This is a genomic window from Anabaena sp. FACHB-1391 (genome assembly GCF_014696755.1).
GTDB classification, from domain to species: Bacteria; Cyanobacteriota; Cyanobacteriia; order Cyanobacteriales; family Nostocaceae; genus Dolichospermum; species Dolichospermum planctonicum.
Genome location: NZ_JACJQS010000021.1, coordinates 1 through 57,671, shown reverse-complemented (window position 1 = coordinate 57,671; position 57,671 = coordinate 1). Strand labels below are relative to the sequence as shown.

Below are 57,671 nucleotides of genomic sequence, written 5' to 3'. Positions count from 1 at the left end.
AGCAGTTTGCTAAAACCTTGATTTTTAATTTCGGCTAAAACTTGATTTGGTAAAAAAGGAGCGCAAAAGTTAAAGGCTTTGAAAACTTGAACACCATTACCCCATTTATGTTGTAATTCGTGTTCAATACCTGCTCTTTGTCTTTCAAAGATGGCATTGTGTGGCGAGATAAAATCGTGGTGTGTGTGTCCCCATTCATGACGATCAAATAATGCCAAAAGCTTGGCTAAAGGGGGATAAATCCAAGTAGGAACAGGAGCGAATTTAGCAGTCAGTAAATTTAAAGCTTGTTCGTTATAATTAGCAAAATCTTCGTAGCTCTCAACTTCGCCATAGCCCATGAGTAACACGGCTACACGGTCTTTAGTGGGTAGATGCTCGTGGCTATGGGTAGCGTGCAGTTTTTCCGGGGTTGCAACCACAATGAGTTCCTCAAGATAACCAAAACAAGGAGAGAACCCTAGAAAGTCCCTAGATTATTTCTCTCACTTCGTAGCATGATATCCTATCCAGGGGGATAGGATAAATATCAACACAAAAATACACATCTGAACAATCAAACTGCTGATTTTGGTACAAACCAAGGCTAGATTTGTCCTCAATTCATATTCTACACCCTGGTACTTCAAACTCCTAAAATTAGTTGTATGATATTTTGATGTGTTCAAGGCCAGTTATATTAGTAATACGCCCCGACTATGCTGTAAGTTAGACTAGCAAGCACTAATGAGGTAATAATTACATAAATAAATTCTCCCTCTAACAGAAACGTTAATAAAGAGATAATTACACGCAAGATAGGGACAGCAATTAGTATTAACAGTCCTAGTTGAATGATTCCCTGAGAACTACCCGTAAAAGCGGCATTGACTACACCTGTTGGTGAGTGAAATTGAGATTCTGTACCTATAAATACTTGATATTCAGCAATATCCGAGCCATGATTAATTAAGTATAAAATACCCCCAAATAATACTACATAACTAGCAATTAAAACTCCGTACATGAGTAATTTGCTGAGTAAGTATTCTAACTTTTGTTCAGTTGTTGATTTTGTCAGTTTTTGATTGCTAACAATTTGATCATGATAATTTTGTACTGTGTGAGTGAGGTATTGTTCTTTTAAATGTTGAAGATCAGAATCTTCTTCCTCCGGTTTAAAAGCGAGGTTTCCAAATTCTGTTTCCATTTGTGCTGAGGAAGTCCACCGAAAACCAGAATTTAATTTATACATAATCACACACTCCCTATGAGACTGTTGTAGACCATTTTTAATGCCATTAATACCAACACAAAGCTGAAAATAATTCTCAAAATCTGGGTTTTAGCACCCATTAAGATTCTCGCACCCAAAAAAGCACCTGGTAATACTCCTAACATGACTGGCATGGATAAACCCGGATCTATATATCCATGGGTTAAATAAACACCAGAAGAAGCTGCAGCTGTGACACCAATCATAAAATTGCTTGTGGTGGTGGAAACTTTAAAAGGTAGACCCATGGCTTGGTCCATAGCCAATACTTTGAATGCTCCCGAACCAATTCCCAATAAACCGGAAAGCATTCCTGCTACTAACATAATACTGAACCCAGCAGGTAAAGCATAGACCTGATAGGGTATTACACGGTCATGACTGGGGTAAGTACCATTAAGTTGCAGATATTCTGCTAAAGGATCTGGTGCAATAATTTCTGTTTGTTCTGGTCTGGGTCGTTGAGACAGATATGCTGAATAAATTAGCACAATTGCTAAAATTAAGCATAGTATTTTTACTGGTACGTGGACTGTCAGTAAAGCACCAATAAGTGCGCCAATAGTGGTGGCTACTTCCAGGAACATTCCTAAGCGTAAATTGGCGTAGCCTTTTTTAATGTATGTAGAAGCTGAACCTAAGGATGTGGCAATTACTGACACTAATGATGCACCAACCGCATAGCGAATATCAACACCAAAGACGGAAGTTAATAATGGAACTATGACAACTCCACCACCTAAACCCGTTAATGCACCTACTAGGCCGGCGCTAAATGAACCCAGCCAAACTAGTAAAGAAAATGCTAGTATGCTCAATTTTAGGCCCTCTTTTTTCAATCTATTTTCTCAAGACTGGTATACCCATAAGACAGCTATAAATTTCGTCTTTTTATTAGGCTACAAAATTGAGAATATCATATTTTTTCAATTGACTATTTATTTAGTTTTATGAAGAATACAATCCCACATAACTGTAGTTTCTATGATCATCTCTACTATGCAATATCATCATAAAAATATGGATTAATTTATAGAGACTGACACTAGACTTTTGATAAGTTTAATGTTAAACTACGGTAAATCAATCTGGTTTTAGTATTTTATGCAAATTTGAAAAATCACACCATGGATGTTCACCAAATAGAAAAAGTGATCCTTGAATATTTTCACGTCACAACTAAAACACACTATTAAATAGGAATATGGACTACTTATTATTACCCATTTTTAGCTTTTTTATTGGCATGATTGTTGGTATAACAGGAATAGGTGGAGCGTCTTTGATCACTCCTATGTTGATTTTTTTCTTTCACGTACCGCCTTCTATTGCTATCAGTTCTGATGTTGTAGCTGCTACATTAATGAAAGTAGTAGGGAGTTGGAAACACTGGCAACAAAAAACCATTGATGTAGATTTAGTTAAATGGCTGGCAATGGGTAGCGTTTCTGGTTCATTGCTGGGTGTAGCAGTTTTATACCAACTGAGAAAGACTGGAGAACATCACATAGATAGCCTGTTGCTACGGTTATTAGGAGTAATGATTGTTATAGTCACATTGACAGCATTAATACAAATGTTTTTAGTGACTTTTTTTCCCAAAATCAATTTACCCGAACTGCCACAATTAAATGTAAACACCAATAAAGGACGTTTGATTACCGTAATTATTGGTGGAATTTTAGGTTTCTGTGTGGGTATGACCAGCGTTTCATCAGGTTCTATTTTTGCGCTGGTTTTGATGACATTTTTCCGGTTAGAAGCCCGTAAATTAGTGGGTACAGATATTACTCAAGCAGCAATTTTATTAATATTTACATCTTTGGGACATCTGACATTGGGAACTGTTGATTTAAATTTAGTAATCCCAATTTGGATAGGTTCTGTTCCCGGAGTGATTATCGGTGCGAAACTTTGTGAGATTATCCCTCTGAGTCCACTAAGATTTACTATTTATGGAATTTTAATGATGGTAAGTTGGAAATTAGTTGCACAAACATAATTACTCCTCGTCTCTCTACATTTTAATTTGTCTTTAAAGTACAAGTTGTAGGGTGCTTTGCTACTGCATAAATCCTGCAAATAAACAGATTCTTGATATCTGACGCACCTTACCAATGATAAAACTCTTGTGGTGCGGGCATCTTGCCCGCATAAAGTATACCTCACTCAATCTGAACTTGCTGTAACAGTAAGTTGGCATGAAAAAACCAACCTCTGTAAACAGATGTAAAATCGCTGAAAACCTCTTTACTCAAGCAACCGTGCTATAAAGACAATTTTTCACGCCAACTCACTTATTTGTTTGTTAGCTTTGCTAAAAAAATGATGGCAATCAAAATGCAGAAGATGACGGAGTAATTGTTAATATTAGTAATGATGAAAGTTTCAAAATTTAGTTAACCATTGATTTTTATCACCTCTTGCTAAATGTAATACATGGGACTATTTTGGCTGCGAGTCTCTGTTTCCTGGTACAAATCCTGGAGTGTATAGCCACGTAAAACCTCTATTGAGGCAGTATTAGCTTTTGCCCAGATTTCTAAAATCAAAGCTTTCTCTAGGGTGTATCTCTCAGTGCTTTCTTTTTCCTTTCGTTCCCCCTCCACCAAAGTGACAATTTCCAGTACAGTAATTTGCCACGGGTCATTCATTAACACAAAACCCCCTTTAGAGCCGCGTTGACTCTGTACGATACCCGCACGTCGCAATTGAGCGAGAATTTGTTCCAGATAGCGTTCTGGTATGGGTTGTTTGGCTGCTATCTCGTTTATGGTCAGAGGAACTTTTTTATCATGATGCTTGGCTAGTTCTAACAGTGCTAGGAGTGCGTATTCTACTTTTGCAGAAAGCTCCAGAAGAGCATAGTTTTGGCTATTCCAATCTGTATTCAGATGACTACTCAGATTACTACTGTACATTGATAGATTTATAGGGGTTTAACCGCAATTCATTGTTATTTAAGTGTCAGATGTGATGGTATCACACCTATAATAAGTAAAATATCACAACTCTATCGGAATTATGGTGATTATGGACAAAATTCTGAAAATTGGTTACAGCTATTCGATATTGCGGTTATTAACCAGTTAAATTCCTGATTTCTACACTCTGTAGGCGAATTACAGCCTCTAAATACCACTCTGAGTCGGAAACTGGGGACAAGATTAAGGTACTGAAAATAACCCTAATGAACAAATAATCCGCGCTTCCTGCTGTACATCTTCAGGATGAATAATACACAAAGAATTATTATCACGTAAAGAGACAATCATTGTCGCTAATTGTTCATCTGTAATTCCACTTTTCAACTGACGATTAATTTTAATCACTGTGGTTTCTTTTAAAGGATAAAGATAGATTTCCTCAACAGCTTTTTTCAAATTTTGCCAATCTTCTCCTGATGGAAATAACGGTGTTTCCGTTCTTTTAATATAAGCATCTAATTTATAATAGGTGCGATATCTTGCACTTTTAGGACTTCCCAATTGTCCTCCCGTTGAGTTTTGCTGTTCTAAGATTAAATCAGCCCCTTGAGAGACAATTTCATGGTGTTGGGGATGTCTTTTTAAGGGGGGTGTATCCCGGTTACATCTAGCAACTCTTAATATTCTCATTTGCGATTGAGTAACGCTTTTACCTTCCTTATTTATGCACGCTAAAGCATCTGTACCTTCAGCAGTTCGCAAATACATTAATACCCCAGGAAATAACAACCCACTTTCGCTATGAAATTTCGCTATGAAATAGGGAATTTATTCCCTGGTTTAATTCTTAGTCTTATTTTTTACAGTAGTTCCCGATATTCTGAAGTACAGTCATAAACATATTAAAATCTTGTGGTGCGGGCATCTTGCCCGCATAAATTGTACCTCACTCCAGTTAAATGTACTGTACCTTGTATCTGAGATTTTATGTGAGTTTAATTTCTGATTTCAAAACAGTTTGATCATCAGTATGTGAAATCTGAAAACTGAGTTTTTTACATACTTGCTGCATCACTGAATTATCAGCTAAGATGTCAGCATAGATACAGCAGATTTTCTCATTTTTACCAACTTCTAGTAATTTCCTGAGTAATTCCGTACCCAAACCTTGATATTGAAACTTATCACTCACCAGTATAGCAAATTCCGCGCTTTTATTTTCATGTGATTTACTTAATCTTCCTACTGCTAATATTTCCCTGTTTTTTGTTTCAGGATTTTGGTATTCTGCAACTAAGGCCATTTCTCGATCATAGTCAATAAAACACATCCTGGTTAGTCTTTCATGGGTAATGCGTTGACTCAATTTAATTAAGTGGAAATAGCGGAAATAGACACTTTCTGCTGATAGAGTTTTGTGAAATTCTACCATTAACGGTTCGTCTTCAGGACGAATAGGACGAATAATAACTGGTATACCATTTTTCAATTGCCAATTACTAATATATTGACTAGGATAGGGACGAATTGCTAATTTTGGTAATTGATTTTCTGTCAGATCAGGAGAATGTAAAACTATTCTCGCATCTAATGCAATTAATCCTCTAGGATTTTCTGGAGTTGGAGGAAAAGCTAATAATGGATTAATATCAATTTCTTTAATATCAGGTTGTTCTATAACTAATTGACTAAATTCTACCATTAATTGTTCAAGGGCAGAAATATTAATACTTTTGCGTCCTCTGACTCCTGACAATGCTTGATAAATTTTTGTTTGTTCCATCATCCGTCGTGCTAGGGTGGTATTAAGAGGAGGAAGTGCCAGGGAACTGTCCTGAAATATTTCTACTAATTGTCCTCCAGTACCAAATAATAATACTGGTCCAAATTGGGGATCTAAACTACTACCAATAATCAATTCATAACCGTCGGTTTTTACCATTGGTTGTACAGTAACACCAAGAAAATCTTCTGCTTTTCCTTTCTCTTTTACTGATGTTTCAATATGCTCATAAGCAAGTTTTACAGCTTCCCCATTTTGTAAATTTAACTGCACACCTCCCACATCAGTTTTATGGGTAATTGTTTGAGAATATAGCTTTAAAACCACCGGATAACCAATATTTTCTGCACATTTGATGGCTTGGTCTGCACTTTTAGCAATGCAACCAACAACTACAGGAATACCATAAGCGGCTAAAATTTCTTTAGATTCAAATTCCGTGAGAATTGTTCTTTTTGCTGTTCTTGCAGCTTGCATAATATTTGTAATATTAGCACAATTGCGAGTATTAACATCACAAATTAATGTTGGTAAAACCGGAGTTTCATAAATACCGCGCAGGTTATAACTCGACTTCCACATATAACTAAATACCCGCGCGGCTGCGTCAGGGTAAGCATAAGTGGGAATACCTTGACTATTCAGAATTTGTTCTCCCGCAGCCACATCATTACCACCCATCCAACTAGCTAAAATCGGCTTATTAGACAGTTGCGCGTAGGCTTTTAATTGTACTGCAATTTGGGTAGGATCTGTCATAGATTGGGGTGTTAAAATTACTAATAAACCGTCACTATTGGGATCTTTAGTGACAATTTCTAAAGCTTTTTGATAACGTTGAGGGTCTGCATCTCCTAAAATATCAATAGGATTATTATGACTCCATTGTGGTGGTAAAATTTCATTTAAAGAGGTCATTGTTTCGGGGGAAATAGTTGCTAATTCTCCACCGTTTTCGATTAAAGTATCTGTTGCTAATACTCCTGGACCACCAGCATTAGTTAAAATCGTCAACCGTGAACCCTGGGGACGGGGTTGTTTTGCTAATACTTCCGACATATCAAATAAATCGGAAATACTATTGACTCGTAATACCCCACAACGACGAAAAGCTGCATCTAAAACAGCATCACTTCCTGTTAATGCACCCGTGTGAGAAGCTGCGGCTTTAGCTGCGGCTGCGGTACGACCGGCTTTAATCACAATTATCGGTTTTGTTAAAGCCACTTCTCGCGCTGCTGACAGAAAAGAACGCGCATTTCCAATAGATTCCATATAAATTACAATACTTTTTGTCTGAGGATCATCACCCAGATAATAAATTAAATCACCCCAACCAATATCTAACATTGAACCGATAGAAATAAAGGCACTAAAACCCACATTTTCTTTTAAACTCCAGTCCAGAATTGATGTACATAAAGCCCCGCTTTGGCTAATGAAACCGACATTTCCCGGACGCGCCATTTTACTGGCAAAAGTAGCATTTAACCCAGTGTTTGGATTCATTACTCCTAAACAATTAGGACCAATAATTCTAATTTTTCCCCCTTGTGCTTGTTGCAGTATTTCCTGTTCTAATACTAGACCTTTTTCCCCTGCTTCCTTAAAGCCAGCAGAAATAATAATTGCACCTTTAATTCCCGCCTCAACACAATCAGATATAATTTTGGGTACGGTTGGTGCAGGGGTAACAATAACAGCTAAATCAATTTTTTCAGGAACATCAAATATAGTAGAATAGGCTTTAATTCCTAATACACTATGACGGTAAAGATTAATAGGGAAAACAGTCCCTCCAAAGGGATTAGTAATTAAGTTCCAAAGTAAGGTTCTTCCCACACTTCCAGGTTTTTCGGTAGCGCCAATTACGGCTACAGTTTGCGGTTGGAATATAGCATCTAAGGGGTTAATTCTGCTCACTTGCAAGATATCATGAGCTTTATCGCTAGTTTTTTTAGTAAATGTTTCCATTTATAACTCCGAGTGATTTGTAGTTAATTTTTATATTATATCGTTTCCCAGTCTCAAGTAAGATTTTATCCTCTACCAATAATATTAATTATTTTATTTAAAGCTATATTAATTCCTATTTCTGCTATGGGGGAAAGACAATCTCCTAATTCAAAATTAACCCCTGGTACTGTGACTAACCAAGCAGTTGGACAATAACCATAGAGGTATTTAGTCAGAGATAAAAGCGATCGCGGATCACCAATATGTCCTAACATCATATTAGATTCAGTGGGCAATATAGACTCCACTTCCACATTTTCCGATTCTGAACTCATCATAGCATCTACAAAAATTGCTAAATTGACATTTGCTAAATTTGCTGCTAATTCTGGGGTAAGTTGGTGAACTGCAAGAGATTCAACATCAGATAAATGCCAAGAATTGATAATATTGGCGACTTTTTGACCAATGGCATCATCACTGCGTAATTCATTGCCATAACCAATTATAATTGTAGTTACGCTCATTTCTCTTATTTCTTTTATAAATTTATGTAAATAGGGTATTTATTTTTCAGATCATCAGTTATATAATACCCTCAGGTATGGTTATAAAACCTGTAAAAATTTTAAATAAATTGCGAGGCTGTTTTATGCCTGAAGTAAATTTTCAAAAGTCAATTAATAGCACTGCTGCTAAGATTGTAGAAGAATATACAGCGGGAAAAAGAGACTTTGAGAGAACAGAATTAAGCGACGCTAATTTCCAGGGTTTGGACTTAAAAGGCTCTAATTTCAGCTATGCTGATTTGAGCAAAGCTAACCTCAGCGACGCTAATTTGCGGGGATGTGATTTGAGTTTTAGCGATTTGAGTCAAGCTAATTTACAAAATACAGATTTGCGAGGAGCGATGTTGATTTCTGCCAACTTGCGTACAGCTAATTTACAGGGGACGCATTTAGAAAAAGCAGATTATAACCATAACACCCATTTTCCTCCAGATTTTGACCCTATTACAGCAGGTTTAACCATGAGTCAAACATCAGTATAAATATTGATGCGGCTATATTAGCCGCTGATTATTTATACTTGCATTAATATAACATTAATATAAATTGTCAAAAATAGGCCAGTATACTAATTCAAAACTAAAATAGCATATTTTCTCAATTTTTGCAAATTTTAATTTTATAACTCAATTTTTGACTGGAAATACTTTAGTTAAATCTAAAATTAATTCCGGGAAAGATGGCAATTTGACAGACTCATTAGGGAGGATAATTGATTTGTGACGATAGCCGAATTTACCTTGTAAATCTTGATATGGTTGACAATAGCATTCTAAATGATAGGCGATTAAGTTAAAGATCCAATAATCTGAAATACCGGCTTCTGCATATAAAGGTAACTTTACTTCTTGGTCATATTTTAAAGATGAATCAGCTACTTCAATAACTAGGAAAATATCAGATGGTGTAGGATGATTTAAAAAATAATCATCAGGTGTATTTTTAACAATTACTAAATCTGGTTCTGGTTCGCTATCATTAATAATAATAGGTTCTTGTCCGCGGATAGTAGCCTTTTCTTCCAGTAACTTGAATAACTCTCTATATAAACGAGTATTACAAACAGAATGTGCTTTACCTTTTGCAGCCATTTTGATAATTTCACCTTTAATTAGTTCAACTCTGTCATCTTCTGTGAAGAAGTCAAGGTCTGCTAGACGGTGATATTCAGTTATAGTAAAGCGTTTAGCAGTAGCAAGAGTCATAAAATTTGGGTAATATGAGTTTAGCTTAAATTATATCATATAAATACAAGTTTCAAGAAGTCGGTGATCTAAATAGTTAACTTAATTACGGCAAATTTGATTAACTACAGTACCATTTTTATTTACTACTTCTATTAATAAAGGCATTTGTCCCATAGCGTGAGTAGAACAACTCAAACAAGGATCAAAAGCCCTAATTCCGGCTTCGACACGGTTTAACATTCCTTCTTTTATGTTATCACCTTGGATAAAATGGCGGGCAATTTGGGCAACTGTGCGATTCATTGCTAAGTTATTTTGACCAGTAGCAATAATCAAATTTACTTTTAACATTAAACCGTTTTCATCAACTTGATAATGATGGAATAATGTCCCCCTTGGTGCTTCACTTACACCCACAGATTCCAAGCAATTAATCCCAGCTTCTGCCCGGAGACGAGTTGATAAAATATCAGGATCATCTAAGATAATTTCTATGTGTTCGATGGCTGCTAAAATTTCAATTAACCGGGCATAATGATAGAAAAATGATGATTTAACAGTGCCATTTTCATAACTACGAAATTCTTTTAATTCCGCGTCGGCTAAAGATGTACCAATATGACTACAAATATTCAATCTGGCCAGGGGTCCAACACGGTACATTCCACTATCTAAACGACAATGATCACTGCTATCGGGATAACCCAAAGGAAGATAATAAGGTGATTTTAAATAAGAGTCTGCTTGCACCGCTTCAGCAATAAATTCATGATAGTTATTGGGGTCAAGTTTATCAGCAACAATATTTCCGGCACTATCAACAAATCGGATATATCCATCATAAGTTTCCCATAAACCGTCAGCACTGACTAAACCCATAAATAAACTCGGAAAATTACCAAAAGTTTTAACTTCTTTTTGATAAATTTTCAACAACTGTTTAAACAACTCAATAGCATTAATGACCGTAGATTTTGCTTCAGGAATCCGTTGTTGAATATGGGCGCGATTTTCTTGGGTTAAAGGGTGACTTACCCCACCAGGAACAGCCCAAGAAGGATGGATTTTTTTCCCTCCTAATAATTCAATGATTTCCTGTCCAAATTGCCGTAAACGAATACCACCTCTAGCTAATTCTGGTTCAGCAGCAATTAAACCAAAAATATTCCGTTTTTCTGGTGCGCTATCCATGCCTAATAATAAGTCGGGAGCGCTGAGGTGAAAGAAGCTGAGGGCATGGGATTGGACAATTTGACCTAAATTTATCAAACGACGTAATTGAGAGGCTGTTTTAGGGATTTTTACCGCTAAGATGCCATCTCCTGTTTTAGCTGAAGCTAACAAGTGACTTACCGGACAAATACCGCAAATTCTCGCAGTAATTCCTGGCATTTCTGGGAAAGGACGACCAACACAAAACTTTTCAAAACCGCGAAATTCAGTGACATGAAATCGAGCATCATTTACCTGACCTTCATCATCTAGATAGATACTAATTTTGGCATGGCCTTCAATGCGAGTTACGGGGTCAATAATGATTTTTTTCATATTTTTTCATAATCATAATTTAGTTATTGGTGATCACAGGGAATAGGGAATTGGGTCCGCGCAGACAGACTTTGTTTAGCCGCAATTTAGAATCGCCAGGACTCTAATTCTGGATATTCATCACAATAATCTTCAAAGGCAGTTTTTAGGGGTTTTTCGGCCCGTTGGTGAGCAATTTCGGCTTGTATTTCTTCTACCACATCCCAAGCGGCTGCACATTCTGTGGAATTAACACCTTTTTCTGCACAAACAATGCGAGCTTTTTTAATTTCATCTTGTAATTCTTGTTCTAACAAAAATGAGCGCGGTTGTTCTAAACAACTACTCCGGGCTAAAATGTCAGTTAGGGAAATAATTCCTAATAGTTTACCACTAATTACAGGCGCACGTCGCAGATGATGGTTAGCAAATAATCTGGCTACATATTCTAAACCTAATTCTGGATTGACAACAATACAAGGTTTAGTCATAATTTCATAAACGCGGACTTTATTCGGGTCTTTGCTATAGGAAATCACCTTATAAACAATGTCACTTTCTGTGATAATGCCATAGGCATCTTGTTCATGACGACGATCTACAATTAATGCTCTCCAATCTCTAGAACGCATTAAATCAACTGCTTCTTTTGCTGTTGCTGAACTGCGAATCATTGCTACATCTTTAGTCATAACATCGGCTGCTGTTAACATAATTTACCTCCAAAATAATTCAAAAAAAATAATTCAAAATTAAAAATCCAAATCCAAAATTAAATTAACCAAATTTAATCATTTCTCGGCCGATAATTTCCGGCTTTTCTCCTTTTAATAAAGGTGTAATTGCGGCGCGAATACGATCTGCTGAAGGTGGACAACCGGGTAAATAAATATCAACTGTTACTACTTTATGTACGGGGACAACTTTATTTAATAAGGGGGGAACAATTCCGGGAGAATTAGGGATTTGTTGATGAATATTAGCCGCTTGAATATAAGCTAATTGTAATGCGGGTTCTGCACCACCGGCAAGATTGCGTAAAGCGGTAACATTGCCAGTAACAGCACAATCACCAAAGGAAACTATGGTTTTAGTCCGTTGTCTAATTTTGTAAATTAATTCTAAATGTTCTTCATTAGCTATAGCTCCTTCAACTAATACTAAATCTACATTTTCTGGATACTCTTTAATATCAGCAATGGGACTATAAACTATATCTACTTGTGCGGCTAAGTCTATTAACCATTCATCTAAATCTAGGAAGGACATATGACAACCGGAACACCCACCTAACCACACTGTTGCTAATTTTATTTTACTCATTTTTTTACCTTTTTAACTTTCATTGGCAATTAATGATTGTAATGATTGCCATTCTTTGACAACATGAATAGGAACTAGAATATTAATGAATTTATTACCGGGTACAGGTATGCCCAAAGTTAGAGATTCTGGAGGTAATTGGGGTAAAATTTCTGTGAAATCATATTGACCAATTGTGGGGGCTGGGGCTGTATCTAAAAACACATCATTAGCATTCCAAACTTTACCTGTATTCGTAGTAATTCTTAACGGTTGGGGGTGAATTAATTCCGCAGAATTTGGAAAGCCAACTAAGCGAAGATTGATATTAGATGGTTGCTCTGAATAGACTTGTTTAAATAATACAACTTGCCAAACTTTTCCTGATTGATCATCTAATTTCACTTGGGAACGATAAATAACTTCTCCTGGTGGTTTTCCTAATTGAGTAATGGCTGCATTTGCTGTCTGGTATCTGAGATTTCCTAAATTCATAAATATAAATGTTGTCAATATCCCTACTAATATAATTCGCGTCAATGTTTTTTGAGATTTAATATGCTGTAACATGAGATTTTATTGCTAATGACTGATAACCAATGAGTAATTCCTAAAAATTCCATTGTTTTTTAGTTCGTGCAGTAACTAGAAATTCGATTTTACCCCGATCATGTTTCATTTCACTAACACTTGAACCTTTATCAAATAAAGCTCCTGTGGGACAGGCATTAACACATTTACCACAAGAAGTACAAGTTTGAGAAGTTCCCCAGGGTTGGTTTAAATCAGTAATAACATGAGATTTTGATCCTCTTCCCGCCATATCCCAAGTATGAGCGCCTTCAATTTCATCACATACTCGCACACAGCGAGTACAAAGCACACAACGATTATGATCAATGCCAAAAAGATCATGGGAGGTATCAACAGTTCGCTGAGGAAATTGATATTCTAACCGCAGATGATCCATACCCATTTCTATAGCTAGATCTTGTAATTCACAATTGCCATTAGCAACACAAACTGAGCAGGTATGATTACCTTCCGCAAATAACATTTCTACAATTATACGCCGATATTTCTGCAAGCGATCGCTATTTGTAGTTACCTCCATTCCCTCTATTACTTTCGTCATACAAGCAGGTTGTAATTTATTACTTCCTACAATTTCCACTAAACATAAACGACAAGCACCCACATCTCCCACACCTGCTAAATGACATAATGTAGGAATATGAATACCTGCTTCCTGTGCTGCTGTCAATAAGGTTTCATCTTCACGAGCGCTAACTAATTCGCCATCTATTGTTAAAGTTTTTACAGCCATAATGATTTATTTATCAGTAATGGGTAATGGGTAATGGGTAATAATTAATTAATGACCAATAACTAATTGCAAATACTCATGACGAAAATAACGCAAAGTGCTAAAAACTGGATTTGGTGCAGACTGTCCTAAACCACATAAACTAGTATTTTTTACCATATCGCTAAGTTCTTCGAGTAAATCTAAATCAGCCAGTGAACCTTCTCCCTTGGTAATCTTCGTTAATAAACCGTATAATTGCACAGTACCAACGCGACAAGGAATACACTTACCACAGGATTCATCCATGCAAAATTCCATAAAAAAGCGAGCGACATCTACCATATTGGTGGTTTGATCCATAACAATCATCCCCCCAGAACCCATGATTGAACCCAAGGCCGTTAAGGATTCATAATCTACAGGTGTAGCAAAAGCAGAAGCCGGAATACATCCCCCTGAAGGACCACCAGTTTGTACAGCTTTAGCAATACCATGATCAGGAACACCTCCTCCCATGTCTTCAACAATTTCCTGTAAAGATGTCCCCATTGGTACTTCTATTAAACCCGTGTTACGGATTTTGCCGGCTAAGGCAAATACCTTAGTACCCTTGCTTTTATTAATACCAATACTAGCAAACCACTCTGCACCTTTGCGGATAATGGGCGCGATATTGGCAAAGGTTTCCACATTATTAATTAAAGTGGGATAGCCCCATAAACCGGACTCAGCAGGGTAAGGAGGACGGGGATGAGGGACACCACGTTTACCCTCAATAGAAGCCATTAAAGCCGTTTCCTCACCGCAGACATAAGCCCCAGCCCCAATGCGGATTTCCACTTTAAAATCGAAGGGAGAATCAAAGATCTGTGAACCTAAAAATCCCAAGTGTTGGGCTTGACGAATGGCAATTTCTAGCCGTTTAATAGCCAGAGGATATTCGGCTCTAACATAAATATAGCCTTGATTTGCCCCAATGGCGTAGGCAGCGATCGCCATTCCTTCCAAAACTCGATGGGGATCACTTTCCAATACACTCCTATCCATAAATGCACCGGGATCACCCTCATCAGCATTACAAATAACAAACTTTTTCTCAGTATGGGATTTGGCCACGGTCCCCCATTTTAAACCAGTGGGATAACCAGCGCCCCCTCGCCCCCGTAAACCGCTTTTGGTGATAGTTTCTACCACCTCCGTGGGCTTCATTTCCCGCAGCACTTGGTAAAGGGCTTGATAACCCTTAGCCCCAATGTAAGCTTGAATCCGTTCGGGGTCAATTTTACCACTATTTTCTAGGACTATGGGCAATTGGCGACTAAAAAACGGCTGGTTTAAATCACCTGTTTGTAAATTTGTCACTTCTCCATTCAACCCGCGAATAATTTCTAGAGCATTTACCGGGGTGACTTTTTCATACAACTTTGATTCTACAGGATTTGCCCAATTTTCCACCTGTACCAAGGGTCCTTGACAACAAAGACGCATACAACCCACACCCGTAACTTGCACAGTATCCTGTAAATTCTCGGCTTTGATAACTGCTTCTAAATTGTCTTTAACAGCTTGGGAATCAGAAGACAGACAAGCCGCAGCAGTACAACAGCGAATTTCTAGAGATTTTCGCTCAGAAAGTTCTTTTTCGGCAATTTCTAATAATTCATTTAGTTCCATTGTGCCACCATGCTCCCACTTTTTCGCACACTGACTCTGGGGTTTGATTACCTAAAACCACACCATCCAGGACTACCGCTGGTGCAACTCCACAAGCCCCTAAACACCTAGCTGTCATTAAGGAAATTTGACCATCTATGGTAGTTTCTCCCGGGTGAATTTGCGTCAGTTGTTCCACTTGTGTTAAAATCTTTTGAGAGTTTTTAACATAACAAGCTGTACCCGTGCAAACCACACAGTTATGAACTCCTTTTGGTGCCAGGGAAAACAAATGATAGAAAGTAGCTACTCCATAAACCTGACTGGGTGGTAATTTCAGGCTATGGGAAATATAAAGCAATAGATCCGTTTCCAAATAACCAAATAGTTCAGAAGCACGATGCAGAATTTCAATGAGTGCATCTTGTTGATATTGATGACGCTTAATAGTAGCATCTAATATCTTTAAACGCTTATCCCCGACAGGAGATGAAACAGCAGTTCTCATATCTAATTAACAGCTTGATCAGACAAAATTCATCCTTTCATTCACCAACGCCAAAATTATACCAAAACAATCCGATAGCGAGCTTTATTTGCTACCACCCTATCCATGGCTGCATTAATTTGGGAAATGGGTATAGTTTCAATCATTGGTTTTATTTGGTGAATGGCGGCAAATTCCAGCATTTCTTTCATAAAACGCCTTCCACCTACCACACTTCCAGCGATCGCTTTTTGACCAAATACTAAGGGTAAAAGCGGAATATTTAGGGTAGAAACCGGCAGCCCCACCAAACATAAAACACCGTTATTTGCTAGTAAACCAAAGGCTTTGTTCCAGTCAATTTCCGAGGAAACCGTACATAAAAGTAAGTCTAAAGTCCCACTCGCTGCTTTAATTTCAGTATTTTTCCAATTATAGAAATAATGCGCCCCAAATTCTTTGGCTTCAGCTTCTTTATCAGATGATGTAGAAAAAGCTGTCACTTCTGCCCCCATAGCCTCCGCAAATTTAATGGCTAGATGTCCTAACCCACCAATTCCCAGCACTCCCACCTTAGCCCCCGGATATTTGATGTAGGTGCGTAATGGTGTATAAACCGTAATTCCAGCACATAATAAAGGAGCAGCACTGGCGGAATCTAGATTATCTGGGATTTTATAGGCAAAATCGGCGCAAGCTCGTAATTTATTGGCAAAACCGCCATGATTTCCGACAATTAATCCTTTATAACCCTGACGACAAATGTTTTCTTCTCCCCGCAAACAAGCGTCACAGACTCGACAAGAATTACTAATCCAACCAAAACCCAGGCGATCGCCAATTTTTATACCACTTACCTCCGCACCAATTTGAGTAACATTTCCTACTACTTCATGACCTGCTACCAGGGGAAATTTACTCACATTCCAGTCATTATCTCTCATGTGAATATCAGTATGACACAGACCATTATGGGTAACTGCGATTTCCACATCATTGTTACCTAAAGGCGCTGGTTCGTATTCCCAGGGTTGTAGCTTTTCCCCTGGTTTTAAAGATGCGTAGGCTTGGAACTTTAATTCTACCATTTTCATCATCCTTTTGAAAAGCAAATAAGAGTAATTACTGATTACTTACTACTTCTTCCTCTTCTATTTTAGCACTTACAGGCAAATGTACAATCTGCACTGAACAGGGGGCATGATGTAAAACATAGTTACTTTGACTACCGAGAAAAAACTCCGCCAGTCCAGAACGTCCCCGTCTTCCCATAATAATTAGATCAGCATTCCAAGTTTTAGCCAATTCACAAATCATTCTTCCCGGATTACCACTATTTTGAGTAAATTCCGTATTAACACCTGCTGTATTGGCTTGGTTACTAAATGACTGTAACATCTGCAAACCTTCATTTTTAAATTTTTCCCAGTGTTCTTGGTATAATTTAAAAGTTTCCTCATTCCACCCAGGATAATAGTCAATATTTGGGAAAATCAGGGATTCAGGACTACCATCTTCTTCATGTGATAACACGTGCAAAAGCATCAAATCAGCGGATGTTAACTTTGCTAAACATAGTGCTTGATTAAATACTTCTATACCTATTTCCGAACGATCTAACGCTGCCAAAATTCGTTTAAACATATTCACCTCAATATTAAATTGCTCATCAATGATAATGACTATAATCAGCTTTTTAGGTTAATTTTTAGTAAAAATCACCTTAATTTTTACCATTAATTTTATCCCCAAAGAATTTAAAAAACTTCTGAGGATAGATTTTTAGGTGTTGTAAATTGTTACTGAATTATTAAAGACGTTATGAAATTATGAACTGTAAAGACTTTCTATATAAACTTCTTAAAGAAATCATTTTAGTAAAGTCTCTACAGGATTTTTTTCAGGTCTAATATTCACTCTATACAGAAAATAGCAAAATTCCATCCTATTTTAGATAGATTCACAAAAATTAAAATTTATTTCTCAGTAGCAATAATGTGTAAATCTATATGTTTGTCCCCGATTAACTCCAATAATCGTTCCGTAAAAGAGCGTTTAAAAAATCTTTTCCATCGTGGCTGCCGACTTTCACCAATAACTATCTGGGTGATATGATTAATTGTAGCAACTTCAGCGATCGCTTTAGGAACATTGTAGCTCTTAACATGAAAAAATTCACCAGCAAATTCTCGGCACATTTTCTCACAGGTATCAATATGTAAACTTTCTTCTTTACTGAGGAAACGGTCAGGATCTGCAATAAATAAGGTATAAAATCTGGCGTTCATATAATTTGCCAATCGCGCTCCACGCCGTAATAATTGAATCGAATTTGGATAAGTAGATACACATACTAAAACTCGTTCATGGACATTGCGAACTTGTGGGGAAGAAATAGAGGTATTTGCTTCTTCTTCAACAGTATCAGCAACTTCTCTTAATGCTAATTCCCGTAAAGCAATGAGGTTACGACGCTGAAAAAAGTTTTCTAAAGATTGCTGAATTTTATCAGCAGCATAAATTTTACCTTCCCGCAGCCGCTCTTCTAGAGTTTCTGGAGTAACATCAATCACAACAACAGCATCAGCTTCATCTAAGAGAATATCGGGAATACGTTCTCGCACTACAACCCCCGTAATTCTAGCTACCAAATCATTCAAACTTTCCAAATGTTGAATATTGACAGTAGAATAAACATCTATACCCGCAGCTAAAATCAATTCTACATCTTGATAGCGTTTTTCTCTAGGTGAACCTGGTATATTTGTATGCGCTAATTCATCAACTAAAACCAATTGGGGAGAACGGGTTAAAATTGCTTCTGTGTCCATTTCCAGAAGGTTGATATTTTTGTGAATATTCGCTTTTTTAGGAATTACCTCCAGACCTTCTGCTTTTATAGCCGTTTCTTTGCGTCCGTGAGTTTCTAAAACGCCAATAACAACATCAATACCCTCTTGTTTAAGTTGATGTCCTTCCTCTAGCATTCTGTATGTTTTCCCCACACCAGGGGCCATACCAATAAATATTTTATGTTTTCCCCGTCGAGAAGGTGGAATATTGTAACTGTTAGGAGGTAAACTAAGAGGTGGATACATAAATTAAATTCAATAGTGATAATCAATAGTGATAATTTTCCCTTTTTGTACATTTTTACATATCCATAAAAATAATAATTTTCGTAAAGATTCTCAAGTGTGTATATTAAAATATGAGAGACTATAAAAAATTTTGATTTAAGATTTGGGTTATCAACCCCGTCTTCCCTAAGACGGCTTTTAGTATCATCATATTTTGTGGGAGATTAATCAACCACACCGGGATAAGTCCCCAAAAATTCAAGTGTAGTATCGAGGTTGGCTTTCAGAATATGGAAACATTAGAATTCATCATTTATCCAGACGGTCGAGTCCAAGAAAAAGTCACCGGTATTATCGGTGTCTCTTGTGCTGAAGTCACAGCAGCTATAGAAGCCCAGCTAGGAAGAGTGTTGAGTCATGAGCCAACTTCTGAGTTTTTTGCCACCAACAACACAGAAAATACTGTGACGAATACGCAAACTGTCCACAGCCAATGGTAAATTATCCAACCAATTAATTTTTTTTTGATTACAAACCACTATGTCACACTTTAGCCAAATCAAGACACAAATCCGCAATCTCGAATCCTTGCAAGATGCCCTTTCCGCCTTGGGAATAGACTGGAAACCAGGACCTAGTGAAGTGCGCGGTTATCGTGGTCAAACTCAGTCCGCAGAAGTAACAATTGAGCAGGAAAATGGTTATGATATCGGTTTTAGATGGAATGGTCAAGAATACGAATTAGTTGCAGATTTACAATATTGGCAGCAAAATCTATCTGTAGATGGGTTTTTGCGTCAAGTTACCCAAGGTTATGCTTATCAAACGGTAGTTAAAGAAACTACTAAAGTAGGCTTCCAAGTAGCTGAACAACAACAAAATGAAGATGGTTCTATCCGTCTAGTAGTACAACGCTGGAGTACGTAATGCTTGAGTTCCTGCCGTCACGAGAAGAACAAGAAGATCACCGTTCTGGCTTAGAACCAGAACTGGGGAGTTTTTGGCAAGATATTCCTGAACGTTCTGGGTTAGAACCGGAATTAGGCGGTGTGGTTCGGCAGAAAGGCGTTTATGTAGATGAAATTACTTGTATTGGCTGTAAACATTGCGCTCATGTTGCCCGTAATACTTTCTTCATTGAAGAAGATTATGGGCGATCGCGTGTAATTCGTCAAGATGCGGACACAGAAGAGATAATTCAAGAAGCAATAGATACCTGCCCTGTTGATTGTATCCACTGGGTTGACTATACTGAACTGAAAAATCTAGAAGCCGACAGAAAATATCAAGTAATTCCTATCGCTGGTTATCCAGTACAACATGGTGTAGCCACGACAGAAAAACGCCGGAGGAAACAAAAGTTACAAAAATCCAGTCCTTAAATTACCCACAATTTCCGTAATTACGCCAAACAGCACAAAAGTAGGTGTAATTCATCAATTACTCCTACTCAAAAATAGGTTTTATCGCTAGTATACGTCGGTTATTAGTCAAATCTTCCCTAAGTAAGTTCTATTTTTCAAATATAATAAACATAAGAAAAAATATATTAAATAATAAATAAAACTTATGAATTGAAAAAATCTTTTTTTTCGGTTGAAGCCCATTGACTTTTTTCTCTGGAAGTGATATTTTTATAATGGGACTGTATCCCTAAATTAAAATTTTGCTCACACTCGATTATTATTAATATCAATATACTACCACAATTAACCCCGTCTTAACACCTCTCAATTTGTAAGCGACTTTTAAAAAAATTATTAAATTCTAAAAATAAATAATTTAAACTTATCAAGTATTGGAAAATATGCAGAAGAGAGATTTAACAAAGTAATGATACATTCTCGTTGCAGTTATAATGGTTATTATGGTTATAATCTCAGTTAGTTGCAGGGATAAGAAATTAAACACGAATAAACTCGGAAACTGCTGTATTTTGGCTGAGAATGACAACAAAGCGGTTGTATAAGTCTGAAAATAAAAGAGTATTCTCTAAAGTTGCACACTTCTACAAGCAAGAGAACTGTTTCCCTAGAAACAGTAAATTATTAGTTAGGTTAGTTAGAATTTATGGAAATCGTGGAAATTATCAAAATCTCCCTCACTACATCTTAACCAGTGCTTAATTACCTTATGGATTGATATTTACCATTGAATTTGGCTAGTTTTTGTATCCTATTAGACTGTTATAATTTCTTAGTTCTTACTTAACTAAAGGTTATCAATTGAGTAATTGTATTATTAGAAGTTATCTTGGGTATGCAATGGCGTGCCACTATCATGCAGATGAATTGGATTAGTTTACTAAAAGCGCAACAAACTGACTTCTTAAACCGTGTGAAAAAACCAAAAACGGCGGATCTTTCTCTTTTAGAAAGTCGAGTTAAAGGTTATCACAGTGAAGTAATGGCATTTGCGGGGGATTCATTAACAAAGATTCTCGAATGTTCCCGTCAGCAAGCCGAAATTCTCGCCAAAAATCCGCCACCGATACCACCTGAATACCCTGAATACCCTGATTGGATAATTCCCTTTCCTACCTATTTTCAACGTCAAGCTGAGGATTATCTGGTTCGTGAACAAATTGTAGATCGGATGATGACAGCACGGTTAGGAAAATTGGTGAAAAAAGTGCCACAAGACACTTTAGAAAATATGGTTTTAGATGATGAGGGAAATTTACATAATCAAAGTAAATTTACTTATTTATTGGCTCATAACCCAAAGGTGAGTATTCAAATTCATGTAGCAGATGGAGAAAGTTTTAACAGTATCAAAAAAGATAAAATCCGTTGGTCTGTTAGTCAAGAAGATATTAATAACCACCAGGTATTAATTTTTTTGTGCTTGTTTTATCCAGGAAATACACAATTAGGATACAAAAAACAAACTGTGATTACTGGGTTTTTACCGACAAATCAACTAGAATTTCCAGAATCAAAGACTTATTTAAATCCTAGTAGTTTGTTGTATGCAGGGGGATTAAATTGGTATTTACAATCTCTTGGTGAAAAACAAGATGATGTACCAATAACTGACGAGAAAACCGTAGTGGAGACAATTCAAACCTTACCATCAGATCATCCAAAAAAGAAAATTATTGGTGATTGGGAATACTGGCAAACATTGAAAGGACATACTAGAGGTATTAACTGTTTAGCTTATGCTATCAAAACTTTGGTAGTTAAAGAAGTCAGGTGTAAAAACGTCAAAACCATCCCGATTTTAGCTAGTGGTAGCAGGGGAGAAACAAAATTATGGGATTTAGCCAAAGGTGAATTAATTGAGACATTATCAGAATATCCTTGGGTGGTTTCTGACTTAGTAGATGAAGTTAATGCTTTGGCTTTTAGTACCGACGGACAAACATTAGCGACTGTAGGTGCAGATTCCACCGTGAAAATTTGGCATACTGGGGCGTTAGACCTCATTGATATCCTGCATAAACATCGTGGAGATGTGCGTTGCGTGGCGTTTACACCCGATGGTAAAATGTTAGCAACAAGTGGCCATGATCGCAAGATCTTATTTTGGAATTTGCGCGATCGCCAAGTCGAAAATACGCTATATTTAGATGATACAGCAGCCCATTCCATGGTGTTAAGTCAAGATGGCAGAATTTTAATTACGGGTAGCTATCGCAAAATCAAAGTGTGGGAAACATCCTCAGCACAAAATCAGAAAAATTCCCAAGATACACAACCAATATACACCCTGATGGGTCATTCTCACATTGTTAGTTCCTTAGCTATTAGTGCTGATGCTAAATTTTTAGTCAGTGGTAGTCAAGATCAAACTATTCGAGTTTGGAATTTAGCTACTGGAGAATTAGTTCACACTCTCAAAGGACATCGAGATAGTGTTAATGCAGTTGCTTTAAGTCCAGACGCACAAATTATTGCTAGTGGTAGTGCTGATAAAACCATCAAATTGTGGCATTTACAATCTGGAGAATTATTAGGGACATTTACAGGTCATACTCACACAGTGACAGCTTTATCATTTACTGATTCCGGTGAAATGTTAGTCAGTGGAAGTTTGGATAAAACAATTAAAATTTGGCAGCGGAGTTAAGTTAAAACTATGATTGTGTCTACAAGTTTGTACCATTTTAACAATTGGTACAAATTTTGTACCAATAACTACTGTATTTGCTGCCTTTTTCGTAATTTTAATTGAGTACAGTTACCGAACTGGTAAGTTACTCTCACCCGATTTTTTATCAATACATATATTTGAACATTATCGTTGATAATATAACTATGCTTTCTAGTTACCAATTATGACTATAGCCACTGAACGCCAGATTACACTAGAAGATTTTGTCAAGTTACCAGAAACTAAACCAGCATCAGAATTTATTAACGGGGAAATCCTGCAAAAACCTATGCCACAAGGTGAACACAGCTTAATTCAGACTACTTTTATTGAAGTTGTCAATGGACTCACTAGAACTCAAAAAATTGCCATAGCCTTCCCAGAACTACGTTGTACTTTTGGTGGTAGTACCATTGTGCCTGATATTGCCGTGTTCCGGTGGGAGAGAATTCCCAAAACTGAATCTGGGAGAATTGCTAACCGTTTTGAAATTCATCCTGACTGGGTAATAGAGATTCTTTCTCCTGAACAACCACAGAAAAAAGTCTTAACTAAATTATTGCATTGTTCCCGCCATGGAACTGAATTAGGTTGGTTATTAAACCCAGAAGAAGAAAGTGTATTGGCTGTCTTTCCTGGACAAAAAATAGAAATATATGAAAGTGACGATAAATTACCAGTTCTAGAAAATATAAATTTAGAATTAACGGTTCAAGAGATTTTTGGTTGGTTGAGTTTTAATTCATAATTATCAAAGGCGGGAAAATCCCGCCTGAATATTAAAACTGTTGTAAAAAGCGTAAATCGCTATTATACAAACGACGAATATCATCAATTTGATGTAACACCATTGCAAAACGTTCTACACCAAAACCCGCTGCAAATCCACTATAAACTTCAGGATCATAACCTACAGATTTCAAAACATTGGGGTCAACCATACCGCAACCCATAACTTCTAACCAACGTCCTTTCCATTGTAAATCTACTTCGGCTGAAGGTTCAGTAAAAGGGAAATAACTGGCGCGAAAACGAATTGGTAAATCGCCAAATATTGATTGTAAAAATATCTTGACAGTTCCTTTCAGGTCTGTAAAAGTCAGTCCTTCATCTATGGCTAAAAGTTCAATTTGATGGAAAACTGCTGAGTGGGTCGCATCTACATCATCTCTACGATATACTCGACCTGGGGCAACAACTCGAATGGGTGGTTCTTCCTTTTCCATGTAGCGAATTTGCACCGATGAAGTATGAGTTCGCAGTAAATTACCATCTGGTAAATAAAAGGTATCCTGCATATCGCGGGCTGGATGATCTGGGGGGGTGTTCAGAGCTTCAAAATTGTAGTAATCTGTTTCCATTTCTGATCCTTGGGCAACGGTGTAACCCATGCCGACAAAGATATCTAGGGTTTGGTCAATAATGCCATTGAGGGGATGAATCCGACCTTGGGGACGGTAAATACCAGGCATGGTGACATCTATGGTTTCAGCCTCTAGCTGTGCCTGAATTTGCGCCGCTTCTAAAAATGTGCGTTGTTGGTCAAGGCTGTTTTGAATAGCTTCTTTAACAATATTAGCGATCGCCCCAATTTTAGGACGTTCCTCCGCGCTCATTTGCCCCATACTTCGTAATAACGCCCCCAATTGCCCCTTTTTACCCAAATAGTTAACTCTGAGTTCTTCTAGGCGTTCTAGGGTATCAGCAGAGGCGATCGCTGTTTCCCCTTCCTGCCGTAATGCTAAAAGTTGATCCTCTAAATTGTTAGTCATTAGTTATTAGTCATTGGTGATTAGTCATTAGTCTATAGTAGGGAACAGGTGACAGGGAAGAGGTGACAGGTAACAGGAAACAGGGAAGAGGTAATATTTTTTACTATCCGCTATCCGCTATCACCTGCCACCTATCTGCTATCACCTATCTGCTATCACCTGTCACCTGTCACCTATCACCTGTCACCTATCAACTGACATAATGAAATTACTAATTAGCAACGATGATGGAATTTCTGCTTTGGGTATTCGTACCTTAGCCAACACCTTAGCAGCAGCGGGTCATGAAGTGACAGTAGTTTGTCCAGATCGAGAGAGGTCGGCAACAGGTCATGGATTAACCTTACTGCAACCAATCCGCGCCGAAATAGTAGAATCTGTTTTTGATCCTGATATTAAAGCTTGGGCTTGTGATGGCACGCCTTCAGATTGTGTAAAATTGGCATTATGGGCTTTATTAGATTCTCCACCCGACTTAGTGCTATCTGGAATTAACCAAGGCGCAAATTTAGGGACAGAAATTCTCTACTCTGGGACTGTTTCGGCCGCAATGGAAGGAGTAATTGAAGGTATTCCTAGTGTTGCGTTTAGTTTAACCAGTCATACTCATAAAGACTTTCAACCAGCGGCTAAATTTGCGGAAGTCCTAGTCGCCAAAATTGCCGCCCAACCACTACCAGAATCAATGTTACTTAATGTTAATGTTCCTCCTATATCCTGGGAAGAAATTGCTGGTGTTACCCTGACCAGACAATGTGTCAGACGCTACGTGGATGTTTTTAATAAGCGAACTGATCCCAGAGGTAAAACTTACTACTGGTTAACCGGAGAGGTGATAGAAAATGTAGAACCACCCCTAGAGTTAAATTTACCAAACCACATCCCTCTTGATATTCATGCCATTGAAAAGAATTATATCAGCATTACGCCTTTACAGTATAATCTGACCTATGGCTATGGACTGACTCAGCTATCTACATGGGAATTTAACCCCTAACTTTACACATATTTGATATTTGTTAGAAACACATTTTCAAAAATTAAATGTGTATTTCCTAGAACCTTTGTAGAGACGTGACCCTAAAATGTCATTTTTACCGATTTCAGGTTTATTTTAGTGCAAAGATTGGCATGGGGATAAAGTATTGGGTATTTTATGGGTATTTTAATAAAAATCTAAACTCAAACTAAATCCCGGTAAGATATCTTCTCCTAATAATTTTGTAGGTAGATTTCGTAGTTCTACATCTTTTCCTGAACGATAAATTTCTACTTCTTGTTGTTGAGGATTTATTAACCATGCCAGTTTTACTCCTGCATCCATATATTCTTGCATTTTCTGATGCAGAGTTTTTAAATCGTCTGTTGCTGACCTTAATTCAATCACAAAATCTGGTGCAATGGGGGGAAATTTGCGTTTTTCTTCGGGAGTGAGTGCTTCCCAACGTTCTTTTTTAATCCAAGCTACATCGGGAGAGCGATCGCCACCATTTGGTAATTTAAATATAGTAGAAGAACTAAAGGTGTAACCTAGTCCTGTTTGCCGATTCCAAACACCTAAATCAATAATCAAATCAGCCTCTCGATTACCGCTTTCTCCCCCCACTGGTGGCATAATAATTAATTCTCCCCTAGCTGTCCGTTCAAGTTTTAAATCGCCGTTTTTTTGACATAGTTGATAAAACTGTTCATCGGTAAAATTAACTGTGTTTAAATTTAGTTTTAAAGCACTCATAACCATACAAATAACCTGGTTAGTGACTGTAATCCTCATATTTGCCAGATCCCCAACTTTATGAGGAAGTCGGGGATCTCAACACTTGATTTCAGGATAACAGAAACTAACCGAAATGTTTGATAATTGCGTCAGCAAATTCAGAACATTTTAAAGGTTGTACAGGTGGTTCAATTAACCGCGCTAAATCATAAGTAACTTGACCATTTGCTATGGCTGCACCTAATCCTTTTTTAATCAAATCTGCGGCGGCTTGCCAACCCATATATTCTAACATCATCACACCGGAAAGAATCACAGAACCGGGGTTAATTTTATCTAACCCAGCGTGTTTTGGTGCTGTACCATGAGTGGCTTCAAAAATCGCGCAGGAATCGCCAATATTTGCCCCTGGACCCATGCCTAAACCGCCAACAATAGCAGCAGCAGCATCAGATAAATAATCACCGTTCAGGTTCATTGTAGCCAGAATAGAATACTCATCTGGACGAGTTTGAATTTGTTGAAAGATACTATCAGCAATGCGGTCATTGACCATGATTTTCTCTTTCCATTGGCCATTGCCGTGGCTTTCCCAAATTGTATTCAGAACTGTTTCTACTTCTTTGACAATTTGGGCTTTTTTCTCTGGTGTTAAAGCATCAAAACCAGGATCAATTTGACGGGCGTTTTCTTCTGCGGAAATATTGGGATTTTTCTCTTTATTTCCTAATATCCAAGATTCCCGTTCTGTAACAGTTTCTTGACGAAATTCCGTAGTAGCCAGTTCATAACCCCAGTCACGAAAAGCTCCTTCGGTATATTTCATAATATTGCCTTTATGCACCAAAGTGACTTGTTGCTTATTTTTAGGCAATAACAAAGCGTGTTTAATCGCCCGTCTAACTAAACGCTGAGAACCAGTTTTACTGATAGGTTTGATACCGATACCAGCATCAAGGGGAATTTGCTTTTTACCGTGTTCTGTTGTAGCAGGTATTAACTCTTCGTTGAGTATTTTAATGAGGCGATTCCCTATTTCACTACCTTGTTTCCACTCAATTCCCAAATAAATATCTTCCGTATTTTCCCGATAAACAATAACATCCAATTTTTCAGGAGTTTTGTGAGGAGAAGGTGTACCAGCGTAATAACGACAAGGACGCACGCAAGTATACAGATCAAAGATTTGGCGTAATGCGACATTTAAAGAACGAATCCCTCCACCAACGGGAGTAGTCAAAGGTCCCTTAATCGCTACGCCATATTCTTTAATAGCCGTCAATGTATCCTGGGGTAAATATTGATATGTTCCATATAAATCACAGGCTTCATCACCAGCATAAACCTTAAACCAGCTAATTTTTCTTGTGCCATTATATGCTTTTGCTACTGCGGCATCAAGCACTTTTTCCGTTGCAGGCCAAATATCTATACCCGTACCATCACCGCGAATAAATGGGATAATGGGATTTTCAGGAACAACCGGTTCACCATTTTTGAAGGTAATTTTTGCGCCGGTGGTGGGAGGAGTAATCTTTTCGTACATAGTTAACACATTCCAAATAGAAGAAGTTCACCAACTTAGGAGTCAGGAGTATTTATTCTGTCACTCCTGGATTTTGTCACTCCTTAGCTGATAAAGTATTGTGGGCTAGGATTTCACTAAAGCCACCGGGAGTGATTTTTTCAGATACACACTCCGGGGTTTTCCAAATTTCCCCAAGATTTGAAGTAAACTACTTTTCGCTATTTGTGCTTCATTTTGTAGAATAACCGATAGCAATAGATAGTTTATTCACGCTCACGCTAACACGAGTAATGGCATGACAGACCCAATGATTGTATCAGGCACTACAAATGATCTTGACTCCCTCCGCCAAAAGTTAATCGCTGGGTCCGAAAAAGTCCAACAACAAATCATCCCGCAGTTAGCTGACTTGGGTAATGATGGGTTAGAGGTATTGAAGGAATTTTTGCTGAAACGTCGTGACCACCCAGCAACTTGGATTGATGGCCAAGTCTACCAAGTCATTTACAATACTGATGCACCGACAAGTCAGGAATTTCTACAAACTAACTTTCCTGAAGGAATTGTACCTCTAAAATCGGACTGTGGGATCAGTTACAATTCTTTGCAAAAGCTACTTGTAAATCAAGATTTTCAAGCAGCAGACCTCTTGACAATTCAGAAGATGTGTGAAGCAGCAGGTTCTCAAGCAGTAAAAAGAAAATGGCTATACTTCACAGAAGTCGAAAGTCTATCAATTCAAGACCTACGCACTATTAATCAACTTTGGGTAGTTCACTCACAAGGTAAATTCGGCTTTTCCGTACAACGAGAAATTTGGTTAGGTTTAAATAAAAATTGGGTTAACCTCTGGCCGAAAATCGGCTGGAAGAATGGTAATAACTGGACAAGATACCCCCACGGGTTCACCTGGGATTTAACTGCCCCTAGAGGTCATCTACCCCTCTCTAATCAATTGCGTGGGGTACGGGTAATGTCTTCTCTGTTGTGTCATCCTGCTTGGAATAAGTAGGTGTTTTACTATACTGAATATTTTTTTCACGCACAAGACGCAGAGGCGCGAAGATAAGAAGGGTGTATTATTGGTATAATTAATGATGATTAATTCTGAAATATTCTCTCAATATGGGAGATATATTCAATAATTTTTCATCATTTTCTAATTTGGTTAATAAAAATCTTCTTGTTAATGATTGTAACCCGTTTATTATATCCATTGATGACAATGATAAAAGCTGTTAAAGTTCACTATCTAAAGAAATCATTTCTTTTATTTGGTACAGACAAAGATATTATTTCTATTGCTGATAATTTTGATGCTCCATTAGAAGAATTTGAAAATTAACCATGCAAGTTAGCATTTTTTATTGTTTATTTAACCATCCTTCTAAATTAGAGATTCTACTAAAATAATTAATTCCCAAATTAGCTAATACCTGTTGAATATTAGTATTACCAAATTCCTTAGTATTCTCACTAAAAAAAACTTTATCCGTTGATAAATTATTTTCAGCATGAGCTAAAATAACCTGTAAAATAAAATCATCTCTTCTTTGATTTTTCCCAGGTAGCAAAGGATTATTTAAAGTAGCTTCTAACATTTTAATGCTTGGTTCAATTAATTCACCATGATTTTTTAAATATTCGATAATATTCAAAAAACGCTTTCTAAAATCCCGTAATACTTTTCCATAATCAATCAAACAAAGTTCTAAATAATTGGCAAAAGATTGAGAATTAGTTAATTCTTTATTTCGTTTAGCTTCATTCATTTCTATTTGAATAGTTTGAGAAAAAGATTGACTACGTTTTTCTTCTCTTTCTATCGCTACCAGAGTTTCCATTAAACAAATACTAGGAATAACAAACTTTAAATTTTCTGAGGAGTCATAGACAAAATTTTCTAATTCTTTATTTCTCCCTTTCGCAATTGCCATAATTGAATTAGTTTCTAAATAAATAATCATAATAATTCTAACTCCTCTGTTGTACCATCAAACAAAAGAGTAAATAAGCCAATTTCCTTCATTTCCTTAATGTAAGGGGGGGTCTCACTTTTCCAATGATAAGCTAAATCTCTTAACCATGATTGAGTTAGAGTTATTAAAGTAGATTGATAGATGATGCCTTCAATACTGCCTGGATCATAATGTTCTAAAACCTTTTTCGTGTCCAATCTTGCTACTTCTCTAAAAGTCGGACTCTTAAAGATTCTCATGACATTAGAATTAACAAACATTAAAAAAGGAATATGCTGGTATTGTTCCATTTTTAAGATATTAAGATCCGGGGAAGAATACATAGCGGAAAATCTCACATCTATCATTAAAATAGATTTATCATCCTTATCTTTAGCAGTAATTGCTGGTTGAAAATCAATTACAGTTGGAGGTTGTATTTTTAGCATGGTATTTTACCTCTTAATTAGAGTTTATATTTTTTTATTATAAATCAAATTCTTATGATCTTATTTGAATTTTGATTACATCGAATTATAACGAAAAACATCTAATTATATTTCGTTTACCGGTCTAATGAAGTACACACCTACAGCACTTCTCAATGTTATGAGGTACAAGAACCCCACCCCCAAACCCTCCCCGCAAGCGATAAGGGGGCTTAAGATGTACCTCATAAGAGCGGAAACGGCTGTATTTATTCACTGTTCCCTAAAACTAAAAAACTTTATACCTCACGAGCATAGGAACTGCTATATCAAGCTTAACTATAAAGTTCCAGATTTCATATCACTATTCCGGTTGATAATTGTTGATTATCAGCAATTTCTGTAGATTTTTCTCCCTAAAAGTGCATAAAATTCAGTAGTTAAGTAACTAATATTTATGATCAATACTGATGTTATCACTAGATATCAATGTTAGAATGCTACTATTAATTTCAAGTAAGTCAGCCTAGTCCAGTTTACAACAGTAGCACTGGAACGGAGGAACCAAATTATTTATGGGGCGTATTTTTGTCTTGATTAGTTGATTAATTTGAGTTTTAAAGTTCAAACACCCTCTAAAATAAAGTAAAAAGGGGTATCTCTCAACCCTAGCCCGTCAGCTAACTTCCTAGGCATTGAGAGGAGACTGAAGAGACAGAATCATAATAATTAATTATAATGACGTTCTGATCTCATCAGTGTCCAAGGTTGGTACTATCTAATTTAATTTCTTTGTACCCGCGCTTAACTCTGCTGAGGTAAAATAAATGATATTGCAACTAAATTTAGCTGCCATTGTTGCAGTTGCTAGTCAAACTGTGTGGAGAAAGGCCAAATCAGTAATTTTTCAAGATACTTTCTTATTCCCGGCCTTAGGCTGTTTAGGAATTATTTTATTATGGTGGGTGGTAGCATTAGCTAATCATGAATTAATGCCTACACCACCAGAAGCTTTAATTGCTAATTGGGACTATATTTTACATCCATTTTATGAAAGAGGTCCAGGTGATTTAGGAGTTGGTTGGTTATTATTAGCCAGTTTACGCCGGGTAATATTGGGATTCAGTTTGGGTGCTTTAGTGGCCATTCCTTTGGGTTTTTTAATCGGAATGTCTAGACCGGCAATGCTGGCTTTTAATCCCATTATTCAGATTTTTAAACCAGTATCTCCATTGGCTTGGTTGCCCATTTCTTTATCTCTTTTTAATTTAGCAGATCCTTCCGCTATTTTTGTCATTTTCATTACGTCGCTATGGCCAACAATTATTAATACTGCTTTGGGAGTTTCTAGCGTCCCCAAAGATTATTTAGATGTAGCGCAGGTTTTAGAAATGCCGCGCTGGCGACAAATTACTAAAATCATTTTACCTGCTAGTTTACCTTATATTTTTACTGGTTTGCGAATTAGTTTAGGCATTGCTTGGCTAGTAATTGTAGCTGTAGAAATGCTCACCGGGGGAATAGGAATTGGCTTTTTTGTTTGGGACGAATGGAGTCGTTTAAATCTGAGTTCTGTCTTTTTAGCAGTGTTTATAATTGGTTTAACAGGGTTGATTTTAGATTATGCTGTGGGCAAAATTCAAGAGTTAGTTACTCACCGTCCAGGAGGTTAATGATTTTTTGCTGACGCAAAGGAGCAGAGGCGCACAGAGGTTCAAGAGAATTTTTCAATTATTAATGATTAATTATGATGAGTGAAAGTCATTTAACTCGCAGGGATTTTATTGCGGGAATGGGTGCAACAACTGCGGGAATTATATTATCGTCCTGTGCTGTTTCTGGAGATAGGTCTGCTAAAGGACTAACAGAGGAAGCTTTAGCGGTGACACCAGTAGTTAGACCCCAAGATTTAGAGAAACCTAATATTACTGTTGGTTATGTCCCTGTTAATGATTGTGCGCCATTTGCGATCGCTTGGAAAAAAGGATTTTTCCGTAAATATGGCTTAAATGTCACACTCAACCGGGAAGCTAGTTGGGCTACTTCCCGCGACGGCTTGATTTTTGGTCGTCTCGACGCTTCTCCTGTCGTCTCCGGTGCTGTCACTAATGCTAGAATTGGCGCGGAAGGTGCCCGTCATGCTCCCCTATGTGCTGCAATGACTATCCACCGACATGGTAACGCTATGACCATGAATAAGGAAATGTGGGACTATGGTATCCGTCCTTGGTACGAATATCAACAGAAATACGCTGAGGGGGCTTTAGAAGCCTTTGGAAGGGACTTTCGCGGCTATTTTGATCAACAACCCCCAGAAAAGAAAATCTGGGCTGTAGTCCTCAGTTCTGCCATTTATGAATATTTTGCTCGTTATCTTTCCGCTGCTGCGGGTGTTGATCCTCTTAAAGAATTTCGGGTGATCATTGTTCCTCCACCGCAAATGGTGACAAATATGAGAATTGCCGCCATGCAAGCTTACATGGTGGCTGAACCTTGGAATACTAGAGCAATTACGGGCAATGAAGGTATTGGTTTTACCTTTGCTCAAGGTAAGGAAATATGGCATGGACACCCAGACAGACTATTGGGGGTAATGGAATCTTTTATTATTAATTACCCTAAAACTTACCGTTCTTTAGTAAAAGCGATGATAGAAGCTTGTCAATATTGTAGCCGATCTGAAAATCGTCAACAAATAGCCGAATTACTCACAGAACGTGCTTTTACTGGTGCAAAACCCAAAAAATCAGGTGTTCCCATTACTAAGTTTACCGGACCGGGAATTATTGGCAATTACAACTATGGTGGTTTTGATGGTCAAGACCGCACGATAAAAGCAGATGATACCACAATCTTTTATGATCTTCCTAACAATATTCCCCACGAAATAGGAGAACATTCAACATTTTTATGGCGTTCTCGCAGTCTTTGGTTAATGACTCAAGCAGCCCGTTGGGGACAAATTAAAGAAATTCCTAAAAACGCCGAACAAGTAGCCGCAAAAGGTTGGAGAACAGATTTATATCGGGAAATAGCCACAGAAATGGGTATTCAATGTCCCACAAATGATTATAAGGTTGAACCTCCAGAGGCATTTATAGATAAAAAAGGATTTGATCCTAGTGATCCTGTAGGATATCTTCATAGTTTTGATATTCGCGCTAATGCTCCTGCTCGATTTTTTATGTCTTAAAAAAAGTTAATTATATCAAGGGTGATTAATCATGGCATATCCAACTTTAACAGATAATAATACTACAAAAAGCCAACGAAACGGATTTTTAGAAATCGAGAACTTAGTTAAATCTTATCCCACCCCAGATAAAGGCAAATTTGTCGTTTTAAATAATATTAATTTAACTATTGGTGAAGATGAATATATTTCTGTAATTGGTCATTCTGGCTGCGGTAAATCGACATTATTAAAAATAATTGGCGGTTTTGAAAAAGCTACTTCTGGTTCTGTACGTTTAGAGGGAAAAGAGATTCGTAAACCAGGAGCAGAGAGAATGATGGTATTTCAAAATTACTCATTATTACCCTGGTTAACCGTCCGCGAAAATATCCGTTTAGCTGTAGATGAAGTATTAAAAAATGCTAATCGTGCCGAAAAAATTAGCATTGTCAATGAACACTTAGCTATGGTAAACTTGACAGCAGCGGCTGACAAATATCCTGATGAAATTTCTGGAGGGATGAAACAAAGGGTAGGTATTGCTAGAGCTTTAGCAATTCGTCCCAAAATGTTATTAATGGATGAACCTTTTGGTGCTTTAGATGCTTTAACTCGTGGTAAATTACAACGTCAAGTATTAGATATTTGGGAACATCATCGTCAAGCAGTTATGATGATTACCCATGATGTGGACGAAGCAATTTATATGTCAGATCGGATCATTTTAATGACTAATGGACCATCTGCAAACATTGGAGAAATTTTAACAGTTCCTTTTGCACATCCTAGAGATAGAATGGCCATGCGCAACTCAACGGAATATTTTGAACTCCGCAACCACGCTCTTAATTTTCTGGACCAAAATTTTACCCCAGAAGAGTAATAATTGGCGTTGCTGATTTCAGGAGAAAAACACAATTCATACCGCTATTATGCAACAACTAATAATCAATTAACATTGAATAATTCAGTAAAAATAAACTGGGGTGTTTTTTTGATTATCTATCAGGTATAGCTTTCAACCCTGTAACTTTCAAAACCTCAGTTCTACCTTTTCTGACTGTCAAAGTAGAATCAGCATTACCATTTTCAGTAATGGCTTGTTCTAAAATGTAAGTGTAATTTCCACCTTTCCAAACTGTACGACATACACCATGACGACAAACAACTTTACCTCCTGTTAAACTCACACATTTACCATTAGCATCACATCCTTGATAACTCACATTTCCTTTACCATTCACCCCATTCCAAGAGTTGCTATTACTAATAGCAATCTTCCATTTACCATCACTCAAGGTGTATGAATCTTTTTGGGAAACTTTATTCACAACTTCCATTTTAGTAATGATTGATTCTTTGCGACTTTTCCCACAGGGTTCTACACTCTGACAATCATTAACTGATGTTACTTCATAAATAGCGCGGACTTTTTTATTTATAAATTTCTTCTCGTCAGCGCAAATTTCAAAACTCGCGCCCACATTGTGTTCTATTCCTTTATTATCTACTAAGGTGACATAACACATTAAATCACCATTGACTATTTTTTTAACTGTTCCCTCCTTTGGTTGTTGATTTGCACCTTTTTTAGTCTTCTTACTGTTGTCTAGGTTTTTACCAACAGGTTCTTTCTTCTCTTGTGTTTCTGATTGTAGAGAAGATGCTTGTTTATTCTGTTTTTCACTTGCTACTACCAGATCAGTTTTCATTTTATTTTGTGTTACAGTAGCAGCAGCTTCTTCTTTAAATGTATCCTTTAGTCCACTAGCGCAAGCTATCAAAGATACACAGCTAAGAATTACAGCAATTGGGGAAATTGATTTTTTCATTGTGAAATTGCACTATTTGATTATTTGAGAATATTTCTGTATTTTAACATACTCCTAATTATGCTTTTCTTTGATATTGATCTAAAATTTTTATGTATCTATCAATTAAGATACTAGCCAAAATTATCCAATCTACCAAATAAGACATTTATGCTACTGCAACCAAATCAACGAATTAAATTAGATGACTCAGATGATCAGTTATTCTATAGTTACCCCCGCTTTGTCACTCATGTAGATGAGGGTTTTATTCAGCAATTAACGGATTTGTATCGTCAGCGAATCCCAGCTAATGCGCGGATTCTTGATATGATGAGTAGTTGGGTATCCCATTTACCCACAGATAGAGATTTTGCTCATGTAGAAGGCCATGGACTTAATGCTGAGGAATTAGCCCGAAATCCTCAATTAAATCATTATTTTGTCCAGAATCTCAACATAAATCCTCAGTTACCTTGCTTAGATCAAGAGTTTGATGCTGTTATTAACTGTGTTTCTGTGCAGTATCTTCAATACCCAGAGGCTGTATGTTCTGAAATACACCGGATTCTTAAACCTGGTGGGATAGCAATTATTAGTTTTTCTAACCGGATGTTTTTTCAAAAAGCTATTCAAGTTTGGCGAGACGGTTCAGAAGCTTTTAGGGTAGAATTGGTCAAGGGCTACTTTAGGTCAATACCAGGATTCTCAACCCCAGAAGTAATTTGCTCAAAGTCAACAACGCCAAATTTTTTACAGTGGTTGGGAGTACCCGGAGGAGATCCTTTTTATGCGGTTATAGCTCATCGCCTAGTCTAGTGTATAATCCAAAAATATCAAAAAATATGTGATTCCCAATACATTCGATAATTATTTAAAAGTAAATTTTCTGGTTTAATGGGTGACAACACAAGCCTAACTATCAAGGAGAAGCCAAAAATGGTAACAAATCGTGGACGGAGAATTTTAGCTGCTGTATTACTATCATTTGTCTTGCTGACTACGGCTTGTTCACCAAAACCACCTAGTCGCTTTGATCAGGTACAACAGGAAAGTACCCGACAAAAAAGCGGACAGGCTGTAGTTAAAGATGCGACTCAGGGTAGCAAATTAAATCAATTCTTCCCTGGTAGTGATGATGGTTATGATCGAGTTTATACCCAAGAGAAAAAAGGCTTTTCGGAGGCCAACCTGAAAAAAGATGGTAAAGTAGTTGCTCAATTGGCAATTTCTGATACCAGCAGTATACCGGGAGCAGCGGCGAAATTTGCTAACAGCACTGAGAAAATAGGCGGTTATCCCTCTATACAACTTGGAAAAACTCAAACTTCGGTTTTGGTGAATAAGTACCAAGTCAAGGTTATTTCTAAAGATCCATTATTCACAGCTAATGATCGCGCAATATGGATAGAGAAGTTTAATCTTGATGGTTTAGCTAATTTGAAATAGTTAGCTAACTAATTAATGTTCCCGGTTATCTAGTTTAGGCCAGTGATTGGTAATTGGTAATTAAGAAAATTCTTGCCTATTTCCCAACTAGCAATTGACATGAATACAAAACCATGAATACAAAATAAGGAGATTTTTGTGAGTAAACCAATTTACCAATTAGTTGATGAACTTCCTACCAATAATTTGACAGTTTCCCTATTAAATGCTTTGGATTTCGTTGCTCCCGGTGAATGGCACAATACGGTTGGTTTTGTGAATACCATTAAAACTGTTACTGGTGAAACAGACGAAGATCTAATTCAACAAATTGGCGAAAGAGCAATTTATCTATTTAACGACAAATCCCAAGGATATCAAACCGCGCTCTGGCTGTATCAAACTGTTGACGGTACAGATAAGGTTTTAGGTGCAGCCGCTTTAGCTAATAAAGTTGGGGAAAAAATTCCTTTTCTCGGTTTTTTAAACGCCGTGACTCCCAAAGCAGACAAAGCTCAAACTATTGATCTCACTTTGAAAATAGTTGCTGAAGTCGTCGCCTTTTGTCAAATTAATGGCATTCCTGGAGACAGTATTGGCGATTTTGTTGCTTCTTTAGGTGAGTATGCTGGAGAGTCCCTAATTCGCATGGTAGCATTAGTTTGTGTTGATGGTTTAATACCCCTTGGACCTGATTTTATTAACAAAGCCCTCTCTTGGATTAGTCAAACCAGTCCCCAAGATCTAAACCAAAACCAGACTTTCCAAAGCATCAAAAATACTATTCCTGGTGGTAGCGATGCTGGTAAACTCGACTTTATCGGTAACAGTTTTGAATCAGTTAGCGGTTGGATGAGTGGGCTGGTAACAAGCCATAATTTAACCCCACAAAAAGTAATTGGTAATTTGCAATCTTTCATGGAAATGTCTGATGACAAACTAGACTATCTAGCAGCATTTCTAGATGTGGCTACAAATTACTATGAACACACAGGAACACAAACCTTAGCACGGCGTTTAATTGAGCGAGCATTAGCGGAAATCTAGCAGTTAATTGCATAAAAAAATAACCCGTGGGATCATCCTCAATCCTAGCAAGGCGGTTCAGGATGATCCCAATGGGACTAAAAATTTATCGTTTGAAGCGAGAACGCTGTTGACGGCGTTGTTTGTGTCTAGCGATAGCTTTACGCTTTTCTTTTTCTAAAGGTGTTTCAAAGTGACGCTTTTTCCGCATATCTTGGAAAATTCCCGCCTTGGAAACTTCCCGCTTAAATCTTCGCAATGCTGACTCAATACCTTCATTTTCACCTAAAACCACTTGTGTCATTCCTATTCCTCCTAATTCTGAATTAAATGCTTGACAGCCAGAAGTGACATACTCCACATCCTCCTTTTTTGATGAATGTGGGTTTCTCAGCGACTCTTTTTTGAAGACGTTAACTGAGCTTTAAGACCGTGTGTTCCACGGTTCTTTAATTAATCAAACTAAAATAAAATATTCCAGCAGCATTGAGCCTGGGGCTGTATCTGCTGGATACTCTAGATGTTAATTTTTTTTAAACAGACTTACTAGCGACGATTACCGCCACCACTGCGATCACGATCTCCTGCGATCACGATCTCCACCGCCACCGCCACCGCTGCGATCACGATTACCCCAACCGCCGCCGCCACCGCTGCGAGGAGAGCTTCTCTCTTCTTTGGGTTTAGCTTTGTTCACTTTTAAATCACGGCCCATCCATTCAGCGCCATCAAGTGCTTCAATGGCTGCGGCTTCTTCTGTTTCTTTTTCCATTTCCACAAAGGCAAAACCCCGTGGACGACCAGTTTCCCGGTCTGTAGGTAGCTGTACACGACCAACTGTTCCGTACTCCGCAAAAGCCCGTTTCAGGTCTTCCTCTGTTACCTGATAGGACAAATTACCAACGTAAATCGTCATAAAATGGGGTCTCCCAAATCAGAGAGTGTAGAGAGTTAGATTCGGAGAGACGTATTTAAAAAAATCTTAAAACGACTTACTCAACCGAAAATAATCCTTATTTCCCCAAGTATAGCACTACATGAGAATATTAACCCAAAATGGGCAAAATTTCCCAACAAAATCCCTAGCATTGTTAATTAACACTGCCTGAGGTTGAAGTAAACCGCGCGAGAATGATTTGTGCTTCTTGACACAGTACCTCATGATTTTGATAATTACTGGCCAGTAACTCTCCCCATTGATGAATGTCGCCGGTATTATATTTTAATGGCGTGCAGTCAAAATGGGTGAACTTGCCACCTGCTTCCGTGAGAATTAGTTCGGGGGCAGCCATATCCCAGTCTTTGGGTGCGGACTTACCGGAAAGGGAAATGTAAACATCTGCTTGCTGTTCAACTATCGCCGCAATTTTGCAACCGACGCTACCAATTGCCTTTTGATGTTGACAGGGTAGATGCTGTAACAGATATTCTAACCTATTGTGGCGATGGGAACGACTAACAACTAAAATTAAATCTTGAATATTTTTGGTTGTGTCAACTCGCACGGGTACAGAACCGCCGGCAGTTTCGATAAAAGTCCCACCACCTCTAGTGGCATAATACAACTTTTGTGTTTCTGGAACTGCTACCACAGCTAACATTGTCTGTGTTCCTTGGACTAAGGCAATATGAATTGCATATTCTCCAGTTTTGTTAATAAAGTCCTTTGTCCCATCTAAAGGGTCAATAATCCATACCCACTCAGAGGGATTTTTTCCCTGTTGTGATTTATAAGTTTCTTCGCTGATATAACCAAAGTCTTCATGACCTAAAGCGGTTTGTAACTGTGACAAGATATATTCACTTACAGCCAAGTCTGCAACTGTGACGGGTTCATTATCCTTATATTTGACATCTAAATTGGCTTTTTCACCAGTACCATGATAATAAGAACTAAGTAGACTAGCGGCACCCCAGCCTACTTCTCGGGTAATTGTTAATATTTCTGATAGGTCTTTCATTTGGGGATAAATTTGAGTGTGATTACACAATTAAACAACAAAAATACACAAATAGGGTTTTTAATTCAACATTAAATATTTGCATTTAGCCAATTCCTTGTACCAAAATATTGACAAGCTTTAGCAGCAGTATTAGCAGCTAGTTCTAATGCTTGGACAAAACTATTTTCTAGGATATAGTGACAGAAAGCACCATGAAAAATATCTCCTGCCCCTAGTGTATCTACTGGCTGAATTTTTGGTACATTTACTGAATCCCGGACACCATTAGTTAAGTACTGTATGGGGTTTTCTCCTTGAGTAATGGCAATATGGGGAATGTTAAATTTTTGTAAATAGTTAAAAACATCTTGTTGATTTTGGCAGTGAGGAGGATAAAAATTAGCAGAACAAATAGCATAATCCACAAATGGTAATATTTCTGCAAATCTTGGTTTCCAACTACCACCATCAATGACAATGGGAATATTCTGGATTTTAGCATTTTGGGCGATAATTTTACCAATGTCCATTTGATGCCCGTCAATTAGAACAATATCAATATTTTCTAAATTGTCTAAATTGTCTAAAATACTGGCTGGGATAGAGTTAATATTTGCTTGAGTTTTCATGGCATTAATGGAAATTACCGCTCTTTCACCTGTACCTTGGGTGACAATAATAGAAGATACGGGTGGTGGTGTATCCTTGTGAGATTCTAAGTCAATAATGGCAACTTGGCAATTTTCTAAATCCCTAGAAATTAGCTGTGTGATCTCGTGAGAACCCAATACACCTAATACTGTGGCTTGGTTGCCTAAATGACTGAAAGTGACAGCGGCGTTTGTTGCAGGTCCTCCGGCTGCTACAGTATAATCAGTAGCGACTAACTTTTGATTATTTTGGGGAGGAGAGTCCGCGAAATAAATTAGATCTAAGGTAATTAAACCGACAAATAAACCTGAATTGGTCATTGGTCAACTTCTGAAGTTATTAAGTAAATTATAAGTAAATTATAGGAGAATTTATGAATTTAACTAGCCATGATCATGATTTTTATGCTTGGACTCAAGAACAAGCACAACTATTAAGAAACGGACAATTTAATCAAATTGATTTTCGTAATATTGCTGAAGAAATTGAAGATATGGGACGTTCGGAAAAACGAGAATTAGAAAGTAGATTAGAACTACTACTTATGCACTTACTTAAATGGCAGTTTCAATCTAACTTGCGTTCTCGCAGTTGGCAATTAACTATTAAGGAACAACGGTTACGTTTAGAAAAACTTTTGGCAGAAAATCCTAGTCTTAAATCTTTTTTAGCTGATTCTTTAGAAAAAATCTACCAACTGGCTATGATTAGTGCAGAACGAGAAACCGGACTGTCTTCATTTCCTGAAAGTTGTCCTTATAGCTTAACGGAAATTTTTACATCTGAATTTTTACCCGACGATATCATGTATAGTTAAAAATGTATAGTTAAAGATGTACTATACCATTTACTACTCCACCAAATTACAGCCTTAGCTGCGTTCATCTGCTTTCATCTGCGGTTAATTCTCTATTGAGGTTTTATTATTTGGTAAGGTAAATAAAATTAATCAACCTAGAAATTCCTTAATCTCTTGAATTAGTGTAAAATTAATATGCAAACTGAACCAAAACCAGGAACACTTTATATTGTGGCTACACCCATTGGCAACTTAGAAGATATGACTTTTAGGGCGGTGCGAATTTTGCAAGCAGTAGATATGATTGCAGCAGAAGATACAAGACATACAGGAAAATTATTGCAACATTTTCAAGTCAGAACTCCCCAAATCAGTTATTATGAACATAATAGTAATAGTCGCATTCCTGAATTACTAGAGTATTTGCAATATGGAAAAGCGATCGCATTAGTAAGTGATGCAGGAATGCCAGGAATTTCTGACCCCGGATATGAGTTAATTAAGGCCTGTATTGATAAGAATATAAATGTTGTCCCTATTCCCGGTGCAAGTGCTGTAATTACGGCTTTAAGTGCGGCTGGATTACCAACTGATAGATTTATTTTTGATGGGTTTTTGCCGGCTAAAAGTCAAAGACGAAAGGAATATTTAACATCTTTAAAAGGAGAATCTCGAACTTTGGTTTTTTATGAATCACCCCACAGACTACGAGATACTTTAGCAGATTTGGGAGAGATTTTAGGCAGCGATCGCTATGCAGTTATAGCACGAGAACTGACTAAATTATATGAAGAATTTTGGCGAGGAACTATTGGAGAAGGAATTGCTAATTATCAAGAAAAAGAACCCCAAGGGGAATATACTCTTTTAGTAGCAGGAACTCCATCTAATAAACCTCAACTCACAGAAGCCGAATTAAAAAATGAGTTATTATCAATGCTCAAACAAGGTATTTCTCGTTCTCAAGCTAGTCGAGAGATAGCCAAGGATACAGGTTTACCTCGTCGCTATCTCTATCAACTAGCTTTGACAATTGAAATGAATTTGTAAAAATGAATTTGTAAATCTGTAATCAGCCCATAATTGGGCTAAATTTTAGAAGACCTGAATTGAGCGTTTTATTTTCTGATAGGTACAATGCCAATATTAAAACTAATACAAACTCGATCTTCGTTGCTCATATTCATTTCTACACCATGTAAAAGCCAACTGGGAAATATTAACATTGTCCCTACACAGGCTTTGTAGGTTATTCTCGGTAGAGTCCATAAGTTAAACTCTACAGATGGTGGTATGATCATCTGTGATCCTGGTCGAGGATCGCAAAAAAATATGCCGCCACAATTTTCAGGAGCTTGCAAATAGTAAACCCCACTTAAAATGGAATTAGGGTGATTATGTACAGAATTAGCAGCAAATTTACGATTAATAATTCCCCAACAAGTTGTAATTTTGAGGCTGAATTTTTCTAAATCCCATTGTAGAAATGTGGCAACTTCTAAAACATTTTTATTGATAATTTGTGTGAAGTTGTGAAATGATTCTCGTTGGTGTAAATTATCTACACTATGCCATCCTAACATATTTGACCATTGCTCACCTTTACTATCTTGCTGTTCTTCCGTATAGATAGTTTGTAATAAGATGGGATTTAATTGTTGATGATTTTCTACTGGAAAGTGCCAAATAGATGTGGGAAACCAATCATTTCTACAACCAGACATAATTTTGATTTTTAACTTATTTTTTTACTTATATAGAAGATAAGTATCATGGAACTAAGGATTTTAGGAGTGCGAAGACTCCAAAATCCCCAATTATTTGATAATAGCTGATAATAGCTAAAACTAGCGCAATGCTGGTGGTAATCGTGGTCTACCTGTGGAAATTGCATAGTTAATGACTAACAGTTGCAACCATAATCCAGGAAAACGAGTTTCTAACCAAGACTGACTCCATTTTAAAAACTGTGGTAACCATGCTCCCAAAATAACACTAATTAAAGCATGACGGGCAAAGTTGAAATAATTGCCAACCCAACGTAATAAATCTTGCCAACCTGCTAGTTGCCAAATCCACAATAGCAATGGTGGATTTTTGCTCGCTGCTTTCAATGCTAGACGGTTAAAGGTAAACCAATCACAGCGGTCTTTAATGAAATTATCTGTCACTTCTGGGGTTTCATCTACTAATAATCCAAAGAAAGTATTCAACATGGAATTTATCAGTTGGGGAGGGATAAATTTACCAGTGGGAACCATCATTCCCTTAGAAAATAACCACATTACAGCCACATTACTTTGATAAGCACGAATTTTATTTAAGTAATGAGAACTCAATAAATCATGCTTGAGAGCGGTATTTAATAGGGTGGTTAACCGTTCTAAATTACGGACTAAAGAACCAAAACCAGTAAACACTAAAGGAGATTGAAGAGAAGCAGCATCACCAATAGCAATTAATCTATCTACAGCAATTTTGCGATCGCTACCACTTATACTAAAATGTCCTGGTATATAGCCAAAGGTCGGTTTTTTCCAAACTAATTTATCTAAATCACAACGCCGATATTCTGGCAAAATTGTAAAAAAGTCCTCATACATTTCCAACAAAGAACCGGGATTTTTGGCATTTACTTCATGATAGTGAAATAGATAAATTGTTAATTCTTCCCCAACTCCAGGAAACAACTCCCAAATTAATTGTCTTCCCCGAGAAATGTCCCCATGACTATAAAGAACATCCCCATATTCAGAATCCCACACTCCAGGTTCAAAGCCTTTTTCAATTACTGCTCCCACGGTGGGACACACACTATCAAAGGCTCTACCACCATTTAATTGCCAAGCAATGGGTGAAGCAGTTCCCATGGCATCTATCAATAAACGTCCAGTGACTTGCTTTTGATTGCCGGTGGGCAAATGCTTGACATTAATACTCACTTGTGTAACACTAATATCAACTCGCAAAAACTCAGTTTCGTCGGAAATATCGCCACCAGCAGCTTTAAGTTTTTCTCCACATAATGCCAATAACTTCTCTGAATCTAAAGCTATATTTAGAACGGTGGGCGTGTGGAGGACAGGTGCTTTTAACTTAGAGGGGTTATTAGCATCAAAAAACTTATTAAACCCGTCTTGATACTCTCTAGAAATAATTGTTTCTAGTTCAGCATTTGTTAATAAACCCAAATTGATTAAACTTTGGATTTCATCACGGGAAATATTCCATTCTCGGTTCATTCTGCCAAAGGGTAATCGTTCCACTAACAGCACCTTATAGCCCAATTTAGCCATGACTGCTGCATGAATTGACCCCAAAGCCCCACCAATGTAAATGATGTCATATTCAGGACTGATTTTCTCTTTTTTCTGGCTATTCCCCTGATAAAATACGACTTGACGGGGCTTTTGAGGATTTTTCACCCCTTCTCTCCACTGTTGCTCCCACCAGTAAACCCGCTGGAGGTGATATTCCCCATTAGTCATTTTTTGGAAATATTTGACAGTTAGGGGATAATATGGTTCTAGCTGTGGAAAAATTGACTTTTGGGCATCAATCACAGGTGGTTCTGGATAGCAGTTGGGAAAGCGGCTTCTAATTTCCTCGGTTAGATGTTTGAGAATGGGTCTCTCACCGGGAAAAGGTTGTTCTCCCCAACGGAATACTTTCAAATAAGTTGTCCGCTGCACCGACCAAACAAATACAGACAGTTCTACGTCTCTAGCAGCGGTATTTTGAGTCGGTATTTTTCCACGAAAGCCGTTTGGGGTGATGAATTTTTCCCCATGTTCTAGAATAAAATCCTTTTGTAGCCACTGAAGTACGGATATTGTATCAGGGGTAGGAATTTCTAAATAAAGAAGTTCTTGCATATTGTCCTCGTATTCCTCGTAAATCTACTCACCTAGACAGAGTTAAAAAAGGCAGAAACTAGGTTAAACTCTGCCCTAATTAGTTTCATAAAGATTCCATGAAGAATTTTAATGATTAATCAAGTTTATTGTTCATATTGTAAATTTTGTAAACATCAGCCATGAATTATCCTATCCCAGACAGTCCCCAAGAAATTTCTGCACTGAGAAAACAGCCAGTTGATGAAGAATTAGTAGCTGCGGTAATCGCTGGTGTAGTTAAAGTTGTTCGTTCTCAGGGTCAGTCTTTAGACCAATTAACCGCTCAGGTGTTGGAAGATGACCAGATGTTAGATCAACAACAAAGACGTTGGTTAAGTAAGTTGGTTGCCCAAGCATGGGATAATTTTCCCTAAGAGGATGAATGCAATTAAATCAGCGGTTAGAAACCGTATCTACACATACAAAACCCACCAAAGTGGGTTTAGAACCCTTATCATAAACTATAAGGTATAAGTGAAACTTTCCACTAACATACCCGGAACTAAACTACCTCCTAATTGCCGATTTTCGTAAGTTCCGACTTCAGGAATAAATTCTTGGAAGTTGGTGAAATCAACTAAATTTTCTAGTCCCCAAAAACAATAGAGACTTTCATCAAAGCGGAGATTAGCAATGGGGGCAATAATTTCCCCATTTTCTACCCAAAAGCAAGCATAACGAGTCATACCTGTAATTCTACCAGATGGGCGATCGCTCCAATTCAAATAATGTAAATTAGAAACATATAATCCTGTATCTAAACTGGGTAAAATCTGCTCAAAACTCAAATTACCGGGGCTGATTTCTGGAGAACGTAAAGTTTCTGAAATATTCGCACCATTAGCTCGTTTGTTGTATTCCTTCGCAGTGCGAGAATTAACTAAACTATTAATTAAAATACCTTTTTCAATTAAAGTTAATTCTGGTGCAGCCATTTCTCCCAAATTATTAAACCGAGGAACTAAACCACTTTTAAAATTTTCTTTTAAAGTAAACTTTTGAGAAAGTTGTTTTTCTTGACGGGATAAAGCAGCTAAAGCACTATTACCTTGTTGAATATCAGCTTCACTAATAGCGCCCCAGGAAAGCATACCCAATAAATCGGCCACCGCAGCGGGAGCAAAATAGGTTTTGTATTGTCCTTTTGGTAATTCTTTAACTGGACGAGATAGGATTTCTAATTGCTTTTTCCCATCATTTATTTTAGCTAAATAAGCAGCTTCATTCCATTCAATTCCAGCAAAAGTTCCCTTTACAGCTTGTCCTGATGCCATAAATAGAGAATAATCTAAATTAAATAAATCAGTCGCAAACCAGTGTTTTTGTCCATTAGAATCACCATAACCTCTGATGACAATTCCCCCAGCATACATACCAGTAAAATCTAAATTACTCACAGTTTCCAAAATACTGGGAACTAATATTTCTGGAGTTAATAATTTACCAATATTAACCTCTTGACTGGTATTATTTCCTGATGGTAGAACCAAATAAGGGTCAATTGGTAATAATGGTAATTCATCGCGTAATTCTTGTAAAGCTGTATCAGCTAATTCCCAATCTATTTCCCAATTATTTGTCCAGGGAAACTGACGAAAACTACTACGTTGATTGGCCATTAATGTTAGTTGAATCGAACCATCATGAACATAGCCTGTCTGTCTAACTTTCGCAGAATTAAACCGAGTAAATTGACTGCCTTCGCTGCTAAGTCTGATGGTAAAATGTTCATGCTCTGCTTTTTTAATCAATAGAATTTCCAGAAGTTGATTAAAGGTTTTTTCTAAAGTTGATAATTCTTGGATGTTCATTTTTTAAATTGTCTCTGGGTCAATATTTAATTCTCGCAATTTTGCTGCTAAACGTTCGGCTCTTCTAGCTTCCCATTCTGCTCTTTGGGCTTCTATTTCTGCTCTTTGCAATTGTATTGCTGTTTTTTTAGTTTCCTCTTGGGCGGTTTCTTCTGGTGTAGGTACTAACTCTCCTGCTGGAGTAAAATACCTTAACAATCCTTGGTTAATTCCTAAATATAAACCTAACTGCTCACTCCATAAATGTCCTTTCTCATTTGCTTCTAAAGGCTGATATTTTCCAGTTAAATAAAAACCTGCAAATTCTAATGTATAAGGGTCAAACCAAAAATAATCTGGGGTGCGGAAAGTATTTTGATAAATTTCTTTTTTATATTCCTTATCAGTATTGGCTGTACTGGGTGCAAGAATTTCTAAAATGAAATTAGGATATTTACCATCTTCTTCCCAAACTACCCAACTTTTACGAGTTTTGCGTTCAGTTTCTAGGACAACAAAAAAATCAGGATCTCGGAAAAATTGGGATTTTTTTTGGTTAGGACTATAGTAAATAGTCAAATTTCCCGCAGCATAAAAATCTGTTCTATCTTTCCATAACCATTCTAAACATTTGAAAAGTAAAATTATTTGTCGTAAATGTAGTTCTGTTTCCACTGTCGGTTCATCACTGTCTAAATCACTAGGCGGAAATGTTACATCTGCGGAGATGTCTTGTTGAACTTCTAATTCTTGAGCAATGATCATATTGATATGGCATCAAGTAGCTACTTGTTTATTGTAGCATTAATTAAAGATCAATACATTTCCTTGAATTATCTTGAATTATGTAGTTAGGTTGACGCAAGGAAACCAAACATGATCAATCATGTAGTTGGGTTGCGCTATCACTTAGCCCAACCTACTTAAACTTTGCACCATTGCGCGAAACATAATTCATTAACCACCACCAAAAACTTCCACATTGGCAAATGCACAAACTGGTGAACCATGACCTACAAAAATCATTTGATTTGGTTCTCCTTTACCGCAATGAGGCGCTCCATAAATTTGCCAATTGCTACTATCTCCAACTTGAATTAAACTATGCCAAAATTCTGGAGTAGTGGCGCGATAGTTAGGATTACGTAGGGTTTTTGTCAATTTACCATTTTCAATTAATTTCGCATATTCGCAACCAAATTGAAATTTATAACGTTGATCATCTATTGACCAAGAACGGTTAGATTCCATGTAAATACCATGTTCTATACCGGCGATAATTTCCTCAAATGTGGCGTTTCCTGGTTCTAAATTCAAGTTAGCCATTCTGTCTATAGGGGGACGATTCCAGGAACAAGCTCGCGCACAAGCAACACCTGGTAAATCTGCTCTGGTTTGACTTTCTAAACTGCCTAAACCTCTTTGTAAAATCCCTTTTTTAATGATATATTCTTTGGTGGCTATTGCACCAGTATCATCAAAACCATAACTGGCAAATTCACCTGTTACTGTAGGATCAAAGGTAATATTCATCAAAGGTGAACCATATTCTAATTTACCAAAATCATCTTTGGTAACAAAGCTACCTCCAGCATAGTTGCGTTCATCTCCTAAAATCCGGTCAAGTTCTAAAGGATGTCCGATACTTTCATGAATTTGTAGCATCATTTGATCTGGTGCTAAAACTAAATTAGTCCGGGTATTTGGACATTCTGCGGCTGTTAATAATTCTAATGCCTGTTCACCAACCTTTTGGACTTGATGCCATAAGTTATCTTCTTGAAAGAGTTCCCAACCTCCTTGATAATAGTTTGCTTCTTGTCCATTGTTAGTGCGTTGTTGGACGATTTTTCCATCTTTGGCTATGGTGCTAAAATGATTCCCCAATGTGAGAATTTTTTGATATACTTCTGACCCGTTACTACTGATAAACCAAGTTTCTTTTTGATGTGTACTAACTCTGGCTGTTGTTTGCACGATTTTATCGTTAATTTTTAGTCCCTGACAAATCCTAATTAGTAAGTCATTGATCTCTCCAGGACTAATAGCATTAAATGGTTCTAAATATGGTGATTGATATTCACCAACTACTTGAGGACGGATATTTTCACTAATAGGATATATCCACCATTTCCTAGCTGCTAATGCTTGTTTATAGGCAATTTGGGCAGCATTTTGTAAACTAGAAATATTTAAGGAATTAGTAGCAGCATAACCTAAACAGCCATCAACCATCACTTCTATCATTGCTCCCATATTCAATGATTTACCGTTGCTTTGGGGTAAACCATCACGCACATAATTGTGTGTAGAAGTTGTTTTAACGGCTCTAATTCCTACCCAATCGGCTGGTATATTCAAATTAGCGATCGCTTTTGTTAATTCGGTCCACATAATTGCAATTAAAAGTTAAGTAGGTTAACGTTAAAAATTGTTGTTATAGCACTAGGTAATAGGCAAGGGTGAAGAAGTTTTCAGTGATTTTACTTTCCTTGACACAGTTTCGTTTTATTGTGTTGACCTACTTAAATTACACTAGTAAAATGACACAAAACAAAAAATTATTATCTTGACTTTTTGTCATTATACAGCACGGACGTAAATTGTACAATTTCCTATACCGTGGTCATGACTCTCTTCGAGAGGCTACACAAACAAAATTAGGGCTAAAGCCCTGTTACCACTTTATACTTTATTACTTCTTAATTTTCTCTAATAATCTATTTATTCTTTCTGCACACTTCAAAGCCTTTTTTGCCTGATTTGAGGTACTTATTGCTTCATGATATAAAGTTTTTGCAACCTCTAAATAACTTGACCAGTCGAATTTCATTCAAACTCCAAATCTATAGAGAGGTTTACAGCAACTCCTAATGAAGCATTGAGTCACCAATTTCCATCAAATTCATTTTGTTTATTTAAAGCTTCATCTACAGATTCTGGACTCACGCAGATAGAAACAATAAGATATTCCCATTCTGAAGATTCAGGATCAATATACAACTTTAATCTTAATTTCTCAGTTGGGAAATACTTTCTTATCTGTGGATATGCTTCTAGAATAACATCTATCAAATTTGAATGATTTTGCAAAAATCTGTTGACACCAAGAATGTTTTCTATTGTGTAAAATTTAGAAATATAAAGGTTCATCAATTTTTATAATTAATGTAATACCGAATTGATATTGTTGTGGAATTTTGAAACTCTTCATTTTCATTAAAGTTGATATTTTTGATCTTTGAAATTAATCTATATTTAGACTAGCATCAAAACCCTTGATTTTTTACATTCTTAAGGGCAGGCTTTTGAGCCTACCCCTAGACTATTCTTTCAAAACTGTCTTTGATGCGATTCTCGTCTTTTTCCGATCGCTTTTTGAAAGTTCTCCACCAACTTGTAAGCGAGTAGCAGAGGACTGTAACACCGTTACCGCAGTGCTATCACCGATTTGTAAAGCGGTATTAGCAGCAGTTTGTAACATTGTAGCTGCACCTTTTGCGTCGCCTAGTGCCAATTTTGCCTCGGCCAATTGAGTTTGACGATATTTAGCTAAGAGCAAAATTGACTGTAATACCTGAGAATTGAGAGCGGGTTCGTAAGACCTGGTGAAATTAGCATATATTGGCGCTAATGGCGAAAGTAAACCCTGTTTATTCAAAGATGGGTCATCATAGCGAATTTGGATATGGCCAATGACCTGTTTCCCTTCTGGGAATTGTCCCAGATAAATATTCGCTAAAACCACTCGTTCCACATCTTTCATTAAATCCCCCAACCGTAACACTAAAGTTCCATTAGCATCGGTTTCTAGTGGTAACTCAATAGTATCCGGGGCAACTTGGGCTATGGGTTTAAGTTCTGCTAACCGCACACCGGGAACGAAAGATAGCAGTAAATGGGCATTTGTTAACCCTACCAACTGCACCCGACGAAACAACCTGGCAAATTGAGTCACAGCTTGTTCAGGATTCTCGATATAAGCTAGAGTACCACCGCCCGCATCAGCGATTTTCTCCAGTAAATTTTGATTCCAGTCATCACCAAAACCCAGAGTGTTAATTGTGAGATTTAGTTTAGCGGCCTTTTTGGCTAGTTGTAAACAACGTTTATTGTCATTGGGTCCAATTTGCCATTTCCAGATTTGTAGCCCCTTATCCCCATGGCCATCTGTCAGTAAGAAAGCTTGGGAAACAGCGCCTTTTGTGCCTTTAAGTAGTTCTGTGATCCCCAAAGACAAACCTTCAGCAATGACCGTACCGCCAGCCGCCTTTAATTTGGCTTTTAGCTGGGTTTTGATACTATTCCTATCGCTAACGATTTGATTGGGGATAATGACCCTCGCAGTGCCAGCAAAAGCGATAACTGAAATGCGATCGCCTGGCTTTAATTGATCCAATAATTGTTCCACGGCTTGCATCACCGTATTCATGGGTTCACCAGACATAGAACCACTTTGATCGAGAATCAAGCACAGATTTAAGGGCAAAGTTTGTTCAAACCCAGCCGGAATCGCGGAAATAGAAATTGAGAGTTGACGTTGATTACTTACTTGGGCAGCATCAACGTTAGTATCATTTAAAGCCGATATTAGTTTAACTTTCATTGAGGGGAAGCATCTTGCAAAACAGTTTTTGAGACAATTCTGGTTTTTTTGCGATCGCTTTCTGATAACTCTTCCCCGGCTTGCAAGCGTGTAGCTGAAACTTGCAAAACCGTTGCACCATTATTATCACCCATTTGCAAAGCAGTTTTTGCCGCCGTTTGTAACATCGTCGCAGCACCAGCCCGATCACCTTGCTGTAATTTCGTTTCGGCTAACTGGGTTTGACGATATTTGGCTAAAGCTAAAATCCACTGTTTTACCTGGGGATTTAGTGCTGGTTGGTAGTCCCTGGTGACATGAGCGTAAATTGGTACATTAGGGGAGTATAGCCCGATGGGGTTATTGTGGGCGGGGTTATCGTAGCGAACTTGAATATTAGCGATCGCTTGCTTACCTTCTGGCAACTGTCCCACATAAATATTAACCAAAACCACCCTTTCCACGTCTGTCATTAAATCACCTAATCTCACCCCCAATCGGCCATCACTTTCTCTTTGTATTGGTAAATCAATGGTATCTGGAGACACTTGGGCAATAGGTTTTAGTTCTGCTAACCGCACATTTGGCATCAGTGATATTAACAGATAAGCGTTAGTCAATCCTACTGTTTGCATCCGATTGAACAATCTCCCAAACTCAGTTAATGCCTGATCTGGTTGTTGAATATAAGACAACGTACCCATGCCCGCATCAGCAATTTTCTCTAAAACCTTATCATTCCAATTGTCACCAAATCCTAATGTATTCAGGGTTAAATTATAACTGGCGGCTAATTGGGCAAATTTCAAACAGCGTTCATTATCACCATGTTCATTTTCCCCATCAGTGAGTAAAAATGCTTGAGAAACTGTATCTTGTTTACCTTTAGCCAATTCCTCAATTCCCAAACGCAAACCCTCATCAATAGAAGTTCCCCCTTCGGCGCTGAGTTGCTTAATTTGCCTTTTGATCGATTCTGGATCTTTAATTAACTGATTGGGAACTAAAACCTTAGCCCGATGGTCAAAAACAACAACACTGAGCCGATCTTCAGGACTCAAACGATCTACCAACAAACAGGCCGCAGTTTTCACAGTTTCCAGAGATTTTCCCCCCATTGAACCGCTATGATCGAGAATTAGGCATAAATTCAATGGTACAGCCCGATCTATAGTTTCACCACTGGCAGAAATAGAAATTGCTAATTGACGTTGAGTGCTGATTTGATTTGCGTCTACAGCACCATCATTCAGAGCCAGTTGCAAATTAACTTTCATAATTTCAATTTCCTATCTAGTCTACACATACACAATTTTATAGATAACTTCATCAGGTATCTTCCCGACTACGGAAAACAAGTTAATTAGATATTTTAGATATTTAGGTGGTCAGTTGTCAGTTGTCAGTTGTCAAATGGGTAATGGGTAATGGGTAATGGGTAATGGGTAATTGGTGAGTCATTTTCTGTTTTAATCCTGTAAATCCTTCAATCTTGGACATCCTGTACCCCTTACGAGAGGGATTTCCGAGATTTTTCCCAAGGAACTGACATTATTTAGACATATTATAAATTAATATTTTTAATATTTTAATATTTTTCTGGTTATTTAATATCTGTCAAAATAGGTTGTAATACCACCAAATGTAAATTATATCTAGTATCTGCTTGCAAATAGCGCTGTTGTAGTGGTTGCCATTCTTGCCATAATTGATGACGATTGGCGGCTAATAGCGTCTTTAACCCTGGTAATTCCTTATCAAGTTCTGATTTGAAGATATTCTCTAACCACTCATGTAAAACCATATTATCTTGAATCATGCCCAAGATTTCTTGGATATTTTTAACATCATCAACATCAGCAGCAAAAGACTCACCATATAATTCAGTAAATAACTCCATTTGGTAGCGGAGACCTTTAGCTTGTTTCCGCAAACTATGAAGAGTTTCACCTTCTGTTTTTAAATGTTCTTCTAATTGAATTGGTGTCCATTTTGTTTGTATTACTTCTGATTCAATAATTTTAGTCCCAATTAACCATCCAGGGTGTAAGCAGAATTGACTAACTTCTGGTGAGAGTAAATCTGGTAATATATAATAAATTGGTACAGATGAAAAACCTTGATAACTGGGATTTTTTAACCAAGATTCACATTCATTTTTAAAGGATTTATAATGTTCATCTTTAAATGTTTTCTGAACATGAGAGAATGCAATTTCTCGCTGTTTATCCAATTCCGTAAAAGCTGTTTTAAGAAATTCCCGTTCTTTAGCAACTAAATGGGGTTGGTACTTTTTTTCCAAAATTTCTTCAAGGACATCTAAATCTCTAAGACCACCTAAAATCCGGGCAAATTTACCAATATTTTTATCACTAACTGATTTTGGTAAAATTAAATATTTTTCAAATCTACTCACAGCAGTTCTTAACCGTCGCATTCCCACCCGCATTTGATGTACTGCTTCTGGATCTTCGTCTTTTTTAACTGCTTTTTCCCATTTTATAGTTTTTTCAAAATGCTTTTCAATGGCTTGGTGTGCAGTTTCCGCGAGACTTTTGATTAATGTTTCTGTGGAGTTTTTCATAAATAAAAACAATTAGCAATAGAGTAATTTCATTCAAATAAAAATCAGTTTGTTTATACCTCTGTGATCTCTGTCTCTGGAGCGGTTCGTGAAATCAAATACAATTGCTATATCATAATATTTAAAAATATTTAAATATTTTTAAATATTAGTTGAAATAGCCTGTACCGGACAAGTAGGAATACATTGTTCACAAACAATACAACGCGATCGCACAAAAGCGAGTTTATACGTTTCTGGATTAATAGCAAGAGCTTCCGTCGGACAAACACCGGTACATAAACCACAGTGAACGCATATATCCTCATCAATGACAATTTCACCTAAACCCAGGGAAACATGAATATTTTGGGATCTCATCCATTCAATTGCTGCATCTAACTGATCAATATCCCCCAATAATTCTACCACCAATTTACCGATTTGATTAGGCGCAACTTGGGCGCGGATAATATTCGCAGCCACATTAAAATCCTTTGCTAGTCGGTAAGTAACTGGCATTTGAATTGCGCGTTTAGGAAAAGTCAGAGTAACTCTTTTTTTCATTAGCTGGGAAAACAGTAAACTAGATGATGAATTGAATTAATAAGTCTTAATAAATTGATTATGAGTACCGAAGCCCCTCTAAATTCTAGTAACCGCCTCAGAAACTTCCTAATTGTCATTGTAGCTACCCTGCTGGGAATTGCGCTGTTTTTGGGACTTAAGACGGATTCTACCTCAGTTTCCCTGGCAGAATTAGATCAAACTTCTATTCCCTTAGAAGTAGCCGTCAACAATGGAAAACCCTCTCTTGTGGAATTTTACGCTGATTGGTGTACAGTTTGTCAAAAAATGACACCGGACATAGCCAAACTCAGACAACAGTATGACAAAAACCTGAATTTTGTGATGTTGAATGTTGATAATACCAAATGGTTGCCAGAAATGCTCAAATATCGCGTAGATGGAATTCCCCACTTTGTATTTTTGGATAAACAAGGGGAAACCATAGCCGAAACCATTGGTGATATTCCCCGCACTATAATGGCCAGTAATTTAGAAGCCTTAATTATCGGCGCTACCCTTCCCCACATTCAAGGTCATGGCACAACTTCCCAATTTTCCGCCCCAGTCGCAACAGACACTAATCAAGATGATCCTCGTAGTCACGGTAGCCAAGTTGTAAATTAAGGTTTGTAGCGGGTAAGAGCAGAAAAGATGATCAAATCTTGTGGGGTGGGCATCTTGCCTGCCCTACCTGTGGGCATCTTGCCTGCCCTACCTGTGGGCATCTTGCTTGCCCTACCTGTGGGCATCTTGCTTGCCCTACCTGTGGGCATCTTGCTTGCCCTACCTGTGGGCATCTTGCTTGCCCTACCTGTGGGCATCTTGCTTGCCCTACCTGTGGGCATCTTGCTTGCCCTACCTGTGGGCATCTTGCTTGCCCTACCTGTGGGCATCTTGCTTGCCCTACCTGTGGGCATCTTGCCTGCCCTACCTGTGGGCATCTTGCTTGCCCTACCTATGCAAAAATTAAACACTATTAACCTAATCTTGTCAATATCATAGCTATCTTTTTTTGATCATGAGTTGCTACAGTGTTTAGTCTTGAAGCCGATAAAGTATTAAGTATGGTATCTAAAGAGATTTCCCGTGTCTGACTCATCCCCAAAGTATCTAATTAGCCTAGAGTTACGAGATTTACTCGTACAAAAACTCAGCACTCTTGAAAAAGACAATGTTTCCTTACAAAAGTCTTTAAAAGAACAGCAAACCCAAACCACAGCCCAAACAGAAGATCTATTCTTAGAACTTTTAGAAGTTGCCGATGCCTTAGAAGCCCTATTATACTATCTGGAGAACAATCCCCACCAAAGTTCAGAATTTATAGCCCGTCTACCCAACTCTATAAGTGCAGTCAATCGCAAATTTCTCAGTATATTAAGAAAACGCCAACTTTTACCTATAGAATTACAGGCAGAAACAGAGCCAGATTTTAACTTATGTCGCGTTATTGACCGGGAGGAAAGAACAGATATCCCAGACCAAACAATTACTAAAATCGTCCGTCGCGGATTTTATTGGGGTGAAAAAGTCCTCCGTCCCGCAGAAGTCATTACCGCTAAATCAGATCATGGTCATGAGGCACAAGGTAATGGGTAAATAAAATCGCTTCTGTTCCCTGAAATTCCCTTATACTCCCACTTACACTGTTAACTATTAACTATGACTCCTGACGAAAGTAATATAAAAGACACTTCTTCACCATCAAAAATGTGGAGTGGTTGGCCAGAAAATTTAGTTTTAATAACTATTGCCCTGAGTTTAGCACTCTTGATTCGGACTTTTATCGCTGAACCACGCTTGATTCCTTCCGCATCAATGTATCCAACTTTACATACAGGCGATCGCTTGGTAGTAGAAAAAGTATCATACCATTTTCATCCTCCCAAAATCGGTGATATCGTCGTTTTTAACTCACCACCAGAATTACAAAAACGGGGGTATCCTCAAAGCCAAGCCTTTATTAAACGGGTAATTGGTGAACCAGGAACAGTAATTAGCATCTCCCAAGGACTAGTTTACCTCAACGGTCAACCTTTAATAGAAGACTACATCGCTGAACCACCAAATCTTCCATTTCCAGAAATTCAAGTCCCAGAAGGTGCATTTTTCGTTATGGGAGATAACCGTAATGATAGTAATGATTCTCGCTACTGGGGTTTTGTCCCTAGTGAAAATCTCATTGGCCGGGCTACATTTCGCTTCTGGCCTCTTGACCGCATTGGCGTACTCTAGTTTGGCTTCCACACCCCTCTGGAAGTTAAGTCCCGTTTAGACAATATAATTTGAATTTGCTACTGCGTGGATTTCATGAAACAACCCACGCAGACGCGTTTTGTCTGGTCATTTAATCTCAAACTTACTATAGGTTCATTTTTTAGCTTCATTTTTTATTCACCAATTCTCATACAGGTTTTGGCTTAAATTGTTCCATAACGTACTCCATAACTACAGGTGACAAAGTATATTTACCTGCTTTTTCCTGAATTAAAGAGCGTGAATGTAGCCTTTCTATTGCTTGCCAAAAATGGGATCTAGAAATATGAGGTAATATATTTGCTAAATCAGTAATTGTTGTTAATTGCGAATTAGTTGCCAAATAATAGATGATTTGCTTTTCTATATCCCAGAGACAATTTAACTGTTGTTCTAGCAACCTGTGAAGATGATAACTGACTAATAGGGTATTCTGTGCTAGATATTTGTTAATATCACCATTAAATAATTTGATGATAGCATTAACAGCTATTTGAATTTTTAAAGGATTATTACCATATAAATTGCATAATTCATATTTTTGTTGTTCTGTCCCCAATAGTTGTTTTGATTGTATCAAAGAAAACGCTACTACTAAAGAACCAAACAACTTCAAAGAACGTACTGAGGATGACCAGTTTTCCA

General features: G+C 37.4%; 59 protein-coding genes, 1 pseudogene and 1 riboswitch (1 of these 61 running past the window's edge). Of the genes and pseudogenes, 21 read left to right on the top strand and 39 right to left on the bottom strand.

Annotated features, from left to right (window positions below):
• The 3 genes from H6F62_RS11920 to H6F62_RS11910 all read right to left on the bottom strand — a co-directional run.
• Positions 1–422, bottom strand: the 5' end (the start) of a protein-coding gene (locus tag H6F62_RS11920) for a ferrochelatase (RefSeq protein WP_137906897.1). The gene continues 700 nt to the left of window position 1, outside the view; the window shows 422 of its 1,122 coding nt (coding positions 1–422); the start codon lies at positions 420–422; its stop codon lies off the left edge, out of view.
• 257 nt (positions 423–679) lie between these two features.
• Positions 680–1,234 carry a DUF1634 domain-containing protein gene (locus H6F62_RS11915; RefSeq protein ID WP_190372136.1) on the bottom strand — a complete coding sequence of 185 codons (555 nt, stop codon included), beginning with the start codon at positions 1,232–1,234 and terminating at the stop codon, positions 680–682.
• Positions 1,235–1,236: 2 nt separating this feature from the next.
• Entirely contained in the window at positions 1,237–2,073 is an 837-nt protein-coding gene (locus H6F62_RS11910; protein WP_137906895.1) for a sulfite exporter TauE/SafE family protein, read from the bottom strand.
• A 386-nt stretch (positions 2,074–2,459) separates the two neighbouring features.
• Here H6F62_RS11910 and H6F62_RS11905 point away from each other — a divergent pair, with 386 nt between their 5' ends.
• Entirely contained in the window at positions 2,460–3,257 is a 798-nt protein-coding gene (locus tag H6F62_RS11905; RefSeq protein ID WP_028091304.1) for a sulfite exporter TauE/SafE family protein, read from the top strand.
• A 424-nt stretch (positions 3,258–3,681) separates the two neighbouring features.
• Here the strand turns inward: H6F62_RS11905 and H6F62_RS11900 are convergent, their stop codons facing one another.
• The 4 genes from H6F62_RS11900 to H6F62_RS11885 form a co-directional block, all read right to left on the bottom strand.
• Positions 3,682–4,176, bottom strand: coding sequence for an Rrf2 family transcriptional regulator (locus H6F62_RS11900; RefSeq protein WP_137906893.1), 495 nt, complete (start codon positions 4,174–4,176; stop codon positions 3,682–3,684).
• A gap of 246 nt (positions 4,177–4,422) precedes the next feature.
• Positions 4,423–4,950: a hypothetical protein gene (locus H6F62_RS11895; RefSeq protein WP_137906892.1), complete on the bottom strand. Its 528-nt coding sequence runs from the start codon at positions 4,948–4,950 to the stop codon at positions 4,423–4,425.
• A gap of 217 nt (positions 4,951–5,167) precedes the next feature.
• Positions 5,168–7,939 (bottom strand): bifunctional acetate--CoA ligase family protein/GNAT family N-acetyltransferase, encoded by a 2,772-nt coding sequence (locus H6F62_RS11890; RefSeq protein ID WP_190372135.1) that lies wholly within the window; start codon positions 7,937–7,939, stop codon positions 5,168–5,170.
• A gap of 65 nt (positions 7,940–8,004) precedes the next feature.
• Positions 8,005–8,448: a hydrogenase maturation protease gene (locus tag H6F62_RS11885; protein ID WP_137906890.1), complete on the bottom strand. Its 444-nt coding sequence runs from the start codon at positions 8,446–8,448 to the stop codon at positions 8,005–8,007.
• Positions 8,449–8,573: 125 nt separating this feature from the next.
• Between H6F62_RS11885 and H6F62_RS11880 the strand changes: the two genes are divergently transcribed.
• A complete protein-coding gene (locus tag H6F62_RS11880) occupies positions 8,574–8,972 on the top strand; it encodes a pentapeptide repeat-containing protein (RefSeq protein WP_137906889.1) in 399 nt (132 codons plus the stop codon).
• Positions 8,973–9,116: 144 nt separating this feature from the next.
• Here H6F62_RS11880 and H6F62_RS11875 read toward each other — a convergent pair whose 3' ends face one another.
• The 11 genes from H6F62_RS11875 to H6F62_RS11825 form a co-directional block, all read right to left on the bottom strand.
• The gene (locus H6F62_RS11875) at positions 9,117–9,695 is read right to left on the bottom strand and encodes a Uma2 family endonuclease (RefSeq protein WP_190372134.1); all 579 of its coding nucleotides are present in this window, start codon (positions 9,693–9,695) and stop codon (positions 9,117–9,119) included.
• Positions 9,696–9,776: 81 nt separating this feature from the next.
• A complete protein-coding gene (locus tag H6F62_RS11870) occupies positions 9,777–11,225 on the bottom strand; it encodes a Ni/Fe hydrogenase subunit alpha (protein ID WP_190372133.1) in 1,449 nt (482 codons plus the stop codon).
• An 86-nt stretch (positions 11,226–11,311) separates the two neighbouring features.
• Entirely contained in the window at positions 11,312–11,917 is a 606-nt protein-coding gene (locus tag H6F62_RS11865; RefSeq protein WP_137906886.1) for a CBS domain-containing protein, read from the bottom strand.
• 64 nt (positions 11,918–11,981) lie between these two features.
• Complete coding sequence (locus tag H6F62_RS11860) at positions 11,982–12,527, bottom strand: oxidoreductase (RefSeq protein WP_137906885.1); 546 nt, start codon at positions 12,525–12,527, stop codon at positions 11,982–11,984.
• 12 nt (positions 12,528–12,539) lie between these two features.
• A complete protein-coding gene (locus tag H6F62_RS11855) occupies positions 12,540–13,076 on the bottom strand; it encodes a DUF3122 domain-containing protein (protein WP_137906884.1) in 537 nt (178 codons plus the stop codon).
• A 40-nt stretch (positions 13,077–13,116) separates the two neighbouring features.
• Complete coding sequence (hoxU, locus tag H6F62_RS11850; RefSeq protein WP_137906883.1) at positions 13,117–13,833, bottom strand: bidirectional hydrogenase complex protein HoxU; 717 nt, start codon at positions 13,831–13,833, stop codon at positions 13,117–13,119.
• A gap of 48 nt (positions 13,834–13,881) precedes the next feature.
• The gene (locus H6F62_RS11845) at positions 13,882–15,489 is read right to left on the bottom strand and encodes a NuoF family protein (RefSeq protein WP_137906882.1); all 1,608 of its coding nucleotides are present in this window, start codon (positions 15,487–15,489) and stop codon (positions 13,882–13,884) included.
• Entirely contained in the window at positions 15,476–15,976 is a 501-nt protein-coding gene (gene hoxE, locus H6F62_RS11840; RefSeq protein WP_137906881.1) for a bidirectional hydrogenase complex protein HoxE, read from the bottom strand. Before hoxE ends, H6F62_RS11845 begins: the two co-directional genes overlap by 14 nt.
• A 56-nt stretch (positions 15,977–16,032) precedes the next feature.
• Entirely contained in the window at positions 16,033–17,052 is a 1,020-nt protein-coding gene (locus H6F62_RS11835) for an NAD(P)-dependent alcohol dehydrogenase (RefSeq protein WP_199306425.1), read from the bottom strand.
• 25 nt (positions 17,053–17,077) lie between these two features.
• Complete coding sequence (locus H6F62_RS11830) at positions 17,078–17,599, bottom strand: universal stress protein (RefSeq protein ID WP_190372132.1); 522 nt, start codon at positions 17,597–17,599, stop codon at positions 17,078–17,080.
• Positions 17,600–17,931: 332 nt separating this feature from the next.
• Complete coding sequence (locus H6F62_RS11825; RefSeq protein ID WP_190372131.1) at positions 17,932–19,053, bottom strand: sensor histidine kinase KdpD; 1,122 nt, start codon at positions 19,051–19,053, stop codon at positions 17,932–17,934.
• Positions 19,054–19,325: 272 nt separating this feature from the next.
• On the opposite strand from H6F62_RS11825, the gene H6F62_RS11820 reads away from it, so the two are divergent.
• The 5 genes from H6F62_RS11820 (at position 19,326) to H6F62_RS11800 (ending at position 23,881) form a co-directional block, all read left to right on the top strand.
• Positions 19,326–19,535, top strand: a complete 210-nt coding sequence (locus H6F62_RS11820; RefSeq protein WP_028085004.1) for a DUF2997 domain-containing protein — start codon at positions 19,326–19,328, stop codon at positions 19,533–19,535.
• 40 nt (positions 19,536–19,575) lie between these two features.
• Entirely contained in the window at positions 19,576–19,962 is a 387-nt protein-coding gene (locus H6F62_RS11815) for a DUF1257 domain-containing protein (RefSeq protein WP_137906878.1), read from the top strand.
• Complete coding sequence (locus tag H6F62_RS11810; protein ID WP_137906877.1) at positions 19,962–20,417, top strand: ferredoxin; 456 nt, start codon at positions 19,962–19,964, stop codon at positions 20,415–20,417. The genes H6F62_RS11815 and H6F62_RS11810 overlap by 1 nt, the downstream gene beginning before the upstream one ends.
• An 898-nt stretch (positions 20,418–21,315) precedes the next feature.
• Positions 21,316–23,109, top strand: a complete 1,794-nt coding sequence (locus H6F62_RS11805; RefSeq protein WP_190372142.1) for a WD40 repeat domain-containing protein — start codon at positions 21,316–21,318, stop codon at positions 23,107–23,109.
• A 208-nt stretch (positions 23,110–23,317) separates the two neighbouring features.
• Positions 23,318–23,881: a Uma2 family endonuclease gene (locus tag H6F62_RS11800; RefSeq protein WP_137906876.1), complete on the top strand. Its 564-nt coding sequence runs from the start codon at positions 23,318–23,320 to the stop codon at positions 23,879–23,881.
• A gap of 31 nt (positions 23,882–23,912) precedes the next feature.
• On the opposite strand, the gene pheS is transcribed toward H6F62_RS11800, so the two are convergent.
• The gene (pheS, locus tag H6F62_RS11795; protein WP_137906875.1) at positions 23,913–24,905 is read right to left on the bottom strand and encodes a phenylalanine--tRNA ligase subunit alpha; all 993 of its coding nucleotides are present in this window, start codon (positions 24,903–24,905) and stop codon (positions 23,913–23,915) included.
• A gap of 202 nt (positions 24,906–25,107) precedes the next feature.
• Here pheS and surE point away from each other — a divergent pair, with 202 nt between their 5' ends.
• Positions 25,108–25,902, top strand: coding sequence for a 5'/3'-nucleotidase SurE (surE, locus tag H6F62_RS11790; RefSeq protein WP_137906874.1), 795 nt, complete (start codon positions 25,108–25,110; stop codon positions 25,900–25,902).
• Positions 25,903–26,070: 168 nt separating this feature from the next.
• Here the strand turns inward: surE and H6F62_RS11785 are convergent, their stop codons facing one another.
• On the bottom strand, positions 26,071–26,646 hold the full coding sequence (locus H6F62_RS11785) for a Uma2 family endonuclease (protein ID WP_137906873.1): 576 nt from the start codon (positions 26,644–26,646) through the stop codon (positions 26,071–26,073).
• A gap of 100 nt (positions 26,647–26,746) precedes the next feature.
• Complete coding sequence (locus H6F62_RS11780; protein ID WP_137906872.1) at positions 26,747–28,168, bottom strand: NADP-dependent isocitrate dehydrogenase; 1,422 nt, start codon at positions 28,166–28,168, stop codon at positions 26,747–26,749.
• A 277-nt stretch (positions 28,169–28,445) separates the two neighbouring features.
• Here H6F62_RS11780 and H6F62_RS11775 point away from each other — a divergent pair, with 277 nt between their 5' ends.
• Positions 28,446–29,162, top strand: coding sequence for a GUN4 domain-containing protein (locus tag H6F62_RS11775; RefSeq protein WP_137906871.1), 717 nt, complete (start codon positions 28,446–28,448; stop codon positions 29,160–29,162).
• A 352-nt stretch (positions 29,163–29,514) separates the two neighbouring features.
• Here the strand turns inward: H6F62_RS11775 and H6F62_RS11770 are convergent, their stop codons facing one another.
• The gene (locus H6F62_RS11770) at positions 29,515–30,117 is read right to left on the bottom strand and encodes a PIN domain-containing protein (protein WP_190372130.1); all 603 of its coding nucleotides are present in this window, start codon (positions 30,115–30,117) and stop codon (positions 29,515–29,517) included.
• Positions 30,114–30,557 (bottom strand): hypothetical protein, encoded by a 444-nt coding sequence (locus tag H6F62_RS11765; RefSeq protein WP_137906869.1) that lies wholly within the window; start codon positions 30,555–30,557, stop codon positions 30,114–30,116. Before H6F62_RS11765 ends, H6F62_RS11770 begins: the two co-directional genes overlap by 4 nt.
• A 492-nt stretch (positions 30,558–31,049) precedes the next feature.
• A riboswitch (cyclic di-AMP (ydaO/yuaA leader) is annotated at positions 31,050–31,246 on the top strand.
• A gap of 117 nt (positions 31,247–31,363) precedes the next feature.
• Between H6F62_RS11765 and ntrB the strand changes: the two genes are divergently transcribed.
• From ntrB to H6F62_RS11750, 3 genes are all read left to right on the top strand, one after another.
• Positions 31,364–32,209, top strand: a complete 846-nt coding sequence (ntrB, locus tag H6F62_RS11760) for a nitrate ABC transporter permease (protein ID WP_137906868.1) — start codon at positions 31,364–31,366, stop codon at positions 32,207–32,209.
• Between the two features lie 77 nt (positions 32,210–32,286).
• On the top strand, positions 32,287–33,729 hold the full coding sequence (locus tag H6F62_RS11755) for an ABC transporter substrate-binding protein (protein WP_190372141.1): 1,443 nt from the start codon (positions 32,287–32,289) through the stop codon (positions 33,727–33,729).
• A 31-nt stretch (positions 33,730–33,760) separates the two neighbouring features.
• A complete protein-coding gene (locus tag H6F62_RS11750) occupies positions 33,761–34,594 on the top strand; it encodes a nitrate ABC transporter ATP-binding protein (protein WP_137906866.1) in 834 nt (277 codons plus the stop codon).
• A 115-nt stretch (positions 34,595–34,709) separates the two neighbouring features.
• Here the strand turns inward: H6F62_RS11750 and H6F62_RS11745 are convergent, their stop codons facing one another.
• Positions 34,710–35,543 carry a hypothetical protein gene (locus tag H6F62_RS11745; RefSeq protein WP_137906865.1) on the bottom strand — a complete coding sequence of 278 codons (834 nt, stop codon included), beginning with the start codon at positions 35,541–35,543 and terminating at the stop codon, positions 34,710–34,712.
• Between the two features lie 150 nt (positions 35,544–35,693).
• Between H6F62_RS11745 and H6F62_RS11740 the strand changes: the two genes are divergently transcribed.
• From H6F62_RS11740 to H6F62_RS11730, 3 genes are all read left to right on the top strand, one after another.
• Positions 35,694–36,341, top strand: a complete 648-nt coding sequence (locus H6F62_RS11740) for a class I SAM-dependent methyltransferase (RefSeq protein WP_137906864.1) — start codon at positions 35,694–35,696, stop codon at positions 36,339–36,341.
• A gap of 120 nt (positions 36,342–36,461) precedes the next feature.
• On the top strand, positions 36,462–36,971 hold the full coding sequence (locus H6F62_RS11735; protein ID WP_137906863.1) for a hypothetical protein: 510 nt from the start codon (positions 36,462–36,464) through the stop codon (positions 36,969–36,971).
• Positions 36,972–37,109: 138 nt separating this feature from the next.
• Positions 37,110–37,997: a hypothetical protein gene (locus tag H6F62_RS11730; RefSeq protein WP_137906862.1), complete on the top strand. Its 888-nt coding sequence runs from the start codon at positions 37,110–37,112 to the stop codon at positions 37,995–37,997.
• Positions 37,998–38,082: 85 nt separating this feature from the next.
• On the opposite strand, the gene rpsU is transcribed toward H6F62_RS11730, so the two are convergent.
• The 4 genes from rpsU to H6F62_RS11710 form a co-directional block, all read right to left on the bottom strand.
• Complete coding sequence (rpsU, locus tag H6F62_RS11725) at positions 38,083–38,280, bottom strand: 30S ribosomal protein S21 (protein WP_015078697.1); 198 nt, start codon at positions 38,278–38,280, stop codon at positions 38,083–38,085.
• A gap of 270 nt (positions 38,281–38,550) precedes the next feature.
• Positions 38,551–38,892, bottom strand: a complete 342-nt coding sequence (locus H6F62_RS11720) for an RNA-binding protein (RefSeq protein WP_137906861.1) — start codon at positions 38,890–38,892, stop codon at positions 38,551–38,553.
• Positions 38,893–39,067: 175 nt separating this feature from the next.
• Positions 39,068–39,937 (bottom strand): inositol monophosphatase family protein, encoded by an 870-nt coding sequence (locus tag H6F62_RS11715; protein WP_137906860.1) that lies wholly within the window; start codon positions 39,935–39,937, stop codon positions 39,068–39,070.
• A 71-nt stretch (positions 39,938–40,008) separates the two neighbouring features.
• Positions 40,009–40,890, bottom strand: coding sequence for a sugar kinase (locus H6F62_RS11710; protein ID WP_190372129.1), 882 nt, complete (start codon positions 40,888–40,890; stop codon positions 40,009–40,011).
• A 53-nt stretch (positions 40,891–40,943) separates the two neighbouring features.
• Here H6F62_RS11710 and H6F62_RS11705 point away from each other — a divergent pair, with 53 nt between their 5' ends.
• Both H6F62_RS11705 and rsmI read left to right on the top strand, forming a co-directional pair.
• Complete coding sequence (locus H6F62_RS11705) at positions 40,944–41,387, top strand: DUF29 domain-containing protein (RefSeq protein WP_137906858.1); 444 nt, start codon at positions 40,944–40,946, stop codon at positions 41,385–41,387.
• Between the two features lie 177 nt (positions 41,388–41,564).
• Positions 41,565–42,419, top strand: coding sequence for a 16S rRNA (cytidine(1402)-2'-O)-methyltransferase (rsmI, locus tag H6F62_RS11700; protein ID WP_137906857.1), 855 nt, complete (start codon positions 41,565–41,567; stop codon positions 42,417–42,419).
• 68 nt (positions 42,420–42,487) lie between these two features.
• On the opposite strand, the gene H6F62_RS11695 is transcribed toward rsmI, so the two are convergent.
• A complete protein-coding gene (locus H6F62_RS11695) occupies positions 42,488–43,093 on the bottom strand; it encodes a TIGR02466 family protein (protein WP_137906856.1) in 606 nt (201 codons plus the stop codon).
• Positions 43,094–43,216: 123 nt separating this feature from the next.
• Positions 43,217–45,244 (bottom strand): flavin-dependent dehydrogenase, encoded by a 2,028-nt coding sequence (locus tag H6F62_RS11690; RefSeq protein ID WP_190372128.1) that lies wholly within the window; start codon positions 45,242–45,244, stop codon positions 43,217–43,219.
• A 161-nt stretch (positions 45,245–45,405) separates the two neighbouring features.
• Between H6F62_RS11690 and H6F62_RS11685 the strand changes: the two genes are divergently transcribed.
• Positions 45,406–45,639: a hypothetical protein gene (locus H6F62_RS11685; RefSeq protein ID WP_137906854.1), complete on the top strand. Its 234-nt coding sequence runs from the start codon at positions 45,406–45,408 to the stop codon at positions 45,637–45,639.
• 87 nt (positions 45,640–45,726) lie between these two features.
• Here the strand turns inward: H6F62_RS11685 and H6F62_RS11680 are convergent, their stop codons facing one another.
• The 8 genes from H6F62_RS11680 to H6F62_RS11645 all read right to left on the bottom strand — a co-directional run bounded on the left by H6F62_RS11680 (position 45,727) and on the right by H6F62_RS11645 (position 54,770).
• Positions 45,727–47,076, bottom strand: a complete 1,350-nt coding sequence (locus tag H6F62_RS11680) for a TldD/PmbA family protein (protein WP_137906853.1) — start codon at positions 47,074–47,076, stop codon at positions 45,727–45,729.
• Positions 47,077–47,079: 3 nt separating this feature from the next.
• Entirely contained in the window at positions 47,080–47,820 is a 741-nt protein-coding gene (locus H6F62_RS11675) for a Uma2 family endonuclease (RefSeq protein WP_190372127.1), read from the bottom strand.
• Positions 47,821–48,012: 192 nt separating this feature from the next.
• Positions 48,013–49,449 (bottom strand): TldD/PmbA family protein, encoded by a 1,437-nt coding sequence (locus tag H6F62_RS11670; RefSeq protein WP_137906851.1) that lies wholly within the window; start codon positions 49,447–49,449, stop codon positions 48,013–48,015.
• 492 nt (positions 49,450–49,941) lie between these two features.
• Positions 49,942–50,208 carry a hypothetical protein gene (locus tag H6F62_RS11665; protein WP_162501169.1) on the bottom strand — a complete coding sequence of 89 codons (267 nt, stop codon included), beginning with the start codon at positions 50,206–50,208 and terminating at the stop codon, positions 49,942–49,944.
• 172 nt (positions 50,209–50,380) lie between these two features.
• Entirely contained in the window at positions 50,381–51,661 is a 1,281-nt protein-coding gene (locus tag H6F62_RS11660; protein ID WP_190372126.1) for a VWA domain-containing protein, read from the bottom strand.
• Positions 51,658–52,917 carry a VWA domain-containing protein gene (locus H6F62_RS11655; protein WP_137906848.1) on the bottom strand — a complete coding sequence of 420 codons (1,260 nt, stop codon included), beginning with the start codon at positions 52,915–52,917 and terminating at the stop codon, positions 51,658–51,660. The genes H6F62_RS11660 and H6F62_RS11655 overlap by 4 nt, the downstream gene beginning before the upstream one ends.
• A gap of 326 nt (positions 52,918–53,243) precedes the next feature.
• Positions 53,244–54,224 carry a CHAD domain-containing protein gene (locus H6F62_RS11650; protein WP_190372125.1) on the bottom strand — a complete coding sequence of 327 codons (981 nt, stop codon included), beginning with the start codon at positions 54,222–54,224 and terminating at the stop codon, positions 53,244–53,246.
• A 141-nt stretch (positions 54,225–54,365) separates the two neighbouring features.
• Complete coding sequence (locus H6F62_RS11645) at positions 54,366–54,770, bottom strand: NIL domain-containing protein (protein ID WP_137906846.1); 405 nt, start codon at positions 54,768–54,770, stop codon at positions 54,366–54,368.
• A gap of 60 nt (positions 54,771–54,830) precedes the next feature.
• Here H6F62_RS11645 and H6F62_RS11640 point away from each other — a divergent pair, with 60 nt between their 5' ends.
• From H6F62_RS11640 to lepB, 3 genes are all read left to right on the top strand, one after another.
• Positions 54,831–55,397, top strand: a complete 567-nt coding sequence (locus H6F62_RS11640; protein ID WP_137906845.1) for a thioredoxin family protein — start codon at positions 54,831–54,833, stop codon at positions 55,395–55,397.
• A 462-nt stretch (positions 55,398–55,859) separates the two neighbouring features.
• The gene (gene grpE / locus H6F62_RS11630; protein WP_137906843.1) at positions 55,860–56,369 is read left to right on the top strand and encodes a nucleotide exchange factor GrpE; all 510 of its coding nucleotides are present in this window, start codon (positions 55,860–55,862) and stop codon (positions 56,367–56,369) included.
• A 63-nt stretch (positions 56,370–56,432) separates the two neighbouring features.
• Positions 56,433–57,005, top strand: a complete 573-nt coding sequence (gene lepB / locus H6F62_RS11625; protein ID WP_137906842.1) for a signal peptidase I — start codon at positions 56,433–56,435, stop codon at positions 57,003–57,005.
• A 169-nt stretch (positions 57,006–57,174) separates the two neighbouring features.
• On the opposite strand, the pseudogene H6F62_RS11620 reads toward lepB, so the two are convergent.
• Positions 57,175–57,671: pseudogene (locus H6F62_RS11620) on the bottom strand (hypothetical protein); the annotation flags it as partial.

Excerpts from the sequence above, each read along its gene's own strand:
- H6F62_RS11915 (WP_190372136.1), bottom strand. The coding sequence starts at position 1,234 with ATGTATAAATTAAATTCTGGTTTTCGGTGGACTTCCTCAGCACAAATG.
- H6F62_RS11905 (WP_028091304.1), top strand. The coding sequence starts at position 2,460 with ATGGACTACTTATTATTACCCATTTTTAGCTTTTTTATTGGCATGATT.
- H6F62_RS11900 (WP_137906893.1), bottom strand. The coding sequence starts at position 4,176 with ATGTACAGTAGTAATCTGAGTAGTCATCTGAATACAGATTGGAATAGC.
- H6F62_RS11895 (WP_137906892.1), bottom strand. The coding sequence starts at position 4,950 with ATGTATTTGCGAACTGCTGAAGGTACAGATGCTTTAGCGTGCATAAAT.
- H6F62_RS11890 (WP_190372135.1), bottom strand. The coding sequence starts at position 7,939 with ATGGAAACATTTACTAAAAAAACTAGCGATAAAGCTCATGATATCTTG.
- H6F62_RS11885 (WP_137906890.1), bottom strand. The coding sequence starts at position 8,448 with ATGAGCGTAACTACAATTATAATTGGTTATGGCAATGAATTACGCAGT.
- H6F62_RS11880 (WP_137906889.1), top strand. The coding sequence starts at position 8,574 with ATGCCTGAAGTAAATTTTCAAAAGTCAATTAATAGCACTGCTGCTAAG.
- H6F62_RS11875 (WP_190372134.1), bottom strand. The coding sequence starts at position 9,695 with ATGACTCTTGCTACTGCTAAACGCTTTACTATAACTGAATATCACCGT.
- H6F62_RS11870 (WP_190372133.1), bottom strand. The coding sequence starts at position 11,225 with ATGAAAAAAATCATTATTGACCCCGTAACTCGCATTGAAGGCCATGCC.
- H6F62_RS11865 (WP_137906886.1), bottom strand. The coding sequence starts at position 11,917 with ATGTTAACAGCAGCCGATGTTATGACTAAAGATGTAGCAATGATTCGC.
- H6F62_RS11860 (WP_137906885.1), bottom strand. The coding sequence starts at position 12,527 with ATGAGTAAAATAAAATTAGCAACAGTGTGGTTAGGTGGGTGTTCCGGT.
- H6F62_RS11855 (WP_137906884.1), bottom strand. The coding sequence starts at position 13,076 with ATGTTACAGCATATTAAATCTCAAAAAACATTGACGCGAATTATATTA.
- hoxU (WP_137906883.1), bottom strand. The coding sequence starts at position 13,833 with ATGGCTGTAAAAACTTTAACAATAGATGGCGAATTAGTTAGCGCTCGT.
- H6F62_RS11845 (WP_137906882.1), bottom strand. The coding sequence starts at position 15,489 with ATGGAACTAAATGAATTATTAGAAATTGCCGAAAAAGAACTTTCTGAG.
- hoxE (WP_137906881.1), bottom strand. The coding sequence starts at position 15,976 with ATGAGAACTGCTGTTTCATCTCCTGTCGGGGATAAGCGTTTAAAGATA.
- H6F62_RS11835 (WP_199306425.1), bottom strand. The coding sequence starts at position 17,052 with ATGATGAAAATGGTAGAATTAAAGTTCCAAGCCTACGCATCTTTAAAA.
- H6F62_RS11830 (WP_190372132.1), bottom strand. The coding sequence starts at position 17,599 with ATGTTTAAACGAATTTTGGCAGCGTTAGATCGTTCGGAAATAGGTATA.
- H6F62_RS11825 (WP_190372131.1), bottom strand. The coding sequence starts at position 19,053 with ATGTATCCACCTCTTAGTTTACCTCCTAACAGTTACAATATTCCACCT.
- H6F62_RS11820 (WP_028085004.1), top strand. The coding sequence starts at position 19,326 with ATGGAAACATTAGAATTCATCATTTATCCAGACGGTCGAGTCCAAGAA.
- H6F62_RS11815 (WP_137906878.1), top strand. The coding sequence starts at position 19,576 with ATGTCACACTTTAGCCAAATCAAGACACAAATCCGCAATCTCGAATCC.
- H6F62_RS11810 (WP_137906877.1), top strand. The coding sequence starts at position 19,962 with ATGCTTGAGTTCCTGCCGTCACGAGAAGAACAAGAAGATCACCGTTCT.
- H6F62_RS11805 (WP_190372142.1), top strand. The coding sequence starts at position 21,316 with ATGCAGATGAATTGGATTAGTTTACTAAAAGCGCAACAAACTGACTTC.
- H6F62_RS11800 (WP_137906876.1), top strand. The coding sequence starts at position 23,318 with ATGACTATAGCCACTGAACGCCAGATTACACTAGAAGATTTTGTCAAG.
- pheS (WP_137906875.1), bottom strand. The coding sequence starts at position 24,905 with ATGACTAACAATTTAGAGGATCAACTTTTAGCATTACGGCAGGAAGGG.
- surE (WP_137906874.1), top strand. The coding sequence starts at position 25,108 with ATGAAATTACTAATTAGCAACGATGATGGAATTTCTGCTTTGGGTATT.
- H6F62_RS11785 (WP_137906873.1), bottom strand. The coding sequence starts at position 26,646 with ATGGTTATGAGTGCTTTAAAACTAAATTTAAACACAGTTAATTTTACC.
- H6F62_RS11780 (WP_137906872.1), bottom strand. The coding sequence starts at position 28,168 with ATGTACGAAAAGATTACTCCTCCCACCACCGGCGCAAAAATTACCTTC.
- H6F62_RS11775 (WP_137906871.1), top strand. The coding sequence starts at position 28,446 with ATGACAGACCCAATGATTGTATCAGGCACTACAAATGATCTTGACTCC.
- H6F62_RS11770 (WP_190372130.1), bottom strand. The coding sequence starts at position 30,117 with ATGATTATTTATTTAGAAACTAATTCAATTATGGCAATTGCGAAAGGG.
- H6F62_RS11765 (WP_137906869.1), bottom strand. The coding sequence starts at position 30,557 with ATGCTAAAAATACAACCTCCAACTGTAATTGATTTTCAACCAGCAATT.
- ntrB (WP_137906868.1), top strand. The coding sequence starts at position 31,364 with ATGATATTGCAACTAAATTTAGCTGCCATTGTTGCAGTTGCTAGTCAA.
- H6F62_RS11755 (WP_190372141.1), top strand. The coding sequence starts at position 32,287 with ATGAGTGAAAGTCATTTAACTCGCAGGGATTTTATTGCGGGAATGGGT.
- H6F62_RS11750 (WP_137906866.1), top strand. The coding sequence starts at position 33,761 with ATGGCATATCCAACTTTAACAGATAATAATACTACAAAAAGCCAACGA.
- H6F62_RS11745 (WP_137906865.1), bottom strand. The coding sequence starts at position 35,543 with ATGAAAAAATCAATTTCCCCAATTGCTGTAATTCTTAGCTGTGTATCT.
- H6F62_RS11740 (WP_137906864.1), top strand. The coding sequence starts at position 35,694 with ATGCTACTGCAACCAAATCAACGAATTAAATTAGATGACTCAGATGAT.
- H6F62_RS11735 (WP_137906863.1), top strand. The coding sequence starts at position 36,462 with ATGGTAACAAATCGTGGACGGAGAATTTTAGCTGCTGTATTACTATCA.
- rpsU (WP_015078697.1), bottom strand. The coding sequence starts at position 38,280 with ATGACACAAGTGGTTTTAGGTGAAAATGAAGGTATTGAGTCAGCATTG.
- H6F62_RS11720 (WP_137906861.1), bottom strand. The coding sequence starts at position 38,892 with ATGACGATTTACGTTGGTAATTTGTCCTATCAGGTAACAGAGGAAGAC.
- H6F62_RS11715 (WP_137906860.1), bottom strand. The coding sequence starts at position 39,937 with ATGAAAGACCTATCAGAAATATTAACAATTACCCGAGAAGTAGGCTGG.
- H6F62_RS11710 (WP_190372129.1), bottom strand. The coding sequence starts at position 40,890 with ATGACCAATTCAGGTTTATTTGTCGGTTTAATTACCTTAGATCTAATT.
- H6F62_RS11705 (WP_137906858.1), top strand. The coding sequence starts at position 40,944 with ATGAATTTAACTAGCCATGATCATGATTTTTATGCTTGGACTCAAGAA.
- rsmI (WP_137906857.1), top strand. The coding sequence starts at position 41,565 with ATGCAAACTGAACCAAAACCAGGAACACTTTATATTGTGGCTACACCC.
- H6F62_RS11695 (WP_137906856.1), bottom strand. The coding sequence starts at position 43,093 with ATGTCTGGTTGTAGAAATGATTGGTTTCCCACATCTATTTGGCACTTT.
- H6F62_RS11690 (WP_190372128.1), bottom strand. The coding sequence starts at position 45,244 with ATGCAAGAACTTCTTTATTTAGAAATTCCTACCCCTGATACAATATCC.
- H6F62_RS11685 (WP_137906854.1), top strand. The coding sequence starts at position 45,406 with ATGAATTATCCTATCCCAGACAGTCCCCAAGAAATTTCTGCACTGAGA.
- H6F62_RS11680 (WP_137906853.1), bottom strand. The coding sequence starts at position 47,076 with ATGAACATCCAAGAATTATCAACTTTAGAAAAAACCTTTAATCAACTT.
- H6F62_RS11675 (WP_190372127.1), bottom strand. The coding sequence starts at position 47,820 with ATGATCATTGCTCAAGAATTAGAAGTTCAACAAGACATCTCCGCAGAT.
- H6F62_RS11670 (WP_137906851.1), bottom strand. The coding sequence starts at position 49,449 with ATGTGGACCGAATTAACAAAAGCGATCGCTAATTTGAATATACCAGCC.
- H6F62_RS11665 (WP_162501169.1), bottom strand. The coding sequence starts at position 50,208 with ATGAACCTTTATATTTCTAAATTTTACACAATAGAAAACATTCTTGGT.
- H6F62_RS11660 (WP_190372126.1), bottom strand. The coding sequence starts at position 51,661 with ATGAAAGTTAAACTAATATCGGCTTTAAATGATACTAACGTTGATGCT.
- H6F62_RS11655 (WP_137906848.1), bottom strand. The coding sequence starts at position 52,917 with ATGAAAGTTAATTTGCAACTGGCTCTGAATGATGGTGCTGTAGACGCA.
- H6F62_RS11650 (WP_190372125.1), bottom strand. The coding sequence starts at position 54,224 with ATGAAAAACTCCACAGAAACATTAATCAAAAGTCTCGCGGAAACTGCA.
- H6F62_RS11645 (WP_137906846.1), bottom strand. The coding sequence starts at position 54,770 with ATGAAAAAAAGAGTTACTCTGACTTTTCCTAAACGCGCAATTCAAATG.
- H6F62_RS11640 (WP_137906845.1), top strand. The coding sequence starts at position 54,831 with ATGAGTACCGAAGCCCCTCTAAATTCTAGTAACCGCCTCAGAAACTTC.
- lepB (WP_137906842.1), top strand. The coding sequence starts at position 56,433 with ATGACTCCTGACGAAAGTAATATAAAAGACACTTCTTCACCATCAAAA.